Origin of the sequence: Planktotalea sp. (genome assembly GCF_965659345.1) — a bacterium.
Classification (GTDB): domain Bacteria; phylum Pseudomonadota; class Alphaproteobacteria; order Rhodobacterales; family Rhodobacteraceae; genus Planktotalea.
The window spans coordinates 1-56,707 of record NZ_CBFHVK010000013.1 but is presented as its reverse complement, the minus strand read 5'-3'; the positions used below and the strand labels follow the sequence as shown (position 1 = coordinate 56,707).

Sequence of the window (56,707 nt, the reverse complement as noted above, 5' to 3'; positions counted from 1 at the left end):
CGTCCCGGCCATGATTGGGTTGGTCGCGATGTTGGCGTTGCTATGGGTGGATCTGAGGTTGGTTTGTTGGTGACGGACGATCCTTTGGAAGTGTTTGCCAAGGCCCAAGCGGTGATTGATTTTACTTCTCCGGATGCGAGCGTCGCGTTTGCGGGTCTCGCTGCGCAAGCGCGCGCTGTGCATGTTATTGGCACGACTGGATTTGAGGATCATCATTTAGATGCGTTCAAAGCGGCCGCGCGCCACGCAACGATTGTGCGGGCCGGTAACATGAGCCTTGGCGTGAATTTGTTGACGCAGCTGACGAAAAAGGTGGCGGCGGCGCTGGATGAGGACTTCGACATTGAAGTGATCGAGGCGCATCACAACATGAAAGTGGACGCACCCTCTGGCACTGCGCTGATGTTGGGTGAAGCGGCAGCTGAGGGTCGTGGCGTTAACCTCAAGGATGTGCGCGACAGCGGGCGTGATGGAATCACAGGTGCGCGCAAGCGGGGCGATATTGGGTTCACGGCTATTCGCGGTGGCGATATTGTTGGCGAGCATGATGTGCTTTTTGCGGCTGCGGGCGAGCGGATTGTGATCCGCCATATGGCCACGGATCGGCGCGTTTTCTCGCGCGGAGCGCTGAAAGCCGCGCTTTGGGGGCAGGGTAAAGCACCCGGTGAATACGATATGCTTGATGTCCTTGGTCTCTAATTCTCCTTAAATTCGGCAAAAACCCGCTTTAGATAATCACCCACCGACGTGAGTTTTTTGATCCGAATAGGGCGAACTCGCGTATAGTGGGTATCTAAGAGGGGATTCGAACCATGCTACGATTTTGCGCTTTTGCGATTGCTTTGATTGCTACGCCTGCGTTTGCGGCGAATTATACAAAGATCAATGACAAAGCTGAATTTGTGAAGCTGGTGAGCGGTAAGACCCTGACGCGACCGCTTGTGAAGCTTCAAGTGTCCTCCGCAGGCAGCATCAAAGGGCGCGGTGCCACGTGGGATGTGAACGGTAAGTGGACGTGGGAAAACGGCTATTTTTGTCGGAACTTGAATTGGGGCGGCACAGAACTTGGCTATAACTGCCAAGAAGTTGGATTGTCCGATGGTAAGGTACGCTTCACGTCAGATCAAGGCACTGGCGACTCTGCCGAGTTCAGACTCCGCTAAACGTCTAGAAATCGATCGCGATCCCTTTTTTCTCCCAGTCTCCATAGCGTACAGGCTCTGGCCCGTTGCGACCTCCTAGTTCAGGCGCAAGATCTAGGGCCTTTGCGTTTTTACGACGCTCTTCCGCTTCAGCCAATGCGCGCTGGGCAGCGGGTGGCAGATCTTTACTAACATCTTCGGACATGTGAGCGCTCCTTTCCATAGGGATATACCCTTGATATACGCCGCCAAGCAGGATCGGCAAGCAGCGCAAAGGGCAAGCAATGGCAGATAATGGTGTAGCAGCGCGGCGAGCGGCGGCTGGATTGCTTGGACAAGTTCTAGGCGAGCAGGTGATGCTCTCTGAAGCGTTGGGCGCAGCCTATATGCAAAAGCTTGATTATGATGATCGTGCGCGTGCCCAAAGGTTGGCGACAGAGACGTTGCGTTCCTTGGAGCGCGTAGATCGCATCATGAAGCCGTTCTTGCGCAAACCACCCCCCTTGGCGGTCCACAATGTACTAAGAATTGCGACCTATGAGCTTTGTACCGGTGGCGCGGCGCATGGTGTTGTGAATGACGCGGTCAGCAGTGTCGGAGCCAACAAGCGCACAGAAAAAATGAAAGGCCTGACAAACGCGGTTTTGCGTAAAGTCGTGGACAAAGGGCCAGAAGAATGGGCGAAATTGCGTGTGCCACGGCTGCCAAAGTGGCTGCGTGCGCCGCTTTCGCAAGCCTATGGCTCTGAGAATGTAGGCGCAATTGAACGCGTGCACTTCGAGGGCGCACCATTGGATCTAACACCAAAACACGATGGTGCCGCTCTGGCGGAGGCTGTGGGCGGTACGCTTACGGCTACCGGATCTGTGCGAATAGATGGCGCTGTTCAAGTGTCTGCACTAACTGGATACGACGCGGGTGATTGGTGGGTGCAGGACGCGGCTGCTGCGTTGCCTGTTGAAATCCTAAAACCCAAGAGCGGCGAAAAGATCATTGATCTTTGCTGCGCCCCCGGTGGGAAAACGATGCAAATCGCGGCGAGCGGTGCAACAGTGACAGGGGTTGATACCTCAGAGCGACGTATGCAGCGCGTTCGCGAGAATTTGGAGCGTGCAAAACTCGACGCAGAACTGGTCGTTGGTGATGCTTTGGAGACGAGTGGTGAATATGACGCCGTGTTGCTCGATGCGCCTTGTTCTGCGACAGGCACGATTCGGCGGCATCCTGATTTGCCATTGGTTAAAGATGGGTCTGACTTTGGCGGGTTGATTGAACTGCAAGCCCAGATGCTGGCTCATGCAGTAACACTGTTAAAGCCCGGTGGTCGGCTGCTTTTCTGTACATGCTCTTTGCTCCCAGATGAGGGTGAATGTCAGGTTGAAGACCTTCTTGAAGCGCATCCTGAATTGGAAATTGATCGCGATGCGTTAACGATTGAGGGCGTTGATCCTGACTGGATCACTCAAGAAGGTGGGCTTCGTCTGCGGCCAGATTATTGGGCTGAGCAGGGCGGCATGGATGGATTTTATATCGCACTGTTACGCAAACCAGCTTAGCGCTGAATTTTCGACGATGACTCTGACAGTATCTCGCGGTATGCTCTGACCAATTAACGCGCCAAAAGAGCGTATAAGGCAGAGCAGATGTCTATAGCGAGTAAATGGTCAGTGCGGGCGACCCGTACGATGCACCGCGTTCATGCGCGGCTTGTGACCCGCCAAACGGCGGCGACTGGCTTTGTGTCGCAACCTGAACCTCGGACCATTGGAAGTTTTGCCAAGGGACGCCAGCTGAGCGCTGGAAACATCATGTTTGCAGGTCATCTGGTTGAGGCCCCAAAAACCAACCTTTGGGATATCCCAGCGCCTGATGCGGCATTTGCAGAAGAAGCGCATGGCTTTAGTTGGCTCGACGACTTAGCCGCTGTGGGTGATTTGGCCGCACGTGAGACGGCGCAAGCATGGGTTTGGGGCTGGATAGACGCCTATGGTCGGGGCAAAGGCCCGGGATGGACGCCTGCGTTAACAGGTCGTCGCTTGATCCGCTGGATTAACCATGCCCTGTTCTTGTTGCGCTCTCAGGATAGTGAATCCTCTAAAGCATTTTATCGCTCGCTGACCCAACAAACGACATTTCTATCGCGCCGTTGGCACAAGACAGAACCGGGCCTAGCGCGCTTTGAAGCGTTGACCGGAATGATTTACGCAGGCCTGTCATTGAGTGGCATGGAAGCGCATGTGAACCCCGCAGTCAAAGCTTTGGCTCGCGCCTGCGCTGAACAAATTGATGCTGAGGGTGGGATTTCAACGCGTAATCCCGAAGAATTGCTGGATGTGTTTACCCTTATAACTTGGGCTGCTGTGAGCCTGCGTGAATCGGGGATCGTGCCGCCACAAGAGCATCTGGACGCAATTGAGCGTATCGCACCAACGCTGCGTACGTTGCGCCATGCAGATGGAAGTCTCGCGCGCTTTCATGGTGGTGGGCGGGGCGTTGACGGTCGTTTGGATCAAGCTCTGTCCAATTCTGAAGTTCGGCACGCGGTTCCTGATGGCTTGTCTATGGGATTTGCGCGGCTTTCAGGCGGACGCACCAGTTTGGTTGTCGATGCGAGCGAACCGCCCAAAGGCGTTGCGTCGCACAACGCGCACGCCTCCACACTCGCGTTCGAGCTTACGTCAGGACGGCGTCCTTTGATTGTGAATTGTGGTTCTGGCAAAGTCTTTGGTGAAGATTGGCGCCGCGCTGGGCGCGCGTCACAGTCGCATTCAGTGCTTTCGATGGATGGCTATTCTAGCGCGCGTTTTGCAGCATCAGGTAGCAAAAAGCGCCAATTAGAACTGTTGGTCGATAGTCCCAAACACGTCCCTGTTCAGATCAGTGAAGCCCCTGATGGCATGCGTTTGCAAGCAGGGCATGACGGCTATGATATGACGCATGGCTTGACCCACGCGCGTACTTTGGAGCTGACGTTTAATGGTCGTGGTCTTGCGGGTGAAGACATGCTTCTTGCGATGGAGGATGTCGCCAAAAAGCGCTTTGATGCGAAAATGGACGAGGTAAGCTTGCAAGGTTTACCCTTTTCGATCCGCTTTCATTTGCATCCAGAGGTCGATGCAGCGCTCGATATGGGCGAGACAGCCGTGTCTATTGCGCAAAAAAGCGGTGAACTTTGGGTGTTCCGTCATGATGGCGTCGCCAAATTGAGCCTTGAGCCGAGCGTTTATTTGGAAAAAGGGCGTCTACAGCCGCGCGCGACAAAACAGATTGTTTTAACTGGCCGCGCTTTAGACTATGCGACGCGTATTCGGTGGTCGCTGTCTAAAACGCAAGATACTGCGGTAGGAGTGCGCGATCTTGTGCCGGACAACGAACTGCAATTTTGACTCTAGGACGATGATCTCATGACTGACCTTTCCCCCATCCGCCGCGCTTTGCTTTCTGTGTCTGACAAAACGGGGCTGATCGAGCTGGGAAAGTCGCTGTCCGCACGCGGTGTCGAACTGCTTTCAACCGGCGGCAGTGCGAAAGCGCTGCGCGACGCCGGGCTGGACGTGCGTGATGTTGCGGATGTGACCGGATATCCAGAAATGATGGATGGGCGTGTGAAGACGTTGCACCCTGCGGTTCATGGCGGATTGCTCGCGCTTCGCGACAATGACGCGCATGTCGCCGCGATGGATGAGCATAACATCGGCGCAATCGATTTGTTGGTTGTGAACCTTTATCCGTTCGAAGAAACAGTTGCCAAAGGCGGCGACTACGAGACGTGCATCGAGAACATCGACATCGGCGGCCCTGCGATGATCCGCGCGGCGGCAAAGAACCATCAGTTTGTGAGCGTGGTTGTGGATGTTGAAGATTATGATGCGCTCTTGGCCGAATTGGATGCCAATGACGGGCAGACATCCTATGCGTTTCGTCAAAAGCTGGCGCAGACTGCTTACGCGCGCACAGGTGCTTATGATGCGGCTGTGTCAACTTGGATGGCAGATGCGCTGGGCGAAACTGCTCCACGCCGTCGTGCTTTCGCCGGAACGTTGTCGCAGACATTGCGCTACGGTGAGAACCCGCATCAAACAGCGGCGTTCTACACCGATGGAACAGAGCGTGCCGGCGTGGCGACAGCTGTGCAACATCAGGGCAAAGAGCTAAGCTATAACAATATCAACGACACGGATGCCGCGTTTGAATTGGTCGCTGAGTTTGATCCAGCGGATGGTGCGGCTTGTGCGATTATCAAACATGCGAATCCATGTGGTGTGGCGCTAGGCAGATCATTGATCGAAGCTTACAAAAGCGCCTTTGATTGCGATCGCACCTCTGCATTTGGTGGCATTGTTGCGCTGAACCAGCCACTTGATGAGGAAACTGCGAAAGAGATAGTTGGCATCTTTACCGAAGTTGTGATCGCGCCCGGTGCCTCTGATGCCGCGCGCGAAGTGTTTGCGGCGAAGAAGAACCTGCGACTGCTGACAACCGATGGTTTGCCTGACAATCGTGCTGGTGGTCTCACCTATCGCCAAGTCGCGGGTGGCATGTTGGTGCAAGACAAAGACGTCGGTTTTGTTGGCATGGATGATTTGAAGGTCGTGACCAAGCTCGCACCGACAGAAGAGCAGATGCGCGATCTTTTGTTTGCTTGGAAAGTTGGCAAGCACGTGAAATCAAATGCGATTGTCTATGTAAAAGATGGCGCAACCGTTGGTGTTGGTGCAGGCCAGATGAACCGTCTGGATAGCGCTTTGATCGCGGCGAAAAAGGCAGAGCGTATGGCAGAAGTTCTTGGACTTGAGACACCTTTGAGTGTTGGATCAGCTGTCGCATCGGATGCATTTTTCCCATTTGCCGACGGTTTAATGGAAGCGGCAGCTGCTGGTGCCTCTTGTGTTATACAACCTGGAGGGTCTATGCGCGATGATGAAGTGATTGCAGCCGCGGATGAGGCTGGCTTGGCGATGGTGTTTACAGGTATGCGCCATTTCCGCCATTAAGAAACGTTAAGGGAGGACGCAGATGCGTCTGGTATTTTGGGCAGGCTTTTGGGTGTTTCTCGCGGATCAAGCGAGCAAATACCTCGTGGTTCATTGGATGAACCTGCGCGAAGTAGGTAGCATTGATGTGTTACCGCCTTTGTTGAACCTGCGCATGGCGTGGAATTATGGTATAAACTTTGGTCTGTTTTCCGGCGATAGTGATCAAACGCGTTGGATCTTGATTGGCATCGCGATCATGATTGTTGCATTCGTGCTTTATTGGCTTCGCAAAGAAGAGTTCGGAAAGATTGGTTTGATTAGTGCTGGCATTCTAATTGGTGGTGCGCTGGGCAACATCATTGATCGAATTCTCTACGGTGCCGTTGCGGATTTTCTTAATATGAGCTGCTGTGGTTTTAGCAACCCGTTCTCCTTTAACGTTGCTGACATAGCAATTTTTGCGGGGGCTTTGGGAATGGTGATTTTTGCTGGCGATAGCAAAGAAGACCCAGAACCAGAAGCATAGGCGGGCTTTTGCAGTGATGTGAAAAGCCTAGGTGACGTGGCTTTAACAATAGGTTAAAACCACGGCGAACGGAGCGGAGTGAACCATGCGACCGGCGAGCAGTTTGATCTTGATTTTGGCCCTCGGGCTTTCAGCATGCGGTGAAGTAAAGCTGCGCGATTTGTCTGATCCGGCAGCGGGTCCAGAGGAATTTGACATTATTCCAAACAAACCGCTCGAGACCCCAGATAACTTTACAACATTGCCAACGCCGACCCCAGGCCAAGCCAATCTAAGTGACGCAACACCAAAAAAAGACGCGGTGCTTGCGTTAGGTGGACGCCCTTCATTGCTTGATGCGCAAGGGGTTGCGCGAAACGATGCGGCTTTGGTTGCAAGTGCGTCGCGCTATGGCGTCACGCCAAACATTCGTGAAAAGACTGCCGCTGAGGACGCCAAGTTCCGTAAGCAACGTGGACGTTTCTCAAACATTCGCTTGTTCAGAACGGACCGATACGGCAGCGTTTATAAGCGCGAGAAGCTTGACGCGCGTGACGCGCTTATCAAGGCACGTCGCACAGGCCGCATTACGCCGACAGTTCCCCCTGCAAACTAAATCGCTCTCACGAAGCTGTCAGCGCGCTTGAAACGCGACTGCGCGAACGTAGGTAGTGAGCAGACACCCTATTTATCCTGCGTAAGGAGTACGTGATGCGCTTTGGACTTCGTGTGGTTGCGCCTGTTTTGGCGTTTTTGGCAGTGCCCGTTAGCGCGCTTGCAGACATTACGCGCTTTGACGAACAGGTGAGCACCTTCGACTTGGACAACGGAATGGAAGTGGTGGTGATTGAAGATCACCGCGCGCCCGTGGTGGTTCATATGATGTGGTATCGTGCGGGGTCTGCGGATGAAAAGCCTGGCGTTTCCGGCGTGGCACACTTCTTGGAGCATCTGTTGTTCAAAGCGACAGACAACATGGAAGCGGGAGAGTTTTCCAAAACTGTCGCAGCCAATGGCGGGTCGGACAATGCGTTTACGTCGTATGACTATACCGCTTATTTTCAACGCGTTGCCTCTGACCGGTTAGAACTGATGATGCAGATGGAGGCGGATCGCATGGTGAATCTACGTCTCACCGAGGCGGATATTCTGACTGAGCGCGAAGTTATTATCGAAGAGCGTAATCAACGCACCGAAAACAACCCAAATGCGCTTTTTGGTGAGCAAGCAAGTGCTGCGCTTTATATGAACCATCGCTACGGCGTGCCTATAATTGGCTGGCGTCATGAAATGGAAACGCTCGAACTGCCCGATACGCTTGAATATTATGAACAGTTTTATGCGCCCAACAATGCAATCTTGATCGTTGCAGGCGACGTGACGCCTGAAGAGGTTAAAGAACTGGCCGAGCGTCATTATGGCCCGTTGGAAGCAAACCCTGATCTTGAACCACGCGCTCGCCCACAAGAACCGCTTCACAATGTTGAGCGACGTTTGGTTTTCGAAGACCCACGTGTGTCGCAGCCCTATGTGCGCCGCTCTTATCTCGCACCAGAACGGAATAGCGACGATCAGAAAACGGCCGCTGCCCTGATGCTTGGCGCAGATTTGCTGGGTGATGGGCAGACGTCTTTCATGACGCAAAAATTGCAATTCGAGGACAAGACAGCCGTGTTCGCCAGCGCTTATTATCGTGGCACATCGCTGGATGACACCACATTCACGACAATCGTTGTCCCCGTGCCCGGCGTGACCTTGGCTGAAGCAGAGGCGCAAATGGACGCGGTCATCGAAGAATTTATGGAAACACCGATTGATCAGGCGCATCTGGCGCGGATCAAGAGCCAAATGCGCGCGAGCCGGATCTACGCGAAAGACAACGTGCAAGGGTTGGCAAATAGCTATGGGCGCGCGTTGACCTCAGGGCTTACGATTGCGGATATTCTGGCTTGGCCCGATGTCGTTGAAAGCATCACAGAAGAAGATATCAAAACCGCAATGCGCGCGGTGTTTGATAAGAAGTCATCGGTCACGGGATGGCTGACATCTGGTTTGGAGGCAACACAATGAAGCATTTTTTCCTGAGTGTTCTGACGGTTGTCACGCTGGTGGCCGCCCCTTTGCGCGCCGATGTCGATATCCAAGAAATAACATCCCCAATGGGCTTTAAAGCGTGGTTGGTTGAGGATCATACACACCCGTTCATGGCGCTGCGGATTGGTTTCAAAGGCGGCGCATCGCTTGACCGTCCTAACAAGCGTGGTTCTGTTTCGCTGATGATGGCTTTGTTAGAAGAAGGTACCGGCGATCTGGATGCGCGAGCGTTTGCGCGTGAGGTGGATGAGCTCGCGGCATCGTTTAGCTTTGACGCGTCTGGTGACTCTGTCAGTATTTCTGCACGCATGTTGAGCGAAAATCGCGATGCAGCGGTTGCTCTTTTGAAGGGCGCGTTGACAGCACCTTCGTTTGAGCAATCGGCGATAGATCGTGTGCGGGCGCAGGTCGTGTCGATCATCGGGTCTGATCTGAAAGACCCCGATGCGATTGCGCGTTCGGCCTTTAACAAGGCAGCATTCGGTGATCATCCTTACGGAAGCTCAAATGAAGGAACGCTTGAATCTGTTGGTGCCTTGACACGCGAAGACATTGTGAACGCGCACAGCGATATAATGGCGCGGGATCGGGTGTTTATTAGTGCTGTTGGTGATATCACTGCTGATGAGTTAGGCGCATTGATCGACGACCTTCTGGCTGACCTGCCCGAAACAGGGGCTACTATGCCTGAGCGTGTAGAGGTAGCCTTGGAGCCGGGTGTGACGGTCGTTGAATACGACACGCCACAATCGGTTGCCTTGTTTGGACATCGCGGCATCAAGCGTGACGACCCTGATTTCTTTGCCGCGTTCATCGCAAGCACGATCCTTGGCGGCGGTGGATTTGAAAGCCGCTTGATGGATGAGGTGCGCGACAAACGCGGTCTGACCTATGGCGTTTATGCATTTCTGTCCCCAAGAGATCATGCAGAAATGGTGCAGGGCCAAGTGGCATCAGCGAATGATCGGATTGCTGCAGCGATAGAGGTGATCAAGGACGAGTGGGCGCGCCTGGCAAACGAGGGTGTGACGCAAGAAGAACTTGATGCTACGAAGACTTACCTGACAGGTGCGTATCCTTTGCGCTTTGATGGCAATGCCCCAATCGCGCGTATTTTGATGGGCATGCAGATGGGTGATCTGCCGATTGATTACATCAACACGCGTAATGATAAGGTGAACGAGGTCACGCTCGAGCATATCAATCGTGTGATAAAAGAAGTGTATTTGCCCGATGAGCTGCACTTCACAGTCGTTGGTAAACCTGACGGTCTTTGAGAGCTTGAGCGCCCTTGATGAAAGGGCGCTCGCGTTTGTTTAAGGGTTGGCGAAAAATGCGATGACTGCATTTGAAATCAATGCATGATCTGTGATGCGCTCGACAGCGCCATCTTCGCAAATTTCACCATCTCCTGCGATTTCGTCCTCAAGGATTTCAACAGCCCTTTCGGTGCAAAGGCCCAAAAAGTCGAAGTGGCTGAGACTTGTGAGCTCGATATAACGCGTGGTTTCCTTGGGAAGCGCGCGAACCAGTGCGCGGCTCTCACGGTTTAGATCAAGTGATCCTTTGGACGGCTTTGGCGCACCAATCACCAAAAGCGGTGTCTTCACCTTTGCGAGGGTTTCAAACGCGAAGGTCTGTGTGCCGCCTAGATCAAACACAGCAATTGCTTTGATACGTGGATCACTCAGGTCCTGTTCCATCGCGAGTACGTCTTCAGGCGTTTTTGCGATCTGCCACATGTCGCTGATCCCGCAAATGAGATCGCTTGGATCAGCGGCACATTCTGCTTTGACCTTTGTGCCGTCATACCTCCCACCCGCGAGCCACATAGCCGTCCAACCGCCAAGAGAATGACCGCCCATAAAGATGCGCTCTGCGTCGATAAGTGCCGAGAAATCTTTGTCGCCTAAGAGAGACGTGATAACGCGAGAGACGTCGCGTGGCCGCTCCCAAAGCTGGCGGGCATCATCAGGGTCGCGCAGCCAAGTCGATGTGCCGGGATGGTTAAGAGAAGCTACAATGTATCCCTCTGATACCAATGCCTGAGCGAGCCAGTTCTGGTTGCGAGCGTTGCCGTACATTCCATGCGAGAGCACGACCAAAGGATGCTTGCCCTCCACAGGCGTCGCATTTTTCGCGGCATCCACGCCGATCCAAACACCATTCGATTGGATACGTTCTACGCGTGTATCATCCTGTGCGGGATACCATAGCAGTCCTTCGATGGGACGCTCCTTTTGTGCGTCAGTTACCGATAACGTTTGCCAGCCCATAACTGTGGTGTCTGCATAGGCTTGCGCCGCTGCGATACACAGGCCGAGGGAGAGAATGTGTAAAAGTCTTTTCATGTCGAACTCCGATATGTTTGCGTGATACCATTGGAGTTGCTCAGAACATCGCGATCTCGCAATCGCATCAGGGTGCAGAACCTGTCCTGAAACCTGATCTAGGACAGCGAAAACGTGAAAGAGGACATATGCAGGACAGTGCTTTGCTGGTTTTACCACTCCCTATCCTGACTGCTCTGTTGGGCGCTGCGATCGCGGTGCTGATCTTGCGTCTTGATTTGGGAAGCAAAAGCGCGACGGTTTTGTTTGCGCTTTTGTTTGCGCTGCTCAGCTTTAGTTCACTGCTCGTTGGTCTGCGCTTTGGCTATGGCCTCGAGCAAGTAATCCTGATCCAACGCACATTGCCGATGCTTGTGGGACCATTGCAATACCTCGGCTTTGCAGCATTTGCGGTTCCAAAAGAACGGTTTGCGCGCGCGATTTTACTGAACCTCGGCTTAGCGTTTGCGGTAATTGCTGTGATCCTTTTGTCGCCCAGACCGATCTATGCGCTCGATTGGGTGATCACCCTCAGTTACGTTTTCTACTTGGTTGCGCTTTGGCGGTTGTGGCGGAAAGGGCCAGACTACTTGATACATGCCTATTTCGATGTGGCGCAAAAAGTGTCCAATTGGATGCTGCGCGGCATGGTCTTGCTGTTTACGATATTACTGTTTGATACAGTGATTGCGCTAGATTTTATGCTGAATGAGGGGCGCAATGCAAAGACGTTGATCTCGCTCGCGTCGATCCCGTTTATCATTGGATTGCTTGCCTTCATTTTTGTGCTGCCTTCGTTGATGTCTGTACCTCGTGCGAAAAGTACGGCGTTGTTCGAAGGAGAGCGGGACGAGAATGTGAAGTTGGAGCAAGCGGCACGCGCACTGCTAAATGAAACTCAGATCTACTTAGAGCCAGACCTGTCAGTTCAGCGCCTGTCGCGGCGCTTGCATGTGACTGTGCGCGCCTTGTCGGTGGCGATCAATCGCACACAAGATATGAACGTTTCGCAATATGTGAACCAGTTTCGCATGGAACATGCAGCCGATCTTTTGCGCGGTACAGATCAGAGCGTAGCAAAGGTAATGGAACAGTCAGGTTTTCTGACGCGGTCCAATTTTTATCGAGAATTTCAAAGGGTCTACGGATGCTCACCAGCGGCGTATCGCATACAAAAATAAGGGCGGCTTTGTCGCCGCCCATATCTGATTAGAGCAAACCTGCGTGGCGCATGCCATCGTCAATCATTGCTTTTGTTTCGTCCGTCAAGCTGGTCAAAGGTGAGCGCACTTCGTCGCTGCACAAGCCAAGCTTGGACATCCCGTACTTTGCACCGACAAGCCCCGGCTCCGTAAAGATTGCTTTGTGCAAGGGCATGAGCTTGTCAGTAATCGCAAGCGCGGTTTTGAAATCACCTGCAAGGGTTGCCGCTTGCATCTGAGCGCACAGTTTTGGCGCGACATTTGCCGTAACTGATATCATGCCAACACCGCCGTGGGCATTGTAACCAAGCGCTGTTGCGTCTTCGCCAGAGAGTTGGATGAAGTCGTGACCGCATGTCAAACGCGTCAAAGGTACGCGCGCCAAATCGCCAGTTGCGTCTTTTACACCGACGATACGAGGCAGCTTTGCAAGCTCACCCATTGTCTCGGGCGTCATGTCAACGACCGAACGACCCGGGATATTGTAGATAAAAATCGGGATGTTCGTGCTGTCATGGATAGCGGTGAAATGGGCCTTCAAACCACGCTGTGTGGGCTTATTATAGTAAGGGGTGACAACGAGAACCGCATCAGCTCCGACTTTTTCTGCGTGTTGCGCAAGCCGGATCGACTCAAGTGTGTTGTTGCTGCCAGCCCCTGCAATGACCGGAAGACGGCCCGCAGATGCGCGTACAATTTCTTCAACAACGTTCTCATGTTCTTCATGGGTAAGCGTCGGGCTTTCACCCGTAGTGCCAACAGGAACAAGCCCATTGCTGCCTTCGCCCACATGCCATTCGACAAGTTTTTTCAACGTATCCAGATCCAGTTCGCCGTTCGTGAACGGCGTTATCATTGCGGGTAGAGACCCTTTAAACATGACACGCTCCTCTTCGTGTTGGCGGACGAAATGCCCGGATGAATTCGCTGCCCGCTGCAAGCATTTGCCGATGCGCGCAATTGTGAATTGCGGCCAGCGCTCCAGAGGCTAGGTTGTGCGATGTCTATCCTTTGTCATTGAATGAATTGCAAGCCATGATGCGTTTCGCCCTTTTCCTTTTTCTTATGCTGTGTTCGCCTATTTTTGCCCGCGCGGATGGCCACGTTCCTCTCACGCGCGCCTTCGAGGCAATGCGCGCCGGTGATTGGACAACAGCGCGCACGATTGCGAGTGATGTTAGTCCCGTTGCTTATGACTTGATCGAATGGCACCGCTTGCGCGGTGGTCTTGGAACAGCTGAAGAGGTGATGCTGTTTCTCGATCTCAATCCTGATTGGCCTGGTCTGGATTGGCTGCGTCGCAAAAGTGAACCCGCGATGTTGGATGTGAGTGATGCGGACGTTTTGCTGTTTTTCCGTGATAACCTGCCACAAAGCGCACAAGGTGCTCTTGCCCATGCGCGTGCACTGACGGCGAGCGGTCAAAAGGGTAGTGCTGAGGCCGGATTGGTACTTGCGTGGCGCAGCATGGCAATCGGCCCTCAAACGCACGCGCGAATGTTGCAAGAGCATGGGGACTTACTTGCGGACCATCACATTGCGCGGCTCGATATGCTTCTTTGGAAAGACTGGAAAAGCAATACAGACCGGATGTTGTCGCTTGTTCCTGAAGGGTATCGCAAGCTTGCCAAGGCGCGCCAAGGTTTGCGTGCGCGGGTAAATGGCACAGATGCTTTGGTCGCGTCTGTGCCCGAAGACTTGCAAAATGATCCGGGTTTGACGTTTGAACGTTTTGTTTGGCGCGCGCGTAAAGGTCGACAACAAGACGCGATCGAGCTGGCATTGGCCGCGAGTAAAAGCGCCAAAACACTGGGTGAGCCGGAGCAATGGGCGAATAGGCGCCGGTCGCTCTCGCGCCAGTTGATGCGTAACAAAGATTATAAACAGGCTTATGCTTTGGCCAGCCAGCATCATTTGGTTGAAGGATCGTCCTTTGCTGATTTGGAATGGCTGAGTGGTTATATTGCATTGCGGTTCTTGAATGACCCCGCGACAGCGCTGACCCATTTTCGGGCCTATCAAGGCGCGGTTGTGACACCTATTTCACGCGGGCGCGCAGGCTATTGGATTGGACGAACGCAAGAGGCGCTTGGTAACGCGAAACAGGCAAAAGCGTCCTATGCGGATGGGGCTGAATATCAATCGAGTTTCTATGGTCTGTTGGCCGCAGAACGTGGTGGCATAGCATTTGATCAAAGCCTTGCGGGTTCAGCGGCTTTGCCGGATTGGCGCGATGCGGCATTCATGGGGTCGACCGTGTTTCAAGCGGCTGTCTTAGCGCTTCAAGCGGGTGAGCTGACGATATCAGAGCGTTTCTTTACCCATCTCACAGAAAGCTTGAGCCCGCTAGAAGCGGCTCAGCTCGGGCAGGTCGCGATTGACCTGAATGAGCCGCATATTGCTGTAATGATTGGCAAACGTGCCGCCAGTCAGGGCGTGACTATTCCTGCGCCTTATTATGCACTGCACGATCTTGCGAAGTCAGCACATCCAATTGAAACGGAATTCGCTTTGGCGATTGCGAGGCGCGAGAGCGAGTTTGACCCAGTCGTTGTCTCTGGTGCCGGTGCACGTGGTTTAATGCAAGTAATGCCTGCCACTGCGCAAAATGTAGCGAGCGAATTGGGTGTAGATTATGCCAAAGAAAAGCTGACATCGGATTGGCGATACAATGCACAACTTGGAACAGCTTATCTGGCGCGTCTGAAAAAGCAGTTTAGCGGCAATCCTGTGATGATTTCGGCAGGTTATAACGCGGGTCCGGGGCGGCCTGTGCGTTGGATGGAAGTTTATGGCGATCCGCGCAAAGGTGAAATCGATATTGTCGACTGGATCGAGCATATCCCGTTTCGAGAAACGCGAAACTACGCGATGCGCGTGACTGAAAGCTTGCCCATCTATCGCGCACGCTTGGGTTTGGACCCTTTGCCCATTCCATTTTCAAAAGAGCTCGTACAGATGCGTTAGAGCGTATTTCGTTTGGTGCACTTCACCCTTTCGCATCAATATGCGAAGATGCTGAGGATATTTGAAGAAAGTTGTCACGATTGAGTCACAACCCAGGGATTTAATGGGTTCAACGCTGGTTCTTTGGCAGATGCAGCTTAGTTAACTATTTAGAAAAACCGTCTGGTGGGAAAAGTGTTTAAGACTAATCCATTTCGAGCGCGCCGTATCTCTTTGATTGTGCTGGTGCCATTGTGCCTTTTCCTTGCGGCGTGTGCGACACCTGATAGTGCGCGCATTTCCGGTGATGTTTTCGACCCTTATGAAGAAAATAACAGACAAACCCATGAGCTAAACCGCGCGTTGGACAAAGCTTTGGTGCGTCCGGTGGGCGTTGGTTACACCAAGATTATCCCGGATGACTTAGAAGATAGCATCGGCAATTTTTCTGCAAACCTCGGTGTGCCAGGCACAGTAGTGAATAACTTGCTGCAAGGTGACGTTGAGGGTGCGTTCATTAACACCATGCGTTTTGTGTTTAACACGACTCTAGGTTTCGGCGGGCTTTTCGACGTAGCAGCAGATTTTCAGATCAACGAAGTCAAAGCGGATTTCGGACAAACATTGTATGTTTGGGGCGTGCCAGAGGGCGCATATATTGAACTACCGATCCTTGGCCCATCAACAGAGCGCGCTGCCGTTGGTCGCGCTGTTGATCTCTTTACCAACCCTTTGAGCTATGTTTTGCCGAGCCCCGACAAATACATTGGCACTGCTGCCGGAGTTGCGTCAAAGGTAGGGGATCGCGGGCGCTATGCCGAAACTGTCGATTCTGTGCTTTACAATAGTGCGGACAGCTACAGCCAAGCGCGCGGTATCTATTTACAGAACCGCCGCTTTGAGCTTGGTGACGGGGATGCTGCCGAAGAGATCAATCCTTTTGATCTAAATACCGAAGGATTTTAAGCATGACACAGTACACACGCCGTACCGCAACTGGTTTGATCAGCGCTGCAGTCGCAACCTTCACGCTGGTGCCAACGACTGCGTCAGCACTCGACAATGCGAGCGCGAAGAAGCTCGTGGATGCTTTGGTTGGTGAAATCAACCGCGTCATCGCGTCTGGAAAATCAGAACAAGCGATGTTCAATGACTTCAAACGCATTTTCGCGAAGTATGGCGACACCTCCTACATCGCAGCCTATGCGATGGGGAACGATGGGCGTCGCGCCAGCAACGCGCAGAAGAAGAAGTTTTCGGCTGAGTTTCAAACCTATATTTCTCGTAAGTATGGATCGCGCTTCCGCGAATTCATTGGCGGCCGCCTTGAAGTTGAAAGCGTGCGCCCTGTGAAGAGCTGGTTTGAAGTAAAGACAACTGCATTCTTACGCGGTGAATCGCCCTTTACTGTGACTTTCCTTGTTTCTGATCGCACGGGCCGCGACAAGTTCTTCAATATGTTCATTGAAGGCATCAACTTGCTTTTGACCGAACGTACAGAGATTGGCGCGATGATCGACAGACGTGGTGGCAACATTGATCAGATGATCGCCGACTTGCGTAATGCAAAGTAATCAGGCGTTAGCTTCAATCGGCGTTCATCGATCGCCGATTGAGTCTCTGCGTTCATTTCTCTGAGTTGTCGGTCCATTGCTTGGCCCCAAGCTACGCAGTACGCGCTGAAGAATTGTATCAGCAACACCATCCGCAGGAATAGGTTCGAAATCACCGTTTCGTTGCTGTCGTTGTGGCTGGGGCGCTATCGGGGTTGGCGCAACCATTGGTAAGGGACGCGCGGGCAACCCTTGGTGTACACGAACCATGACTTCGTTCCAAATTTCAGCGGGAAGTCCGCCACCAGTAACACCCGTGAGCGGTGTGTTATCGTCGTATCCCATCCATACACCAGCGACATAGTCCGCAGTAAAGCCAATGAACCACGCATCGCGCGCGGCTTGCGTTGTCCCGGTTTTGCCGGCTGCCTCACGATCAGGAAGCATCGCGCGGCGACCTGTCCCTTGGCTTACCACACGTTCCATCATATATATGAGCTTGCCTGCGGCTTCATCACGGATCACGCGTTCACCTATCCCGCCACCTGTTCCCATGAGCGGTTCGTTATCGCCAAGCAGGCTTAACTCCACCAAACCATAGGGCGTCACTGAAGAACCACCATTAAGGATGCCCGCATATGCACCAGTCATCTCGATCAAAGTGCTTTCAGACGCACCAAGCGCAAGGGCCGGACCAGCAGCAAGATCACTTTCGATCCCGAAATCGCTCGCAACTTTGCGTACGTTTTCGCGACCAACAAGTTCCGAGAGCTTGACAGCAGGAATGTTGAGCGAGTCCTTTAATGCGTCGGTCAGAGTGACCGAGCCTTTAAAGTCCTTTGTGTAGTTCTTGGGGGTCCATGGTCCTGAACCGGGGATGTTGATCGTGAGCGGTTCGTCCACAATACGTTCATTCGGGCTGTGCCCAAGTTCAAGCGCCGTCGCATAGACGAATGGCTTGAAGGCAGATCCGGTCTGGCGCATCGCTTGCGTTGCACGGTTAAAGCCACCGGACACTTTGGTGTTTCGACCACCCACCATCGCGCGCACGGCACCGTCCGCGCTCATCACAACGATGGCTGCTTGTGCTTTACTTCCGCTGCGCACCTTGTTTTCAAAAATGTACTTCATCGCTTCTTCTGCGCTTGCTTGAAGGCGGCGATCTAGCGTTGTTTTGATGATGACATCTTCGGTCGTGTCACGCGTGAAAAATTCCGGTCCGCTATCCATGACCCAATCCGCAAAATAGCCGCCTGCTTTCGCTTCTGCTGCTTCAGACAATTGTGCAGGGGCGATGCGCGCGATGTCAGCGTCTTTTTGGCTCAGATATCCTTGGTCCGCCATAAGCCCGATGATAACGGACGCGCGATCTTGGGATCTGGACAGGTTGTTTGTAGGGGCATAGCGCGTCGGCGCTTTCAAAAGGCCCGCGAGCATTGCGGCTTCTGCGGCATTGATATCTGCACCTGACTTTCCAAAATATCGCTTACTTGCTGCTTCAAACCCGCGCGCGCCAGCACCCAAGAACGCACGGTTCATGTAGATATTAAGAATGTCATCCTTGGAGTATTTCGCTTCCATGGCCATCGCAAAGATGGCTTCCTTAGCTTTGCGCCACATTGTAGTGCGACGGCAGTCTGCCTCGTATTCCTTTTCGCTTTCCCAAGTGGCACTGTCATAAGGCACGCCAAGGCAAAGAAGCTTTGCGGTTTGCTGCGTAATCGTCGATCCGCCATGCCCTGACAATGGCCCGCGACCTTCACGAAGGTTAATGCGTACAGCGCTCGCTATTCCACGAGGACTGACGCCGAGGTGCCAGTAGAAGCGTTTGTCTTCGGTTGCGACGATAGCGTTCACAAGATGAACTGAAGCAGTATCAGTTGTGATAGCTCCGCCGAACTGATCACCGCGCCAAGCGAAAGTTTCGCCTGTGCGGTCCAGTAGCGTAACAGAACCGCGTGCACGACCATCTAAAAGGGCGTTTGCGTCGGGCAGTTGCAGCGCAAAGTAAGTTACCGCAAGGCCAAGAATGACCGCGGTGACAAATCCAATGCGCCAGGTGAATCCCCAAATCAGGCGTACGATCCAACGAAAGAGAGCGATAATCCACCCGATTGGGCCGCGCATCGGTTTGCGAGCCGCACGTTTTTTTCGGGTTTTTGCGCGCGGCTTGGCAGCGGTTTTTGTGGTGCCATAGCGCTTTTCAGCGACAAGTTTTGAGTTACCGCGTTTCTTTTGAACCATTTAACGAACCTGCTCGGATCTTATTTTTTATTAGCATATCCCGTTACAACTGAGATGTTGAGTGGAGAATTGTGAATTCATTTTGCTTAAATATTAATCAAAAATAATTAGAAGATTAAGAATTAGGCTAATGCGTCCAATTTTGCATCTAAATATGGGCGGTTTTCTTCCAACCCAACGCTGGGAACGTTTTTCTGCACGAGTAATCAGAGGATTCGACCCCTCGCTCATACGAAAGGTTTTCAAGTGAAACTCATCATAGCAACAATCAAACCGTTCAAGCTGGAGGACGTCCGCGAAGCGCTCACAGACATTGGCGTGCGCGGCATGATGGTCACAGAGATCAAAGGCTTCGGTGCCCAGTCTGGTCACACGGAGATTTATCGCGGTGCGGAATACGCGGTGAACTTCGTGCCTAAAGTGAAGCTGGAAATCGTGGTCGGTGCCGACATGGCAGACCAGGTTGTTGAAACCATTACGACCACAGCGCGCACCGGAAAAATCGGTGACGGCAAAATCTTCGTTCTCGACGTTGCGCAGGCGGTGCGCGTGCGGACGGGTGAAACAAATAACGACGCGATTTAAGCGCGCATGTTGAAGGATACGGATATGAAAAAGACGACACTTTTAAGTGCCACCGCTCTGATGGTGCTGCTCCCGAGCTTGGGACTGGCACAAGAAGCGGACACAACGCCGACCAACGCTGAGATTGGCTTTATTTTCACGACCTTTATGTTCCTTGTAGCAGGCTTCTTGGTCTTCTTCATGGCAGCTGGTTTTGCGATGCTTGAAGCGGGCCTTGTGCGCGGCAAGAACGTGACAATGCAGCTGACCAAGAACATGGGGCTCTTTTCACTTGCGACGATCTTCTACTACTTGGTCGGCTATAACCTTATGTATCCGGGCGATGGTTGGTCCATTGAGGGCATCTTGGGTGCCTTTGCTGCAACCGGTCTTGAGCCAGTTGGGCTTGAAGGTGCTGAGCCTGACCTCACATACGCGTCTGTCGGATCTGACTTCTTCTTTCAATTGATGTTCTGTGCGGCAACCGCGTCCATCGTATCTGGTGCACTCGCTGAGCGTATCAAACTATGGCCCTTCCTCGTGTTCACAGTGATCCTTGTTGGCCTTATCTACCCAATCCAAGCTTCTTGGAAATGGGGCGGTGGTTTCCTTGATGGCATGGGTTTTCAGGACTTTGCGGGTTCCACAGTTGTGCACTCCGTCGGTGGCTGGGCTGCTTTGGCTGGCGCGCTGATCCTTGGACCACGTATCGGCAAGTACAAAGATGGCCGTACGGTTCCAATGCCGGGTTCCAACCTAACGCTTGCGACGCTTGGTACGTTCATTCTGTGGCTCGGTTGGTTCGGCTTCAACGGTGGCTCCCAGCTTTACATGGATAGCGCTGCAAACGTTGCTGACATCTCCCGCATCTTCTCCAACACGAACGCAGCTGCGGCTGGTGGTGCTATCACAGCGATGATCCTGACACAGGTACTTTACAAGAAGCCTGACCTTACGATGGTCCTGAACGGCGCACTTGCGGGTCTCGTGTCTATCACAGCTGAGCCTTTGACACCGTCGCTTGGCACAGCAACGCTGATCGGTGCAGTCGGTGGTGTGATCGTGGTCTTCGCTGTTCCCTTCCTTGATAAGTTGAAGATTGACGATGTTGTTGGTGCGATCCCTGTTCACCTTTTTGCAGGTATCTGGGGCACGATCGCCGTAACATTCACAAACGATGCCGCTAATCTTGGTGTACAGCTCTACTCCATCCTCGTTGTCGGTGTGTTCACCTTCGTCGTGTCTGGTGTGGTTTGGTTCATCTTGAAAGCAACAGTCGGCATCCGTGTCAGTGAAGAAGCCGAGATCAGCGGTCTCGACACAACAGAGCTGGGCATGGAAGCTTATCCTGAATTCTCAAAAGGCTAACCTCCCTAGCCGATAAGAGAGACTTTACCCCGGGCGTTCGCGCCCGGGTTTTTTCGTTTTTACCCCCGTGGCAGAATCGCGCAGAGATGCTAAGTGTTGCGGTATGAATGAAACCGTCCGCAACATAAGCGACACACAGCCTGTTATCCGTCAGCTTGACGAGGCTGCGATCAATCGTATCGCAGCGGGCGAAGTGGTCGAACGACCTGCCTCCGCTATGAAGGAATTGGTTGAAAACGCCATCGATGCAGGTGCGACCCGCATTGAAGTGTCCTATGCGGATGGTGGCAAGACTTTGATCCGTGTTGTTGATGACGGGTGCGGAATAGTTCCAGATGCTCTGCCGCTTGCGCTGTCGCGTCATGCCACGTCAAAGATCGATGGTAGTGATCTTTTGAATATCCATACATTTGGATTTCGAGGCGAGGCCCTACCGTCTTTAGGTGCCGTAGGACGTCTCACAATAACATCGCGCGCGGCAGGCCACGATGCTTTCGAGATCGCCGTAAACGGCGGTGCGATGAGCGCGATCAAGCCAGCGGCTTTGTCCAAAGGGACAGTTGTTGAGCTGCGTGATCTATTTTTCGCGACACCTGCGCGTTTAAAATTTATGCGCACAGACCGGGCTGAGAGCCAAGCGATTACCGATGTTGTTAAGCGTCTCGCGATGGCGGAACCCTTCGTTGGTTTCACTTTGCGCGATGTTACAGGTGGCGGCGAGGGCCGCGTGACGTTTCGTGCTGATGCAGAAAACGGCGACCTGTTTGATGCGCTACACGGGCGTTTGGCCGGGATTATTGGTCGCGAATTTGCTGACAACTCCCTTCGTATCGAAGCTGAGCGCGAGGGGCTGCACCTAACGGGGTTTGCGGCTTTGCCGACATATTCACGGGGTTCTGCAGTCACGCAGTATTTGTTCGTGAATGGACGCCCTGTGCGGGACAAGCTTCTCTATGGCGCTTTACGCGGTGCATATTTTGATTTCCTCTCGCGAGATCGCCATCCTGCGGCGGCGCTGTTCCTTGATTGTGATCCGCAGTTGGTCGATGTGAACGTGCATCCTGCAAAATCAGAAGTGCGATTCCGTGACCCGGGTTTAGCGCGAGGTTTGATCGTGTCGGCGTTACGCCATGCGCTTTCAGAGGCGGGTCACCGCGCGTCTACGACGGTGTCTGATGCAACTTTGGGGGCAATGCGGCCCGAACCGACAGGACCGGCACGCATATATCAGATGGATCGCCCGACGCAGGGGGCTTTGCGGTCTAGCCATCAGGCGCAAGCACCGGGCTTTGAAGAAACAGCGCAAGTCTTTAGCCGTGTAGAACAAGTTGTTGAGCACACACCAGCGGAGCAGTTTCCATTAGGCGCTGCGCGTGGCCAAGTGCACGAGAATTACATCATCGCACAGACGGCAGACGGTATGGTGATCGTCGATCAGCATGCTGCACATGAGCGGCTGGTTTACGAAAAACTCAAGACCCAAATGGCCGTTAACGGCGTCGCTGCCCAGGCTTTGTTAATCCCCGAGATTGTTGAACTTTCCGATGGCGATTGCGCGCGTTTGATGGAAATTGCTGAAGACTTGGCGCGTCTTGGTCTTGGGATTGAACGTTTTGGCGGCGGTGCAATTGCTGTGCGCGAAACGCCTGCAATCTTGGGCGAAGTGAACGCGAAAGCGATGTTGCTAGATATTCTTGATGAACTGGCGGACCAAGGCGAAAGCATCGCTGTACAAGCAAAGATCGAAGCGATCCTGAGCCGCGTTGCTTGTCACGGCTCGATCCGTTCAGGTCGTTGGATGCGCGGTGAAGAGATGAATGCGTTGTTGCGCGAAATGGAAGCCACACCGCATTCTGGGCAATGCAATCATGGACGACCGACCTATGTCGAATTGAAACTTGCCGATATCGAACGGCTGTTTGGGCGTACTTGATGACGATCGATTTGGAAGATCCCTTCGTTCTGGCGGCGATTGCGGGCGTCTTGGCGTTTCTGTTGATATTCATACTTCTCATCATCGTTATTCGGGCGGCAGCGCGTTCAGCGCGGATGACAGAACCGCTTTCCAATCAGATGGGGATTTTGGGGCAACGGGTTCAGTCCTTATCGGATGGACAACAACAACTTGCTGGTGGTTTAAATCATGTATCGGAAGCCGCCGCAGCTTCGCAGGCCAATCTTTTGCAATTGATGGAACAGCGTTTGACCCATGTTAGTGGGACGATGAACGAGAACCTGCAAGGATCGGCACGTCGCACTGCGCAAAGTCTTGGTGAATTGCAGCAGCGCCTTCAAGCGATCGATAAGGCGCAAGACAATATTACGAAACTGTCTAGCGATGTCCTTAGTCTGCAAGACATCCTGAGCAATAAGCAAACGCGCGGTGCATTTGGAGAAATCCAGTTAAAGGATATTGTTGGCAAGGCGCTCCCTGCGGATAGCTACACGTGGCAAGCGACGCTTTCTAACGGCAAACGTGCCGATTGTTTGATTCATTTGCCAAACCCTCCCGGGCCGATTGTTGTAGATAGTAAATTCCCGTTGGAAGCTTATGAGGCGCTGAGGAATGCGCAGACTCAACATGAATTAAATGTTGCTGCTCAGATGATGCGAGCTTCAGTAAAGGCGCATATTAAAGCAATTTCGGAGAAGTATATTCTTGATGGCGAAACCGCTGATGGCGCTTTGATGTTTCTCCCATCCGAGGCGGTCTATGCGGAGTTACACGCCAACTTTCCGGAGCTTGTACGCGAAGGATTTGCTGCGCGCGTTTGGATCGTGTCACCAACAACATGTATGGCGACATTGAACACGATGCGCGCAATCCTGAAAGACGCGCGCATGCAAGAACAAGCCGGCTCGATCAGGCGCGAGTTGGGGTTGTTGTTTGGCGACGTGGAACGCCTTGGTACACGGGTCGAAAATTTAGACCGGCATTTTGGCCAAGCGGCCAAGGATATTTCAGAGATAAAGATCAGCGCCGACAAAGCAGGGCGTCGTGCGCGGCGCTTGGATAACTTTGACTTTGAAGAATTGGCTCCTGAACCTACCCAGACAGTCGTTCCGTTAAAGGGACCGAAGATTGAGCGTTGATTACGATAATTTCGCCTGCGAGTGGGAAGCGGCGTGGAATAGCCACGATTTAGATCGCATTCTGTCGCACTACAGCGCTGATATTTGTTTCCGGTCTCGCAAAGCCGTGGGTTTGGTGGGAACGGGAGAAGTGACTGGAGTAAATGCGTTGCGAGATTACTGGGCGCGCGCTCTAATCAAACAGCCTGACTTGAAATTTGAAGTACAGCACGTCTTCAAAGGTCATATGATGATGGTGATCACATACTTAAATCACCGCGGCGTACGTGCAGCGGAGACATTGTTTTTCGACGAGAGTGGCCAAGTCACACGGGCATCTGCGTGCCACGCTGACCCTTAAATGCGCAAGAAGCGCTGTGCGAGTCGTGGTAAGAACGCGTTAAACTTGAGCGGTGCGTCTGTAACTGCAAGGCAAATGCAATCTTCGCCGACATCTGCGATTGGTGTGTGCTCTAGGTCTTCGTTGGCGACTTCGACGTCACCACGTGCAAACCGATCCTCTTCATCGACAAATGCACCCTGCAAAACGAGCGTCATTTCTGTGCCGTTGTGACCGTGATCCGGGACAGCGGCACCTGCAGGAATGTAAAGCAGACGTGCGGTCGCGGCTTTGGACGTTGGCAAAATCGCTTGCTTCACACCCATGCCAAGCGGTTTCCAATTGATCGCGGACAGATCACCACCAACGTAATCTTGCAGAGGACTAGGCAGCGTGCCGGTCGAGCGGCGCGGAGAAACGGGCACCGTGTCGCCGGCAGAGATCAACTTCATCGTCGCTGCAAAAGCGTCCGAAGATACTTCGGCCGTTTCCGCATCGTCAATAACGACGCCACCAACAGCATCGTAGCTTTCCAGATCCGCGCGGCATGTGTCACACATTGACACGTGCGTCGCCACGATAAGACCGAAGGCTTCTGGCAGGTTGCCAGCGGAATACGCCATCAGAATTTCGGGCGTCAGGTGGTGTTTGATCGTATGTGTCATGTTCATCACTTCATTGCGTGGCGCAGCCGCTCTAATGCTAACCTAATGCGGGATTTGATTGTGCCCAGTGGTAGACCCGTAATTTCTGCAATTTCACTATGCGAAAGGTCGCCAAAATAGGCCTGCTCAATCAAACTCCTCTGTTTCTCGGGCAATTCCTTGATCGCAACTGCCAATTGCTCTGTCTCTTGTTTCAAGCCGATTGCATCAGCCTGTTCGGGTTCAGCTTCGGGACCCCAAGGCAGGTCTTCTGGTGCTGGCCGGCGTTGCTTGCGCAATGCGTCAATTTTACGGTTTCGCGCAATCGTATAAATCCAAGTTGCTGCACTTGCGCGCGTCGGATCAAACATATGTGCTTTACGCCATAAGGTGGCCATCACCTCTTGGGTACATTCCTCTGCCAAAGACGCATCTGCGCCGCTTTTCATTAAAAATCCCTTCACACGCGGCGCGAAGTGGGCAAACAGTTCGGCAAATGCGGCCTGGTCCTGCTTGTCCCTGATCGCATAAATCTGCGCGGTCCAGTCTTTCGTTGTGTTGCTCACGTCAGTTCGTCCTGGCCTGTCTTATCTTTACGTCCCAAATGTTTGTCGTTTTCCCGAAGGTTAGGGCATTGGGGTCGTTCTCCAAGACTTAAACGCATGTCAACATACAGCAATACGCCTCGTTGTCGGAATTGGATCACTTACATGTTAATTTTTCTTCTTTTGCATCCGATTAGAGAGTAACTGCGTAAACTCTCATAGCACCAACGCTATTTTATCCTCGGAGCGCTTAGAATGCCAACACTGAACAGACACCAACCACATAAAAATATTGCCGTGATTGGTGCAGGCATTTCTGGGCTAGGCGCAGCACATATGCTTAGCGGTGATAATCGCGTAACGGTTTTCGAAGCAGAGCACCGTTTAGGTGGACATGCACGTACGATCATCGCTGGCGCAAACGGAAACCAGCCTGTGGATACAGGCTTTATCGTTTTCAATTACGCGAACTATCCGCATTTGGCAGCCTTGTTCGCTGAGTTGGATGTACCAGTTGTCAAATCGAACATGAGCTTCGGCGCATCTATCGAAGGCGGGCGGTTGGAGTACGGTCTTGCCTCCGTGCGCGCCGTGTTCGCGCAAAGCAAAAATGCATTTGATCCAAGATTCTTACGCATGTTGCGCGACATCAATCATTTTAACGCAAAAGGGTATGACCTCGCCGCTGCAAACCCCGATTGGGCGATTGGAACTTTTTTGGATAACTTGGGTGTTGGCCGCTATTTTCGAGATTATTACCTCGCACCGCTGTCTGGTGCGATCTGGTCGACGCCGACAGACAAGATCATGGAGTTTCCTGCATACGCGTTGATGGACTTCTTTAAAAATCATGCACTGCTGGGCGTGACTGGCCAACATCAATGGTACACAGTGAATGGGGGATCAACAGAATATGTAAGTCGTGTCGAGACGTCTTTGCGCGCGAAAGGCGCTGAGCTGCGTTTGGGTACGCCAATTGATGCGGTTCGCCGTGTGGCTAATGGGGTTGAGATCAAAACATCGGGCAGCGAATGGGAAGCTTTCGACGAAGTTATCTTTGCCACGCATTCAGACGATAGCCTGCGGCTGTTAGCTGACCCTACAACTGCGGAATCTGCGGCGTTGGATAAAATCAAGTACCAGCCAAATGACATCGTCTTGCACGCTGATGCGTCTGTGATGCCCAACCGCAAGGTGTGTTGGTCTTCATGGAACTACACGGAAGATGCGAATAACGAGAACGAAAGAATTGACCTCACGTATTGGATGAACTCGCTTCAACCAATCCCAGCGAATGATCCGCATTTTGTCACACTCAACACTAAGCGCTCTATCAAAGAAGAGCTGATCTACGATCAGGTCACTTTGCGCCATCCTGTTTTTGATCTGACAGCGCTTGATGGGCAACGCGAAGTGGCTGAGTTGAACGGCGAAAATAACACATGGTTCTGTGGTGCGTGGATGAAAAACGGATTTCATGAGGACGGCCTATCGAGCGCCGTCGATGTGGTTGAAGCTATGCGCAGCGCGAATGCAATGGGGATTGCTGCACAATGAACAAAGTGCAGCACATTGCTGGCCACACGTATCACGGGCGCAAAGGCGAGATTGCCAATGCGTTCCGTTATCGCGTGGATTATGTGCTGCTTGACATGGATGCGAACGTTGACGCGCCTAGGCTGTTTGCGCGCAATGCACGCAATCTAATTTCCGTCTTCGACAGCGATCATGGCGGATTGCCTAAAGAAGGGCGCGGGGCCGCTTGGGTGCGTGATGTCCTTGCAGAGAATAGTGTCCAACTTGGCGGCAAAATTCTGCTTTTGACGCAACCGCGTGTCCTTGGACATGTTTTCAATCCGGTGTGTTTTTGGTTGATCCATAACGAACAGGATGAACTCTGTGCGGTGATTTCTGAGGTAAACAATACCTACGGAGATCGACATAGCTATCTGTGCCACCACGATGATCTGCGCCCGATCGTGGCAAGTGATCGCCTCAAATCGCACAAATTGATGCATGTGTCGCCCTTTCAACCTGTTGAGGGCGGCTATGAATTTCGTTTTGATGTGAGCGAAACAAGCGTTGGCATTTTCATCGACTATACGAGCCAAGCAGGTGGTTTGGTTGCGACCTTAACTGGACCACGCGCACCATTGAGCAATTCCAATATAGTCGGATTTTGCCTGAAACGTCCTTTTGGATCGCGTCGTGTGCTGAGCCTCATTCATTGGCAGGCTCTGAAACTTTGGTGGAAAGGCGCAAGCTTTCGGAACCGTCCTGATCCCCCTGCAAGCGAAGTGTCGTGATGCAAAACGCAGTTCAAGACAACGCGCGGGTTTCCGCGTTGGGTGGCTATGCGGTTTTTGCTGCGCTGTTGTCAGCAGCTGGTTTGCCGATCTACATCCATGCGCCCAAGTTCTATGTGGACGAATTTGGCGTGTCTTTGGGTGCCTTGGGTGCTGTTCTATTTGCTTTGCGTTTACTTGATGTGGTCCAAGACCCGTTGCTCGGCAAGCTTGCTGCGATGACAGCGTCAGCGCGCGGCTTCGCGGTTGCATTGGGCGTGCTTATTCTTTGTGGCGGTATGATCGGGCTTTTTGCGATAGAGCCGATGTTCTCGCCAGTTTTGTGGTTTGCGATCATGCTAACGTTAGTGTTTTCGGCGTTTAGTTTCCTGACGATTTCTTTTTATGCGCAAGGCGTTGGCAAGGCAGATGGCATGGCAAAGGGCGGTCACCTTAGGCTCGCCCGCTGGCGCGAAACGGGTGCGCTTTTGGGGGTATGTCTCGCGTCGATAGCGCCATTTTTGTTCATCTCAATCATGGATGCAGAGTTTACAGGGTTTGCCGTTTCGTTTGCGATCTTGGGTTTTATTGCAGTCGTTCTGATGCGCGGTGAGTGGCGCAATGTTATGCCTGCCGCAGGGCCGGGGTTTCGCACGATCTTGCAAGATATGTATGTACGCCGTTTACTGCTTATCGCTTTGGTCAACGCTGTACCTGTTGCAGTAAGCTCTACCCTGTTCCTATTCTTTGTTGAGAGCCGTCTTGACGCACCTGGCCAAGAAGGTGTGTTGCTTTTGTTGTTCTTCTTGAGCGCGGCCGTTGCGGCACCTGTTTGGGGGCTGCTTGCACAAAAGTACGGGATCAAACCTGTCCTTCTCGGGGCAATGATCCTTGCCGTTCTTGCCTTTGCGATGGCCATTAGCCTTGGCAGCGGGGATATCTTATTGTTCGCACTCGTTTGCGTGGCCACAGGTGCTGCGATGGGTGCGGACCTCACTCTTTTGCCTGCGGCTTTCGCCACCCGCATGGCGAAAATTGCACCGAATGCGGCTGAAGGCTTTGGCCTTTGGGCTTTGGTGTCGAAACTGTCGCTTGCGTTTGCGGCTGTCGTTTTGCTCCCGATGTTGGAGCGGGCCGGATTTAACTCCGGCGGCGATAATACCGAAGCCTCACTTTGGCTTCTGACGTTACTCTATGCAGCTGTGCCATGCGGGTTGAAGTGCCTTGCGATAGCGTTGCTTGCGACAACAGAAATGGAAAAGGGATAAGCGAATGGAAACGATTGGTTACGTGTTGCTGGGTGTCGCTTTGATGCTGGTTTTGAACCATCTCAAAAGCAAATACATGGATTTCGCGGCACAAAGCCCACTGGATTATGCCAAGAACGATCCACAGTTTGATCTAAGAGAGCACCTGAATGGCCCCATCGAATGCGAAGGCGTGATCTATGGTCCAACCGGGCGTGTCACTTCGCGGTTTGTTGGAAATTTCGAAGCGGAATGGGATGGCAACAAAGGCTACATGCGCGAAGAGTTTCGTTATGACAGCGGCACGGTACAGAACCGTGAATGGCACCTGACGCTTGGCAACGACGGCACGATCAAAGCTGAAGCGCCCGATGTGATCGGAACAGGGTCTGGCACGCAAACAGGGTCTGCAGTGCAGTTGAAATACCGCATCAAATTACCAGATGAAGCAGGGGGCCATGTGCTTGATACGATCGATTGGATGTATCTTGCACCGAATGGGTCCATTGTGAATCGCAGTCAGTTCCGCAAATTCGGCTTCAAGGTCGCAGAATTGGTCGCGACAATGAGAAAGAAGGAAGTGGCGTGAGAGATTGGGCAGGCAAACGATACTGGCTCGTTGGAGCAAGTGAAGGTTTAGGCGCAGCATTGGCGCATCAATTGGCGCGTGCCGGCGTTGAGGTAATTGTCTCAGCACGCTCGCAAGACAAGCTTGATGCGCTTGTCGCTGAACTGCCCGGAAACGCGTCCTCTCAGGTCGTTGATGTCAGTGACAGCGCCAGCGTCGCATCCGCGGCAAAAGCTGTTGGTGACGTGGACGGTGTTGTTTTCCTTGCTGGTGTATATTGGCCCATGAAATCGCAAGAATGGGATGCCGAAAAAGCTGAGGCGATGGTCGATATCAACTTCACTGGCGCTGTTCGTGTCATGGGTGCCGTCATGCCGATGATGCAAGAACGTGGCACTGGTCATCTAGTGATTACAGGGTCGCTTTCAGGATTTCGCGGTCTGCCAGGCGCGATTGGCTATGCTGCCTCCAAAGCGGGGACGATGGCTTTGGCGGAAAGCATGTATGCTGATTTGCGCGCAACAGACATTGATGTGCAACTGGCCAATCCGGGTTTCATCAAAACACGCTTGACGGAAAAGAACGACTTTAAAATGCCCTTTATTATGGAGCCAGACGACGCAGCGCGTGAGATGTTCGAGTTGATGAACTCAGACCGTTTCAAGAAGAGCTTCCCGCGCGTGTTTTCGTGGGTGTTCAGGCTGTCGCAGTTTATGCCAGACTGGATGTATTACCGTTTGTTTGCCTAAACAAAAAAGCGCGCCGCGAGTACACGGCGCGCTTTTGTTTTAAACGTGATCGACGATGGTAAGATGCTGTGCGAGTTTATCGATTTCAGAAAGCCATTTTGACAAAAGCTCTGGATCATCTGTCGCCGCGCTGACACCAGCGTCGATTTTTCCCGCGATTACAGCTTCGATTGCGTGAGACAGCGGGATAGAAACCAGACGCGCCATCGCGGTACCGTTCTTATCACCCCAAGCATCCATCACATAGCTTTGGTGCCATGTGGTTTCGCCGTTCTTCTCGGCCTTGAGTGCAACGCAAAGCACCACGCGGTCTGGTTCGCCTTCGTCATATGCGTTTTCTTCCCAGAATTGATCTGACATCTCTTTAAGGCGCGCTTCACCGCTTGGTCCTTCCAGCGTTTCAATTTCTGCAAAAACATTTGCCCAAGCATCGGCCCAGCCATTCAGGCGCATGGTGCCGCGTACGAACTCTTTGACGTTCCACTCCGTGTCGAAATGATATTGCGCCATAAAAGGCAAAGAATCGCGGTTTGGATAGACTTCAAAGCTTTCCGGGGACGGGAGCGGCACTTCATAGTGAGTGATCGCATCCCATGGGCGCGCAACATTGAACTCTTTGAAATCACGAATGGATTTTGACGGAGAGCGCAGCGCTTTCAGAACCCCAAGCGGCGACCAGCTAAACTTGTAACGAAACGGGTTGGGCGTTTTCGGGATGCCACCACAATATGAAATAAACGACAGCTCTGCGTCTTTGTCGAGGGCATCGCTGGCTCGGTATGTTTCGACCAGGTGATGCGCCATGAGATGGTCAATGCCGGGATCAAGACCAATCTCATTCACCAAAGCTACACCTTTGCTGCGCGCTTGATTATCAAGGTCACGCATTTCAGGTGCGATGTAGGAAGAGCTGACAAAATGTGCGCCTGAATCAATAGCTTTTTGCGCGAGGGGGACATGCCAATCACCGGGCAACATGGACACAACAACGTCGCCTGCTTTTAGCGCCGCACTCACAGCATCAAGGTCAAATACGCGAATGTCTTCGGTAAGATCGCCAACAGCATCCTGTGCCTTGTCTAGCGTTCGGTTCCAAACCGTGACGTCGTGACCTGCTTTGATCAAACGACGTAAACCCGGGATGGCCGAAAGGCCTGTTCCACACCAATGTATTGTCATGTTCACGTGTCCTTACAGATGTTCGTTAAAGGTGGTTTCGGCCCGCGCCCAAACACCACTGTCAAGGTTGGCGAGGGTGAGAAGGGAAGGCAAGAGTTGTTCAGCGTAATCCTGCGAACTTTCAACGGGCAGCATAGAGGGCAAATTGTCGATTGCAGTGACATCAAGCAATGGTTCGTCATGAACGCGAAGAGCTGGTTCTGTCCAAGTTGTGGTTCGGTTATAGACTTTGATCGGAGAAAAATCGCTATCGGGATCGCAGGCGATATCTCCAATAACGCGCAGCTGTCGCGGGTCTGTTTTAGCGCTTTGGGGAACGAAAACAGGCGTTCCGGGTCGTGCAAGTATGCAATTCAGAAATAGGGTGTGCTCCAGAACCTCAGGGAACGGACCGCCGCTTGCAGTTTCTGCCATGTCCCATTTTGTGACAGGGATATCGAGTGCCTTTAGCAAATCGCTCGCGCCTGTGCCGACGCGCCCCAGTGCACCGATGATCAAGGCGTTGAGAGTTGATTTATCCAAGTGTTGCAAGGATTCTTGCAAGTCATCAACGAGGGTCTCAGAGCTTTTGAAAACACCGACTGGTCCAGCGATAGCGCCGCTCTGTTGGGCCATCCAACAACGCAATACCACCGCAGCACCCGCATATCCGGCCCAGTAGCCAAATGCAGCCACACGGCGGCCTGTCTCATCGACGAGGTATTCCAGATCATAGAGGGTGCCACCACCTGCTTTGAAGCGACCAAGCAGAATGCGCCCACTGGCTTGCCCTTTATATGCATGACCAAACATGATGTGGCGGTGGGGAAGGGGTGAACCATCCTCGGGCAGCTCTTTCAGGCCAAAAATAATGGCGTTTACGGGTGCATCGGGCCAACTGTTTTCTGGTGCGATCTCACAGCCTGCTGCTTTGTACCCGTCAATTCCAATCGCGCGGACCGAGCTTTGCTCAACCGTAACGCGCAGCCCCGCTTTGATAAGTTCGGACGCTCCTGCAGGGGTTAGACCAACGCGGTCTTCGTTTTCGCGCTGCTCTGCGCGCACCCAGAGATGTGTCATGTCCTTAGCCTTTTAGATATGCGTTTGCGCGTGATGGCGCCCGACTTGCTCAAGATGAGCAATGTTATTGAATTGCGAGAGCGACAGTTTAGCACCGATCTTGGTGAAGCGATGTGTTGAAGAGTTCATGATCGAAAGACATGTGCGCGCAAAATTATCTGTATTTAGATCAAGGACTTGGCGCGTCATCAATCCGATCACGCCACCTGACGTGATCACCAGCGCGCGATCACTGCGCGCGCTTATGTCCTCTATCGCTTGGCAGACGCGGTCTTCAAAGCTCGCAAAACTTTCTGGAATGTCTTTGAGATGCCCGCCCATCCACGCTTCGAACAGACGCGGCATATGCGCGACGAATTCCTCTTGGAGCGTTGGGATGGGTTGACCGCTATAGGCCTCGAACGCATTCGAGAGATCGAAGTAGGCAAGCTCGTTCAGTCGCGGGTCTTGCGTGATTTGGGCGTATTGCTCTGCCGTCATTCCAGCTGCCGTTTCGACATGGCGGCGCAATGTCCCACAATAAACACTGTCAAAAGTCTGATGGGTTTCGCGCATATGCGCGCCAAGCCAAGCGGCTTGTTCGTGGCCAAGGGGGCTTAGCTTGTCATAACCGTGTTCGTCCGTGCTGTTCGAATTGGCTTGGCCGTGCCGCACCAGAGTAATTTGGGACATGAAGTTTCCTTATCGCATGACAAAGATGTAGCGCTGAGGATGCAGAGTTGAAAGGGGTGGATTTGTGTGAATGTATTGGAGCAAAGGAGACGTCGCATGCCCCTCGATCACCAACGATTTTTAGATAGTTTGCATCACTTGCGTAGTTTTGGCGCAAGTGGAGTTGGCAAAGGGGTAGTGCGCCCTGCATTTTCTGCCGCCGATATCGATGCGCGGGCCTGGTTGGCGGATCAGCTTCACGCATGTGGATTGACGGTTCATGTGGATCCGGCAGGCTCTGTCTTTGGACTCGCAGAGGGCAAAAGTCTTTTGTTGGGCTCGCACACGGACAGTCAACCCGAGGGAGGTTGGCTTGATGGGGCATTGGGGGTGATGGCTGCGCTAGAGATCGCCAAAGCGCGTTTCGAGGATGGGTTAGCGCCTGTTTCTGTCGTCTCATTTCAGGATGAAGAAGGACGTTTTGGTGTGACCACTGGCAGCGCCCTGTGGAGCGGAACGCTTGATCTTGTCAGTGCTGACACTTTGACGGATCAGAGCGGTGTTGCTTTCGCAGAAGCGCGTGCCTTGATGGATGGTAAGAGCGCCGAATTTGTTGATCCAGCGCGTTTCAGCGGTTTCATCGAGGTGCACATAGAACAAGGTCCAGTGATGGACGGCAGTGCTGATGTGGTTGGTGTCGTGAGCGACATTGTTGGCATTCGGGATATGAAAATCACCTTTGAGGGGCAGCAAAATCATGCAGGCACCACACCCATGGCGCTGCGACGCGATGCATTTCAGGCGTTGTCTGGGTTTAACACCTTGCTCAATGAAAGGCTGCGCAATGTTGTAACTCCGCAAACAGTTTGGACGATTGGGCATGTGAGTTTGCACCCCAATGCATCCTCTATTGTTCCGGGCAAGGTGACGTTTTCAATGCAATGGCGTGATGGCGATGCGGATCGACTTGCGCGGATGGAAGCGGTGATCAGAGAAACCGCAAACGAAATCGCGCAAATCCATGAAATGAAGCTAAGCTACGGTCCTTTACTTGGCCTTGAACCAGTCGCCATGGACAAGCATTTGCGCACGGCCTTGCAGGAAAGTGCAGACAAATATGCGCCAGATAGATGGCGTACTATGCCATCCGGTGCACTACATGACGCAACGAATGTGTCTGCTTTGATGCCTGCGGCTATGCTTTTCGTGCCCTCGATCAATGGGATCAGCCATGCATTCGAAGAAGACACCGACGAGGCCGATTTGGTTACTGGTCTGGATGTTCTAGCAGGTGCAGTTGCGCACCTTGTCTAGGGCCAAGTCCCGTTGGAACCTGACCCTACAAGGCGTTGCGAAGGTCTGATCCAGAAGATCAGAAATCAAGATTTTCCACGTTCAAGGCATTCTGCTGGATGAACTCGCGGCGCGGTTCAACAATATCGCCCATGAGCTTAGTGAACAGATCATCGGCTTCGGCAACATCATCAATCTTCACTTGCAACAAGGTGCGTGCATCAGGATCAAGGGTCGTTTCCCAAAGCTGGTCAGGGTTCATTTCACCAAGACCCTTGTAACGTTGCAAAGACAGACCTTTTTCACCCTCTTGCAAAATTGCGCTGAGCAAATCGAGCGGGCCAAAGATCATCTGATTGCGTTCTTTACGCACCAGCGTTGCGGGCAAGTTATAAACGTCTTGTAAGCTTTGCGTGAAACTACCGGTTTTGCGCGCTTCGCCAGAGCGCATCATCGGGCCATCAAGCGTGCGCACTTCTTCGACGCCGCGCAAAATTCTGGCAAGACGAATGCCGTGATCTTGTGTGATGCGACCTTGCCAACCTTGTTCATATTCAAGCGCGATAAGGTTCAAACGTTCTGCAACACGGTCAGCCGTTCCTTGCAAATCTTGGTCCACCACGCCGGGGACAAAGGCTCCTGCGATTGCGGCTTGCTCAAGAATGTGACGCGGATAGTGGGTCGGGAATGCGTCAAGCACGCGCTTGAGCTGACGTGCTTCATCGACAACGCGGCGCAGGTCTTGGCCAAGAATTTCTTCACCATTGCCTTGGCGCAGAACTGCGCCATCGATGCCTTGCTCGATCAGATAATTGTCCATCTCAGCTTGGTCTTTGAGGTACACCTCTGACTTGCCACGCGCGACCTTGTAAAGTGGTGGTTGCGCAATGTAGAGGTAGCCGCCCTCAATCAACTCAGGCATCTGGCGATAGAAGAATGTCAGCAAAAGCGTGCGGATGTGGGCACCGTCGACGTCCGCATCCGTCATGATGACGATCTTGTGGTAGCGCAGCTTTTCAATATTGAATTCGTCGCGCCCGATTCCTGTGCCAAGCGCCATGACAAGATTGCCGATCTCTTGTGAGTTCAGCATTTTGTCAAAACGGGCGCGTTCCACGTTCAGAATCTTACCTTTAAGCGGTAAAATCGCTTGGGTTTGTCTGTCACGACCTGTCTGAGCGGAGCCACCAGCAGAGTCACCCTCGACGAGGAAGACTTCAGTTTTGGAGGGGTCTTTTTCTGAGCAATCCTTGAGCTTACCAGCGAGGAAGTTCACATCCATCGCAGTCTTGCGTCGCGTAAGATCACGCGCTTTACGCGCAGCTTCGCGTGCATGTGCCGCTTCGATGATTTTGCCAACGATGATTTTTGCTTGTGCAGGGTTCTCTTCAAACCATTCCGCCAGTTTTTCGTTGACCAATCCTTCGACCGCGGGGCGGACTTCGGAGCTGACAAGCTTGTCTTTGGTTTGCGAACTAAATTTTGGATCCGGCACCTTGACGGACAACACGCAGGTCAGGCCCTCGCGTGCGTCGTCCCCCGTGAAGGTCACTTTTTCACGCTTGGCGATGCCACTGGATTGCGCGTAGTTGTTGATCGTGCGCGTCAAAGCACCCCTGAACCCTGCCAAGTGTGCGCCACCATCTCGCTGAGGGATGTTGTTGGTAAAGGGCAGTACGTTCTCATGATAACTGTCATTCCACCACAGCGCGACTTCCACGCCGATGTCGTCCTTTTCGCCAATCATGTAGACGGGCTCTTCCATGATGGAAGATTTGGAGCGGTCGAGATACTTCACGAATTCTTTCACGCCGCCGTCGTAATAGAGCTCGGTGCGTAGAGGTTCTGCAGGGCGTTCGTCTTCCAGAATGATGCGCACACCAGAGTTTAGAAAGGCGAGTTCGCGCAAGCGCTTTTCGAGCGTATCAAAAACATATTCGAGGCTGGAAAAGGTGTCCGTAGACGCGAGAAAGCGCACCTCAGTTCCCGTACGACCGCCCGCATCGCCGACGACTTTCAAGTGCTCCGCTGTGTCACCATGCTCAAAGCGCGCGACATGTTCCTTGCCGTCACGCCAAATGCGCAATTCCAACCAGTTAGAAAGCGCGTTCACAACAGAGACGCCTACGCCGTGCAGACCACCAGAAACTTTGTAGGAATTGCTGTCGAACTTACCGCCAGCATGCAGTTGGGTCATGATGACCTCTGCGGCGGACACGCCTTCTTCCTCGTGGATACCTACGGGAATACCGCGCCCGTTGTCGCTTACGGAAACCGATGAATCCGCGTGGATTTTGACATTCACGGCGTCCGCATGACCGGCTAACGCTTCGTCAATTCCATTGTCCACAACCTCGTAGACCATGTGGTGCAAACCGGAGCCGTCATCGGTGTCACCAATGTACATGCCTGGGCGTTTGCGAACGGCTTCTAAGCCTTTGAGAACTTTGATGGAATCGGCACCGTATTCGGCGTTATTTTGCTCGGTCTCGGACATGCGAAAAACCCCTCGTTATTTAGGAGTTTTATACTAATCTTTGGGGGGAATGTCACGCGCTACACCTATATTTTGTGTGGCCTGCATAGTTTAACTTTGACTGACGACCTTGGTCTCACTGATACCTGTGTTTTCAGTAACTTCGAGGTGTACAGATTGCGTCGATAGACTGTCAAAAAGTGAGGCCTCTGTGCCCGTCATCCAGGCTTGCGCCCTCAGTGCGCTGATCTCTGAGTAGAGCGCGGCACGGCGGTCTGCATCGAGATGTGCGGCCACTTCATCAAGCAAAAGGATCGGCGGAGCACCGATCTGAGCTGCAAGAGCACGTGCGTTGGCAAGGATTAAAGAAATGAGCAGCGCTTTCTGCTCACCTGTTGAGCAATCCTTGGCAGGCACACCCTTGGCGGTAAAAACGCCATAAAGATCAGCGCGATGCGGTCCAACAAGTGTACGGCCAGCAGCCAGATCACGAAAGCGGCTTGCTTCGAAGGCGTCTTTCAAATCAGCACTTTCAGCAGGCATCGCGTCTTCCGCATGGATCAATTCGAGATCAGCGGTCGGGAAGGGGGTTTCAGCTTCAGCCTGCGCTAAGCTCAGGAAAGTGAGCGTTTGAACGCGGTTTTCGTGAATGATGGCACCGGTTTCGGCAAGGCGCGTTTCAAGCACACCGTACCACATTGGATCGCGCACGTTTTCTTTCAAAAGTTTGTTGCGTTCGCGCATCGTCTTTTCATAGGTGAGCGACGCTTCGGCATGGTTTGGAAAAAAGCTCAACGCCATGCGGTCTAGGAAGCGACGACGCCCTTCAGCCCCTTCAATCCAAAGACGATCCATCGCGGGAATAAGCCAAAGCACACGGGAGAGCTCCGCAAGGCGGTTTTGTGGAACGGGTTTGGAGTCGGCTTTGGTACTGCGCGGATTGCCATTCTCAGACCACATCTCAATCTCATGCGTCTGGTCTTGGGATTGTAGAAGGCCGGTAATCTTCCAGCCCAGTGCTTCCGGACGACGGGTCATATCTTCGGCACTGGCGCGCCGCATGCCGCGCCCGGGCGAGAAAAGCGAAACGGCTTCAAGTATGTTGGTTTTGCCTGCACCGTTGGGGCCATAGATCGCAACAGGCAAAGGCCCACATGAAATGCGGGCCAGCTTATGCGAGCGGAAATGAGAAAGCGTCAGCTCGGTTAGGGCGAGCGTGGTCATTGAGACCCTTTAAACGCGCATGGGCATGACGACGTAAACAGCGCTTGTGTCATTGCCTTCGCGCATCAAAGTCGGATCGCCCGCAGAGTTAAAGAGGAACACAGCATTCTCGCGATCTACTTGGCTTGCGATCTCGAGCAAGTATTTGGCGTTAAAGCCAATTTCTAAACGCTCGTCACCGTAAGCAACGGCGAGCTCTTCTTCAGCCGCACCGCTATCAGGTGCATTGACGGACAGGACCAAACGATCTTCATCAAGCGAGAGTTTGACGGCGCGAGACCGCTCTGACGAAACAGTTGCAACGCGATCTACGGCCTTAGCAAAATCGGCTGCATCTACTTCGAGCTTGCGTGTGTTGCCTTGTGGGATAACGCGCGTGTAGTCTGGGAATGTGCCGTCGATCACTTTGGACGTCAGGGTGATTTCGGGTGTCGCAAAGCGTACTTTTGTTTCGGACACAGAGACAGCGATTTGCATGTCATCTTCATCAAGCAATTTACGCAGCTCGCCCACGGTCTTGCGTGGCACGATCACACCGGGCATCTCAGAGGCGTTTTCAGGCACGTCCGCATCAATGCGCGCAAGCCGGTGGCCATCAGTTGCGACGCAGCGTAGTACTTTGCCGCCTTCTGAATCAGAAATATGCATGTAAACGCCGTTTAGGTAATAACGTGTCTCTTCAGTGGAAATCGCGAATTTAGACTTGTCAAAGAGGCGTCGCAGAACGCTCGCTTGCGCAGAGAAGTTAGCGGAATACTCAGATGTCGCCATCACTGGGAAATCTTCTTTCGGCAAGGTCGCCAAAGAAAAGTTTGAGCGGCCGGCTTCAATCGTGAGGCGACCAGATGTGCCGTCATCGGTCAAAGTGACCTGCGCGCCGTCCGGCAATTTGCGGACAATTTCATTCAAGGTTGTGGCAGAAACTGTCGTCGCACCCGCGCGCTCAACCATTGCCTCGACCTTATCGACAACTTCAATGTCGAGGTCCGTTGCGCGGAAGCGTACTTCTGCGCCTTCAGCTTCAATCAGCACGTTTGCGAGTATCGGAATTGTGTTCCGGCGCTCAACTACGGATTGGGCGTGCGAGACGGCTTTAAGCAGCGTTGCGCGTTCGATGCTGATTTTCATGTGTCTCGCTCCTGAGAAGACGTGTCGGAACGACAAATTACCTGAATTGATGCAGCCCTCAAGCCCTTTCTATCAAAGGCAGGAGGGTTTGTTGGGCCTGTGTCTTATTCGGCTTAATTATTCTTCAAGCGCGCGGCGTAGCATCTCGATGTCTTCCGCGATTTGGCCATCCTGAATTTTCAGTTCTTCTATGCGTTTCACGCCATGCATGACTGTCGTGTGATCACGACCGCCAAAACGACGCCCGATCTCGGGCAGAGAACGGCTGGTCAGTTGTTTGCACAGATACATCGCAACTTGACGAGGGCGTGCAAAGTTGCGCACGCGCTTTGGGCCTATAAGTTCAGACAGGCGAATATTGTAGTGTTCAGACACGCGGCGCTGGATTTCTTCGACGGTAATCTTACGCTCCGACGCGCGTAACACATCAGAAAGGCAGTCAACGGTCAAATCCATCGTGATGTCACGACCTACGAGAGATGCAAACGCGAACAGACGGGTCAAAGCACCCTCAAGCACGCGCACGTTAGTGCTGATACGATGCGCAAGGAATTCGATGATACCCTCATCGATGTGAAGACCTGAGTACTGAGCTTTCTGGATCTCTACTTTGGACTGAAGAATGCCAAGACGCAGTTCGTAATCTGTCGGATGAAGATCTACCACAAGGCCGCACTGAAGGCGCGATTTGATGCGATCTTCCAGGCCTTTGATTTCGCCTGGCGCGCGATCCGCAGAAATGATGATTTGCTTATTCTGATCAACCAAGGCGTTGAACGTATGAAAGAACTCTTCCTGTGTGCTGTCTTTGCCGCCAATAAATTGAACGTCATCAACCATGAGAACATCAACTGCGCGGAATAGACTTTTGAAGTCCATCATTTTGCGTTCGCGCAAGGCTTGTACGAAACGGTACATAAACTGTTCCGCAGACAGATAGAGTACTTTGAGATCAGGGCGCGTTGCCTGCAATTCATGTGCTATCGCATGCATCAGGTGCGTTTTGCCGAGGCCAACACCACCGTATAGAAAGAGTGGGTTGAAGGTAACGGGACCACCTTCAGCGACGCGTCTCGCAGCGGCATGGGCAAGTTCGTTAGGTTTGCCGACAACAAAAGTGTCAAACGTAAATCGCTTATCGAGCGGTGCGCCTGCAAGCACGTCAGGAGTTTTGGTTGGTTGGGCACTAGGAGCCTTTACATCTGGCTTGGGTGCTAAATCGATGTGCTGTTTGCTGGTTTCTTGCGGGCTCGCCTTAAGGACTGCGAAGTGCACACGCTGAATGTCGTGACCTGCTTGTTGGGCCTGGTAAACGATCATGTCACCGAAATTTTGCGACACGTAATTCCCTAAGAAATTCGTTGGAACACTAAAGCTCGCAACGCCATTCTTAGCACCAACGAAGGAGAGTGGGCCGATCCAGTTTGTGTAGTTATTCTTGCCAACGGAAGCCCGTAGTATGTCTTGCAGCTGTCCCCAGTCGTCGAGCGTCATGTGTATTCTTTCTTATCCCAACCTTCTTTTGCGACCCCTCGGTGAGCGAGCAAAACCCCGAGAAAACGCACCGTTCAACAAGATCCTCGTTTGGATCAGGCAAACAGCGGCATCTTCGCCTTTTAGAAGGTCCCCACCCCTAAACTGCGCAATGATGCCGTAACCGTGAACCAAATCTGTTTCGCAAGTCAGTTGTACACCCTCGATGGGGTCATCAACTTCGTCAGCGTTGAGCATATGATTCTGTGGCGGCGCGTATCGCACTACATAGCTAGCAAGTTGGTCCGTGGGGCGGCAACTTATCTATGTCCTTGACTCATTGAATGCCGCAAAAGAATCTCTTTCGGCGACGTAGTGCAACAGGTCTGTCTGAAAATGAACGCACCCTAATTGAACCAGCTTGACGATTTTAATTTTTGCCGATTGCGGCCAGAATCAATCGGGGTATCAAAATTGATCATCATAAAATGACGAAAGCGCCAACCTGCATTCAGGTGGCGCTTAACATCAATTATTCAGGCTAGCTAATAAGCTAAGCTTAGCCGATCGCTTTGACGCGAGCGGAGAGGCGGGACATTTTGCGCGCCACTGTGTTCTTGTGATAAACACCTTTGGTCACGCCGCGCATCAATTCAGGTTGCGCGTCACGAAGAGCGGCAGTTGCCACTTCTTTGTCACCAGATGTAATCGCCTCTTCTACTTTACGAAGAAAAGTGCGGATGCGCGAACGACGCGCTTTGTTTACTTGAAAGCGTGCTTCGTTTTGACGAGCGCGTTTTTTTGCTTGCGGCGAATTAGCCATATATCATCGTCCCACTGTTTGGGTTCGGTTTCATCTTGAAGTCGGGTCTTTAGGGCCGACTCAGCGTTGTGTCAACAGCCCCTAGAGCCTGCGTCGTTTATTTGTCTCGAAATTGCGCTTGGCGCTTTTCAAGGAAGGCGGCCATACCTTCTTTTTGGTCTTCTGTCGCGAAGAGCGAATGGAACAATCGACGCTCAAAAAGGATACCTTCGCTCAGCGTTGTTTCGTAACTGCGATTCACCGCCTCTTTAACTGCCATAGAAGTTAAAACAGACTTCTCGGCAATCTTCTGAGCCGCGCCAAGCGCTTCTTCCTTGAGCTTTTTCACAGGAACAACACGACTGACTAGTCCGCTGCGCTCTGCTTCTTCCGCGTCCATAAAGCGACCTGTTAAGTGCATGTCCATGGATTTGGATTTTCCAACAAACCGCGTCAGGCGCTGCGTGCCACCGATCCCTGCTACAACGCCGAGGTTGATCTCGGGTTGGCCGAACTTTGCTGTATCGGCTGCGATGATAAAGTCGCACATCATTGCAAGTTCACATCCGCCGCCTAAGGCATAACCAGCGACAGCCGCGATAATCGGTTTGCGAGTTGCGCGCACTGTGTCGCCTTCGTCCGCAAAAAAGTTGGACATAAACATATCAACAAACGTCTTCTCAGACATTTCCTTGATATCAGCACCAGCAGCGAATGCTTTGTCAGAGCCGGTCAACACGATGCAACGCACCTTGTCATTCTTATCGGCATCCAAAAGCGCTGTGCTTAGTTCGCTTAATACTTGTGAATTCAACGCATTCATCGCTTCGGGGCGATTGATACGAATAAGGGCGACGTGATCTTCGATGTCGACGATCAGCGTTTCATAGGCCATGTGGTTCGCTCACTGTTGTTGCGCTCAGGCCTGTTTGCTTACCATGTGCACTGTGTGTTTCAAGTTATCTTTGACAAGTTGGACAATAGAAACTTGAGCGCCCTGATTGAACGATACGTTTGATTGACTTGTCACAACCCTCGGTTTTGCACGGTTCACCTTCGCGCCCGTATACGTCAAAGCTATGCTGAAAGTATCCAAGGTCACCGTCCGCTTGGCGGAAGTCTTTGAGTGAAGATCCTCCTGCTTCAATAGCATCGCTGAGCACTTGCCGGATGATCGGAACAAGGCTTGCGACACGTTGTTTGGAAATCTTGTTGGCTTTGCGTGCCGGGGAAATACGTGCTCTGTAAAGTGTTTCGCAGACATAGATATTTCCCAATCCCGCAACGATGGCCTGGTCCAGAAGCGCGCTTTTGATTGGGCTTCCTTTCGCAGAGAGAGCGTCAATCAGGTAAGCCTCATCAAAGCTGTTTCCGAGTGGCTCGGGCCCTATAGAAGATAAGAGTTTGTGATGATCCGCAGTCTGAGTATCTAGCAGATCCATCGCTCCAAAACGTCGCGGATCGTTGAACGTAATGCGTGCCCCATTTTCCATATGGAAGACCACATGATCGTGTTTTTCTGGTGCCGGATGATCATGCATAAACTGACCAAGTTGAGCGCCTGAAATCAACATTCGCCCTGACATGCCGAGATGAATCAGCAGCGATTCGCCTGTATCCAGGTCTGCGAGGATATATTTAGACCGTCGCCGTAAGCGTTCGATTTTGGCCCCAGTCAGACGTTCACTCATTTTGTCAGGGAAGGGCCAGCGCAGATTTGGCCTGTTTACATCTGCTTTTGCGATGCGCGCACCTTCCATAACGGGTGCTAAGCCGCGTCTGACGGTTTCTACTTCAGGTAATTCTGGCAATTTACATCCCCGATCATTGCATTGAGCGAGCCAAAAGGGCGCATTGTATCGGGTGTGCAGCGCTCTATAACAAAGGTCAAATAAAAGGATGGATCAAACGTATGAGCGATCAGATTTCCGAGACCACACATTTTGGCTTTCAAACTGTCCCCGAGACTGAAAAAGCGGGTCGCGTGCAAGGCGTCTTCAATTCAGTTGCGTCCAAGTACGATATCATGAACGACGTTATGTCGATGGGCATCCACCGCGTTTGGAAAGATGCAATGATGGACTGGCTTGCGCCACGACCCGGCCAACGTTTGTTGGATGTTGCGGGCGGCACGGGCGATATTTCGTTTCGGTTTTTGAAACGCGCAGGCAGTGGCCACGCGACGGTGCTGGATCTTACAGAGCCTATGCTGGTTGAGGGCCGCAAGCGCGCGGAAGCGGGTGCGATGATTGATTCGCTCGATTGGGTTGTTGGTGATGCGATGGCGCTGCCGTTCGAAGATAATAGCTTTGACGTATATACGATCAGCTTTGGCATTCGAAATGTTACCCGCCCGCAGGAAGCATTGAACGAAGCGTTTCGTGTTTTGCGTCCCGGCGGCCGCTTGATGGTGCTGGAATTCTCGCAAATACCCAACCCCGCGATGCAATGGGCTTATGATCGCTACTCTTTCAACGTTATCCCACCGATGGGTAAGTTGATCGCGAATGATGCGGATAGCTATCAGTACCTCGTTGAATCCATTCGTAAATTTCCCGATCAGGACACTTTTCTCGATATGGTGCGAAAGGCTGGGTTTGGAAACGCCAAGTATCGCAACCTGACCATGGGCATTGCCGCACTTCATTCTGGTTGGAAGATCTAGCAGATGCGCGGACCGCATAATATTTGGCGTCTCATCGTGACAGGCGCAACTTTGGAACGAACAGGTGCGATGGGCGTAGTCCTTGACGCTATGGATGCGCCACGTCCACTGCGCATCCTTGCCCGTACTTTAGGGTGGCCTTTCAAATGGCTCGGCTACAAGGGCGATTTGAACATGCCGCCTGCGCCCCGCGCACTTACAGCGCTTGGGCCTGCCTATATTAAGTTCGGTCAAGTTCTGTCGACACGACCCGATGTTGTTGGCGAGGAGCTTGCCGTTCAAATGCGCGTTTTGCAGGATAAACTTCCCGCATTTCCGATTGAGATCGCCAAAACAACGGTAACGCAAGAGCTGGGCAGACCAGCTGACCAAGTGTTTTCCGAGTTTAGTGAACCGGTTGCTGCCGCCTCGATCGCGCAGGTTCATCAAGCAACCATCGCTGAGTCTGGCGAAGTTGTCGCGGTAAAAGTACTACGTCCCGGTATCGAAAAAGCGTTTCGAAAAGACATAGACGCGTTTTTTCTTGCGGCTGAGATGATCGAGTTGCTCTCACCAGCGTCCCGTCGTTTGCGACCAACAGAGGTGATAACGCATTTCGAAGGCGTTGTTATGGGTGAGCTTGACCTTCGTTTGGAGAGTTCGGCAGCATCTGAATTTGCGGCAAACACAGGTGATGACACTGGATTTACGCTTCCAGTGGTGAAGTGGGATCTGTCCGCGCGCCGTGTCATGACGCTTGGCTGGGCTGACGGTGTTCCTTTAGGGGACAACGATGCAATTGATAATGCGGGACATGATCGTAGTGTTTTGGCGTCGCGCGTTTTGGAACTGTTTTTGAAACATGCACTACGCGACGGATATTTTCACGCGGATATGCATCAGGGTAACCTGAAGGTGGCGGCAAACGGTGACATCATCGCTTATGACTTTGGGATCATGGGCCATATAGATGAATATACGCGCCGCGTTTATGCGGAAATACTCTTTGGCTTTATTCGCCGCGATTACAAGCGTGTCGCAGAAGTGCATTTTGAAGCGGGTTATGTGCCTGCTGATCGCGATGTAGAGGAATTTTCTCGTGCGCTTCGTGCTGTGGGTGAACCGATTTTTGGCATGGATTCGACGCATATTTCGATGGGTCGGTTGCTGAATTACTTGTTCGACGTGACAGAACGTTTTGGCATGGAAACACGTACAGAGCTCATTTTGTTGCAACGCACGATGGTTGTTGTTGAAGGCGTTGCGCGTTCGCTTGATCCGCATATGAACATTTGGCAAGTCGCGCGCCCTGTTGTGGAAGAGTATATCAAAGGCAGTATTGGCCCTGCAGCTGTTGCCCGAGACTTGGGTAAAACTGCGAAAGTTTTGGCAAGATTTGGACCACGACTTCCCGCGCTTGTGGAAGAGGCTTTGATCAGACAAGCAGGCGAAGTTCCCGTCAAGGAATCTAACAAAACACGCAGCCGAAGCGTTTGGTTCGGCGCTGGCAGCGTAATTGGCGTCGCCGTTTTGTTGATCGTTCAATGGGCATGGTTTTAATCAACATCTCGCAAAGCAGAGACTTCACTTGGCGAGACAGAGACGCCACCCTCTAGAATTAGCAGAGTTTCACCGTCTTGTATGACGGCTTCGCGGACACGATTGTAAGGGGTCGCTGGAACAGTTGATTGTAGGCTACCACCTTTGAAGCCTTCAATGCTGAATGCATAGGTATCAGAAGGTGCGACTGTGCCGTCTACAAACTGCCCGTCCCAAGTTAAATCGGTTCCGGAGACTGGGATGTTAAGTCTTGTTGCGATTTCTCCCGATGCGTCACGAATGACAAGAATACGTTGATCAAAATCGTCGGGTTCTGGCGTTACCAGTTCAATTGGTGTGCCTTCGAATGCCGCCGTGTTGCCAGCCCTTACCTCCATTCCAACCCATTGGCCGAGCGCGCCAATCCCACCGCCCACCATGCTGCTGCTGAGCGCGCTTAGCATATCATTGGTTAACACCTGTTGTTCGACTGAAGAAAACGTTGCCAGCTGAACAGCAAAGTCAGCAGAATCTACTGGATTGAGCGGATCTTGATTTTCCATTTGGACCGTCAGCATTTTTAGGAAAGTTTCAAAATCACTGCTCAGTGCAGAGTCTGCTGAAGGCGCTACGCCTGTCGATTGTGAAGGAAACAAAGGCGGGCTTTGGGTGTTTGATATGGTCGTTTCCATCGATTAAATCCTTATGTCTAGTCCGCTCGAAACAGGCAGGTTTACTGCGAGCAACATTTCAGTTTCGTTGCTTTTCAGTGTTTCCGTATCTTCTGAATGATCTCCATCGCCGAGTGCTTGATCTTGTGGTGAAGTGAAGGTGAAGGTCAGATTTTCGTGACCCAAATTTTTGAATTGTTGATGTAAAAACTCCATTTGTCGCCTCATCAGGTCTTGGGTTTCTGCCCGCTCAGCAATGAAAACTATATTTGTGCCGTTGGCTGTGTGTTCGAGCTTTATGGCGAGGCGACCTAGATCTTCGGGCTTCAGCGCGACTTCAATTTGCCCGGCATTATCCCGAAGAGACAGGAATGTATCGACGGTTTGTGCCACATGGTTCAATGAGGTGGTTTGTGTCGGCGCAATGGTTGCAGCTGGCACATATGCAGAAAGGTGCGCTGAACTTTGCGATTGTTTAATTAAGCTGCTCTCATTTGTGTGGCTCCGGTCGCCTACAGGAAGTGTCAGTTCTTCTGTCTTCTGGAGCAATGAAGCTTCAAGGTTATCAGTCGGTTGATTGGCAATAGGAGTGTCTAGCCGCGCAGATGTATTGCTCGCCCGCGGCATATTCATCGATGTTGCCGTTGGCGTTTCAATCGTTTGCTCCGGTATTTTATCAATGAATTGCTGAGCCGGAGACAGGGCGATTAGAGCCGTTGGCGATGCCGTAACAGGTCGTGCTTCCTTTAGTTCTCCAACTATTTGTTTCTCGCGCATTTTAGGAATCCGAGGATCAACTACTACAGAAAAGGCCTCAGCACCTGCGCTGCGATAAGCCGCGAAATTAAGACCGTTTTCGTTTTGCGATGGGGCACCATCGATCAGTTTATCCGTTAGATGCTTCGAGCGGACATCGGTCAATTCACTCATCGTTGCTTCAACAGATGAGGAAAGTTTCGTGTTAAGCGGAATTTTACTCCCAGTTTGCAGTGCTTCAACCTGGACTTGATGAAGAAATAATTCATTTCTCGGCGCCTGCTCCACTCGCATGCTTGTGACTTGTACCATATCTTCAACGATTCCGGTCGTTGTTGAATCCTGTGTGTTCTGAACTTCTGAAGCTTCGCCAAACGTGTTACTTTGGTTGTGTTTAACCTTGTCTTTCGCAGTGATAGTTCCTGTTTCTTTACATGGATTTAGCTCAGACATTGAATCTTGAAGTGTGAATTTTTCATCGACATTGGTTTCAGCGAGTGATTTTCTAGACGGCTCTATTTCTGGGCTTCTTGAAGAACTTTTGTGCTCCAGAATTTTGGGTTTTTGGTCTTTCAATGCCAAGTTTTGAATCGTCGTTTTGAAGTCTGATATATCCTGAGCAGACTGTAACATAGGCTGCCGTTCCGCTACCGGAGCTTTAACAGTAGGGTTCGTTCTAGACATGTTTGGTTCCAGCGATGCCTGCATAGGTGCTCCAATCATTTGTAGCGCCGTTTTATTTGTGAACAGTTACCAGTTGTTTACTGAAAGCGATTATTTCTCCTGAAACACATCAAATTTTACAGAAGGAAGATTTAGCGATGTATCAGGGAACCCTCACGACACCTCTAAGCTCAAATCCACAGCTCAATATCGCGCGGTCTGAGCTTTCGATCGGTGAAAAGCTTGAAGCTGTTTTTCTGTCAGAAATGCTCAAAGCAAGTGGCGTTGGCGAAAGTCCAAGCACTTATGGAGGTGGTGTTGGTGAAGATCAATTCGCTTCATTTTTACGCGATGCGCAAGCGCGAGAAATGGTAAGAGCAGGTGGGCTTGGCTTAGCGTCATACTTTGATCAGGCGATCAAAAAGGCGGGTGATGAATGAGGAATGATGCTCTCTCACAAGCGCTCGATAGCATATTGGAACAGGAATATAGTGCGTTGTTGTCAGGGAGTTTGGACGAAATTGAGACTTTGGGCGCAAAAAAGTTGGAGCTGCTTGAACATATAAGTGCATTGCCTGTTCGTGAAATCGGAGCGTTCAAGCATTTTCGGGCACGGCTGTTTCGTAACCATACACTGACGCAAAGTGCTATGGAGGGTATGCAAAAGGCGATCCAGCGAACCAAAGATGTCGCTTATGTTTCTGCAGGCTTAAATACTTATGGTGCGAACGGGAAAAAACAGCATCTCGCTGTTAAAGGCTCCGGTGTTCTGTCGCGGCGCAGCTAAAATTCGATATAAATCACAAATGCTTAGGGGTGTGTTATTAGTATCCTTTTAAGAAACCCCATTCAAATGTGAAGAGCGCTGAACGTTGAGTGGCGCAAGAGTTCACGCGATTGCTCTTGCAGTGTCAGGATGCACCTTTGTTTGCTCCATTTTGGAGTGGGAAACACGATCGGTACCAAGCGCTAAAGCCTTAGGAGATAGCTATGCCTAGAATTGTCACAAACAATAACGCGATCATTGTGGATCAAGCCTTCAAGCCCATCGATACGGGCCTTTCCAAGGTACATCCCTAGACAGCGTTGAAACAGTTGCGCGTAGACTGGGCGGTGCAGCTAGCAACACTGACATTGTGATTAACGCCTCAAGTGAAGATCAAGCACCAGAGCCGCTTCTTTTTCTCTTCTGATAGTGACCCTTGAGGAGCGTTCGTTCGAGTGTTCTCATTTCATCTAGTTTGACCGCTCTTATAGGATCTACCTCTTATGCACCGTGCTGCGACAGCGTCTCGTTAGTATTATTTACTTTGCTATCACAGGCGCTTGAGCGAGGAACTTGAGTATGAAGCTATATTGCGAGCTCTACGCAATTTTTTTGGAAGTTCTGAGAGAACCGCGCTGAACTTTCTGAGGCTTGAAAATATTAGACAAGAATATAGAGGTTCGGGTCGTAATTAGAATCCAAGTCACTGACACTGAGAATTTGCTCGATGCAAACGTCTGTGCTCGCCCCTTTTATCTTTCAGAGTTTGTTTTGGGGCGGACCGGCAAAACATAGCGTGATGGAGCAAATATCGCCTTGTCAATAGAAACAGAAAATGGGGTCCTTTAATCGCTAAGGGTTTGGGAGTGAAATGGTAGGTTTAGTTTTGAAACTTGCGCCAAAAGAGCGCGTTATTATTAACGGTTCGGTTCTCGAGAACGATCTTCGGAGGTCGCAATTTTCGATTGTCACACCAAGTGCCAACGTTCTGCGGCTCAAAGAGGCGATCCATCCAGAGGATGCCACAACACCGACAATGCGCTTGTGCTATCAACTTCAACTGATCTTAGCGGGACGCATCGCATATCTCGATGCAGCAAAGCACATCGACTGCCAGTTCACCAATTTAGCTGACATTTTTGAGGAAAGTTATTGTCAGCAACAATTGGACACAGCGCGGAAAGCGGTTGCTGAAGGACGGTACTATAGCGCACTTAAGTTACTTAAGTTGATAGTGCCAATTGAAGAGCGATTACGTTCGCGCCTCGGTGCAAAGGTGTGATGCTATGAGCTTTCAACCTATTGTTGTTGGGACAGGATTGGTCGCATGGCGTAATTTGCAACGCTCTTTGTCGCAACAACTTGAGACTTTTACCAATACCGCTGAACAAAAGCGGCTTGTTACACGTTTTGAAACCAAGGCACCGGAATTGACCTCGGCGGAGGCTGTTGTATCTGATCGTCAGGTGTTGGCGCTAGCTTTGGGTGCCTACGGTCTGCAGGACGATCTGGACAACCGCTTTTTCGTCAAACGGATCCTGAGCGAAGGTGCAAGCGAACCTGACGCGCTTGCAAATCGGTTGACCGACAGACGCTACAGACGGTTAGCGAGTGATTTCGCGCTTGACGGCTCAAGTCAATTCACCGGTGTCCTGCCCGGCACTGCGAAGCAAATTTCTACGGATTATGTAAGGCAAGCGTGCTCAATTGCGGTTGGACAGCAAGACCAAAGTTTGCGCCTTGCACTGAATGCTGCGAGCGAGTTTGAGCGTATTTCTGACTTAGATGTCAGCGATAATGCAAAGTGGTTTTTGCTGATGGGTAACCCCCCTTTACGCAGAGTTGTCGAAACTGCGCTTGGCCTTCCAGAGTCATTTGGCCAATTGGATATCGATAGGCAATTGGACGTGTTCCAAGGTCGCTCATTCTCATCCTTCAACGCCAAGAGCTTTGGTGATCTGGCAAGTAAAGAAGTGCGTGACAAGGTTGTCGATAGCTTCTTGCTCAGAGAGCAAATGAGCCAAGCGCAGAGCGTTTCATCTGAAAATATCGCACTTCAATTGCTTTCTTTTGGTAGATAATAACTAAAAATAAATCTGTTGTTCTTAACATTGCTTCAATTCGGAAAGCAGGCTGTCGTATGAACAATTGGTTAACTCTAGTGACGATGTTTTGGCATTTTCTTACCTCGGCCCTTAGGTGTCGCTTGGTGCAAGCTAGAATGTTAGCCGGAGCTGTATTTTTCAATATTTTTACAGCTGCATTGTCCGCGTCACCTTCAGACGAATGCTTGCGTTCCATACGCTATGCTTCGCATGAGACGGGTGTACCTGCTTCACTCTTGTTGGCGATATCACGCGTGGAAACAGGCAGGTCTGTTGGTGGTGTTGTGAAACCGTGGCCTTGGGCAATCAATGTGCGTGGTACTGGGGAGTGGCTGGCGACAAAAGAAGCGTTGTTGGAACATGCACTCGCGCAGATTTCAAAAGGCGAAACGCGTTTCGATGTTGGTTGTTTCCAATTGAACTATCGCTGGCATGGCGACTCGTTTGCTAGCTTGGATGAAATGATCTCTCCTAAAAGTAATGCGCTTTATGCGGCAAAGTTTCTGAAGTCACTCTACCTCGAGTTTGGAGATTGGACAAAGGCTGCTGGGTCCTATCATTCAAGAACGGACGAACTGGCCGCAATTTATAAAGCAAAGTTGGCGCAACATTACGAATCGAGTCAAATTACGGCACCGACATTAACGCCGGCGCAACGAAAGGTCGTTACTGAACGACCAAACTTTTACCCACTGTTGCAACCCGCGACCCTCAAATCGCATCTCGGCTCGTTGGTGCCCAGAGATGCAAAATGATTTGTCTGAAGATGGCGTGGATCGGTCTTACAAATGAAGCTTAGTTTCAATCCGACCATCTTGCTTGTTTTGGCGCTGATGACAGTCATCATCATGATGATTTTGCCGATGCCGGCTTTCGTGCTTGATATGGGTCTTGCAATTTCATTCGGCCTTGCGATTTTGATCTTCACGATCACGCTGTTTGTTGAACGGCCATTGGATTTTTCATCCTTCCCGACCATTCTGCTGGCAACATTGATGCTGCGTCTGTCGTTAAATATTTCATCTACGAAACTGATCATTGGTGAAGGTCACACAGGCACAGGTGCGGCAGGTGGTGTGATTGAAGGCTTCGCCGATTTTGTGATGGGCGGCAGTGTTTTCCTTGGCCTTGTGGTTTTTGGTGTTCTCCTGATCGTGAATTTCATGGTGATAACCAAAGGTGCCACACGTATGGCAGAGGTTGGCGCGCGCTTTGCTTTGGATGGCATGCCGGGCAAGCAGCTTGCCATTGATAGTGATATGTCCGCGGGTGCGATTGATCATACTGAAGCGAAGTTGCGCCGAGAGCGCGACCAACAAGAAACAACGTTTTTCGGATCGTTAGATGGTGCATCCAAGTTTGTGAAAGGCGATGCAGTTGCTGGGCTGCTTATCACTTTACTCAATTTTGTGATGGGTTTGATAATGGGCACGGTCGTCCACGGTATGCCAATTGGCCAAGCGTTTGAAACTTATGCAATCCTTACCGTCGGTGATGGTCTTGTATCGCAAATCCCGGCCGTCATTATCTCTATCGCTGCGGCACTTTTGTTGGCGCGCGGCGGCGCGATTGGCTCAACCGATCTGACGCTCTTCGCCCAATTAGGTAAACATCCTGCCGCCTTGTTAACTGTTGGTCTTTTGATGGTGCTATTTGCGTTGGTACCAGGACTGCCAATCATCCCGTTTCTTCTCGGGGGTATCGCCCTTTTGGCTGCAGCTTGGGTGATGCATCGCAAGGCAGACAGTATCGAAACTGCAGTGCTAAAGGCAGAAGATACGACCGTACCTACTCAAGAAGAGACGATGGCGGACATTTTAGATGTGGACGATATCCACGTACAATTTGCGCCAGATTTAGTTGATATGGTTCTTGATCCTGGAACCGGGCTGGATGCGCGGATTCGAAATATGCGGCTTCACGTTGCGAAAGAATTCGGGCTCGTCATGCCTGAAATTCGACTTACCGATGATCCCAGTTTGCCGGCGGGGGCTTATCGCATCAACATTCATGGTGTTGAACAAGCGATGGGCGTTTTGCAATCAGATCGTTTGCTGGCGCTTGTGGACGAGCAAGGCAAACAAGAACAATCTGATCTTGTGAGCGAACCTGTGTATGGTGCGCCTGCCATCTGGATCGATCCTGCAGCACAAGAAAAAGCCGCGTTGTCTGGCCAAACAGTTGTGTCACCGTGCGAAATCTTGGCGACACATATATTAGAGAGTTTGCGAAAGAATCTCAGCAGACTACTTACATTCAATTCACTTCAGCGACTTCTCGACGAGCTGGTCAACTTGACAGACACTCAACGTGGGGACGCGAACCGAAGATTGCTCGACGAGTTAGTGCCTGAAAAAGTCCCGCTTGATGTGTTGCATTCGGTTCTGAGGCTTTTGTTGGCGGAGCAAGTTTCGATCCGCAACCTGCCAATTATCATCGAAACGATTGCGAAACTGCGGGCTATTCACTCAAGTCCCGAAGCGACCTGCGAGTTTGTGCGTCAAGCTCTTGGGTTCCAGCTGATTGCAAACCTCAAACGAAGCGATGGAACGATTCCGCTGATCCAACTCGCGCCTGAATGGGAGCAGACCTTCAACACCTATCAACTCGATAGCGAACAAGGGGTTGCGAACATAGCATTGCCTCCAGATATTTTCAGCAAGCTTGTCTCATCGCTTAGTGACCAAGTATCTGAACAGTCGGAACGCGGAGTTGCACCCGCGATCGTGACATCTACCCAAAGACGACGGTTTCTGCGCACCGTTATGTCTGCACGTGGTATTTCAACGCCGGTTTTGTCGTTCGAAGAAATCGGGACAGAAGCTATACCTTCTATTGTGGGGGTAGCAGCAGCATGAATGCTTTGATGCCTGAAACATGGCCGCCGCTCGTTTACGGTTTTTTGCTGGTTTTGTTTCGTATTTCAGCGCTGGTTGCGCTGTTACCAGCGCTCGGCGAAGCTTCTGTTCCCGTTCGGGTAAAGCTCGCAATCGCAGTGTCGATGACAATAATAGTCTTTCCGCTCGTCGAGGGTACGGTACCCTATTTTGCAACCGACACCATCTGGATCAAAGCGTTGATCATAGAAATTGGTATCGGGCTTTGGTTTGGTATTCTTCTCAGGGTCTTCGTGTTTTGTTTGCAAACCGCCGGTTCGATTGCGGCCCAAGCGACGTCGCTCTCACAAATTTTGGGATCCGCCGGGGTAGAACCGCTCCCGGCAATGGGTCATGTGCTTACAATGGCGGGCATGACCTTAGCGTTGACCTTTGGCTTGCACGTGCATGCAGTGCTGTACCTACTCGGGTCCTATACTTTGTTCCCAACCGGTCAGGTGCCAGATCTTGCCTTGGTCAGTGAATCGGGGGTGGCGCAAATAGCCTTAGGATTCCGCCTAGCATTCTCACTCGCGGCACCTTTTGTAATTCTTTCAATCCTCTACAATCTTACACTAGGGGTCATTAATAAAGCGATGCCGCAATTGATGGTTGCCTTCGTTGGTGCACCAGTCATCACCTTGGGCGCACTTGTTCTGCTCGCGATTTCGATTCCCCTTATGTTGAGCACCTGGGCAAATGCACTTTTTGAGTTTCTGAATTCAGGCTTTGTAAGCTGATGGCAGAACAAGACGATGTAGCCGATAAGAGCCATGAGCCGACGCAAAAAAAGCTCGACGATGCGCGAAAGAAAGGCGAAATCGCACGATCCAATGACGTTAACGTTGCTTTGTCGTATTTCGGGGTTTGGCTTCTTCTGCTCACGGCAGGTGCGTTTGCGGTTTCTAATCTGGGTGTCATTTTGCAAAGCAGTTTGCGTGAGGCACCGAACCCAGAACATAGCCTGGTTTTCAGCGCCGGCTTGTTCGCTCAGATTTTGCTGGGTGCTGGAAGCTTTGTTGGCCTGTTCGCAGCGGGCCCTGCGTGTCTTATTATATTGGTGCTTCTTTCGCAGCGGGCATTGATCTTCACGCCTAGCAAACTGATGCCAAAGCTCTCGCGGATCTCGTTGATAAAGAACGCAGGCAACAAGTTTGGGCGGGGCGGGCTTTTTGAGTTTGCGAAAAGCTTTGTTAAGTTAAGTGTCTATTCGCTCTGCTTGGCGGTGTTCTTGTGGGTGAACGCGGATGTGGTCGTTGGTACGTCCGCGGGAACGGACCGAGGCGCGATTCTGGTCCTTTTCGATCTGTTGATTTCATTTCTTAGCCTAGTTGTTCTTATTGCGGCAGTTATAGCAGCCATTGATTATGGTTGGCAGGTGATGGAGCACCAACGCAAGAACCGGATGTCTCATAAAGAAATGCGTGATGAATCTAAGGATAGCGAAGGCGACCCACATCTGAAGCAAGCACGAAGAACGCGTGCGCAGGAAATAGCGCATTCGCAAATGATGTCGGACGTTCCCAGCGCTGATGTCATTATCGTAAACCCCACGCACTATGCGATTGCTCTGAAATGGGAAGGGTCGCGCTCATCAGCCCCAATCTGTGTCGCCAAAGGTGTTGATGAAATTGCGTTGCGTATCCGTGAAGTTGCGCATGACTCGAACGTCGCTATTCATTCCGATCCGCCAACAGCTCGGGCACTTCACGCGCTGGTCGAGATTGGAGAAGAGATAAAGCCAGAGCACTATGCTGCCGTTGCGGTTGCGATCCGATTTGCCGAAGCGCTCAGAGAAGGAAAACAACGTGAAGCGAGATAAATGGGCTCAACTTGCGCAGTTATCAGATTTGATCTTTGACGTGGAGGCGCAGAAATTCGCTAGACTCCAAGAGGAAGAGGCCAAGCTAAAACAAAAACGGGACAGATTAGAGGAGATGAATGCAGCAGCACTGAATGCTTTTAACCAGGGACACCTGTCTTTGCGCATGGGTGGGGATTTTTACTGGCAAACCTGGGTTGGAAATAACGCATCACGACTTGGACAGGCTCAAGCGCGCGCGCGCGCTTTAAGCGAAATACATAAGCCAGCACTGCGAAAAGCATTCGGGCGCAAAAATGTTTTGAAGAACCTGATTGGCAAATAGACTCAGTCGAAGCTGCATGTCGTCCAGACACACTTGTGCAACACCATATGTTGATTTTGATTGTCGAGTGGGATGAAACAGTAGCTAATTTCTTTGAGTGAGGGGTCGATTAGTTCTCTGTAAATAAACAGTTTTTTGGAAAACTTTGGTTTTTTTCAAAAACTTCCAAAAAAGGTCTTGCGACTATTATCTGATAACACTAGAACCCCCTTCAGCAGCGACGGACTAAGCGGCGCGGCACTAACGGAGCGGAGGAAACGAAGCGAAGTTAGGGACTAAAATCGAGAGAGTGATGGCGGGGCGCGCTGAGGAATATACGGCGCATCTTGTTTTTGTTGTCTCAACGTTATTTGAAATTGATGGAATACTGAAGAGATATGTGGGCGGTTTGGTTCATTCGATGGATCAACCTCGGCATATCGCGCTAGTAGGGAATGTGTCATAGACGCGCTACCGATGATCTAGTGTCAGCTTCACTGTTTGGACGGCTTCTGACTACTTTGTAGTCTTTAGCACAACAAACAGAAGATGAATGATTTGAACAATCATTCGATGTGCAAAGGTTCGACGTCAAGGATAGGCAGTAATGCCTTTCAACTTGAGAGTTTGATCCTGGCTCAGAACGAACGCTGGCGGCAGGCCTAACACATGCAAGTCGAGCGCTTACCTTCGGGTAGGAGCGGCGGACGGGTTAGTAACGCGTGGGAATATACCCTTCACTACGGAATAGCCTCGGGAAACTGAGAGTAATACCGTATACGCCCTTCGGGGGAAAGATTTATCGGTGAAGGATTAGCCCGCGTAAGATTAGATAGTTGGTGGGGTAATGGCCTACCAAGTCTACGATCTTTAGCTGGTTTTAGAGGATGATCAGCAACACT

General features: G+C 51.8%; 53 protein-coding genes and 1 rRNA gene (1 of these 54 cut by a window edge). 36 read left to right on the top strand and 18 right to left on the bottom strand.

What is annotated here, in order from left to right; all coding sequences use genetic code 11:
* Positions 1 to 699 carry the 3' portion of a 4-hydroxy-tetrahydrodipicolinate reductase gene (gene dapB, locus ACTG3Z_RS11955; protein ID WP_439143300.1) on the top strand. It extends 111 nt beyond the left edge of the window, so only the last 699 of its 810 coding nucleotides appear in the window; its start codon lies beyond the left edge, outside the window; it ends in the stop codon at positions 697 to 699.
* A 113-nt stretch (positions 700 to 812) separates the two neighbouring features.
* Entirely contained in the window at positions 813 to 1,163 is a 351-nt protein-coding gene (locus tag ACTG3Z_RS11950; RefSeq protein ID WP_439143299.1) for a dihydrodipicolinate reductase, read from the top strand.
* Between the two features lie 4 nt (positions 1,164 to 1,167).
* Here the strand turns inward: ACTG3Z_RS11950 and ACTG3Z_RS11945 are convergent, their stop codons facing one another.
* A complete protein-coding gene (locus tag ACTG3Z_RS11945; RefSeq protein WP_439143298.1) occupies positions 1,168 to 1,347 on the bottom strand; it encodes a DUF1674 domain-containing protein in 180 nt (59 codons plus the stop codon).
* A 79-nt stretch (positions 1,348 to 1,426) separates the two neighbouring features.
* On the opposite strand from ACTG3Z_RS11945, the gene ACTG3Z_RS11940 reads away from it, so the two are divergent.
* From ACTG3Z_RS11940 to ACTG3Z_RS11910, 7 genes are all read left to right on the top strand, one after another.
* A complete protein-coding gene (locus tag ACTG3Z_RS11940) occupies positions 1,427 to 2,698 on the top strand; it encodes an RsmB/NOP family class I SAM-dependent RNA methyltransferase (protein ID WP_439143297.1) in 1,272 nt (423 codons plus the stop codon).
* Between the two features lie 87 nt (positions 2,699 to 2,785).
* Complete coding sequence (locus ACTG3Z_RS11935; RefSeq protein WP_439143296.1) at positions 2,786 to 4,528, top strand: heparinase II/III family protein; 1,743 nt, start codon at positions 2,786 to 2,788, stop codon at positions 4,526 to 4,528.
* Between the two features lie 18 nt (positions 4,529 to 4,546).
* Positions 4,547 to 6,136 (top strand): bifunctional phosphoribosylaminoimidazolecarboxamide formyltransferase/IMP cyclohydrolase, encoded by a 1,590-nt coding sequence (purH, locus tag ACTG3Z_RS11930; protein ID WP_439143295.1) that lies wholly within the window; start codon positions 4,547 to 4,549, stop codon positions 6,134 to 6,136.
* Between the two features lie 22 nt (positions 6,137 to 6,158).
* Positions 6,159 to 6,644, top strand: coding sequence for a signal peptidase II (gene lspA, locus ACTG3Z_RS11925; RefSeq protein WP_439143294.1), 486 nt, complete (start codon positions 6,159 to 6,161; stop codon positions 6,642 to 6,644).
* An 85-nt stretch (positions 6,645 to 6,729) separates the two neighbouring features.
* A complete protein-coding gene (locus ACTG3Z_RS11920) occupies positions 6,730 to 7,239 on the top strand; it encodes a DUF3035 domain-containing protein (protein WP_439143293.1) in 510 nt (169 codons plus the stop codon).
* A gap of 95 nt (positions 7,240 to 7,334) precedes the next feature.
* Complete coding sequence (locus ACTG3Z_RS11915; RefSeq protein WP_439143292.1) at positions 7,335 to 8,693, top strand: M16 family metallopeptidase; 1,359 nt, start codon at positions 7,335 to 7,337, stop codon at positions 8,691 to 8,693.
* Positions 8,690 to 9,994 (top strand): M16 family metallopeptidase, encoded by a 1,305-nt coding sequence (locus ACTG3Z_RS11910; RefSeq protein WP_439143291.1) that lies wholly within the window; start codon positions 8,690 to 8,692, stop codon positions 9,992 to 9,994. Before ACTG3Z_RS11915 ends, ACTG3Z_RS11910 begins: the two co-directional genes overlap by 4 nt.
* 39 nt (positions 9,995 to 10,033) lie before the next feature.
* Here the strand turns inward: ACTG3Z_RS11910 and ACTG3Z_RS11905 are convergent, their stop codons facing one another.
* The gene (locus ACTG3Z_RS11905; protein ID WP_439143290.1) at positions 10,034 to 11,068 is read right to left on the bottom strand and encodes an alpha/beta hydrolase family protein; all 1,035 of its coding nucleotides are present in this window, start codon (positions 11,066 to 11,068) and stop codon (positions 10,034 to 10,036) included.
* Positions 11,069 to 11,196: 128 nt separating this feature from the next.
* Here ACTG3Z_RS11905 and ACTG3Z_RS11900 point away from each other — a divergent pair, with 128 nt between their 5' ends.
* Positions 11,197 to 12,228 carry a helix-turn-helix transcriptional regulator gene (locus ACTG3Z_RS11900; protein WP_439143289.1) on the top strand — a complete coding sequence of 344 codons (1,032 nt, stop codon included), beginning with the start codon at positions 11,197 to 11,199 and terminating at the stop codon, positions 12,226 to 12,228.
* Positions 12,229 to 12,256: 28 nt separating this feature from the next.
* Here the strand turns inward: ACTG3Z_RS11900 and dapA are convergent, their stop codons facing one another.
* Complete coding sequence (gene dapA / locus ACTG3Z_RS11895; RefSeq protein ID WP_439143288.1) at positions 12,257 to 13,129, bottom strand: 4-hydroxy-tetrahydrodipicolinate synthase; 873 nt, start codon at positions 13,127 to 13,129, stop codon at positions 12,257 to 12,259.
* Between the two features lie 155 nt (positions 13,130 to 13,284).
* On the opposite strand from dapA, the gene ACTG3Z_RS11890 reads away from it, so the two are divergent.
* From ACTG3Z_RS11890 to ACTG3Z_RS11880, 3 genes are all read left to right on the top strand, one after another.
* Positions 13,285 to 15,216 carry a lytic transglycosylase domain-containing protein gene (locus ACTG3Z_RS11890; protein ID WP_439143287.1) on the top strand — a complete coding sequence of 644 codons (1,932 nt, stop codon included), beginning with the start codon at positions 13,285 to 13,287 and terminating at the stop codon, positions 15,214 to 15,216.
* A gap of 174 nt (positions 15,217 to 15,390) precedes the next feature.
* Positions 15,391 to 16,161, top strand: coding sequence for an MlaA family lipoprotein (locus ACTG3Z_RS11885; RefSeq protein ID WP_439143286.1), 771 nt, complete (start codon positions 15,391 to 15,393; stop codon positions 16,159 to 16,161).
* A 2-nt stretch (positions 16,162 to 16,163) separates the two neighbouring features.
* A complete protein-coding gene (locus ACTG3Z_RS11880) occupies positions 16,164 to 16,769 on the top strand; it encodes an MlaC/ttg2D family ABC transporter substrate-binding protein (RefSeq protein ID WP_439143285.1) in 606 nt (201 codons plus the stop codon).
* 24 nt (positions 16,770 to 16,793) lie between these two features.
* Here ACTG3Z_RS11880 and ACTG3Z_RS11875 read toward each other — a convergent pair whose 3' ends face one another.
* The gene (locus tag ACTG3Z_RS11875; RefSeq protein ID WP_439143284.1) at positions 16,794 to 18,992 is read right to left on the bottom strand and encodes a transglycosylase domain-containing protein; all 2,199 of its coding nucleotides are present in this window, start codon (positions 18,990 to 18,992) and stop codon (positions 16,794 to 16,796) included.
* Positions 18,993 to 19,238: 246 nt separating this feature from the next.
* Between ACTG3Z_RS11875 and ACTG3Z_RS11870 the strand changes: the two genes are divergently transcribed.
* The 5 genes from ACTG3Z_RS11870 (at position 19,239) to ACTG3Z_RS11850 (ending at position 24,357) form a co-directional block, all read left to right on the top strand.
* Positions 19,239 to 19,577, top strand: coding sequence for a P-II family nitrogen regulator (locus ACTG3Z_RS11870; protein WP_375265478.1), 339 nt, complete (start codon positions 19,239 to 19,241; stop codon positions 19,575 to 19,577).
* A 24-nt stretch (positions 19,578 to 19,601) separates the two neighbouring features.
* Positions 19,602 to 20,924 carry an ammonium transporter gene (locus ACTG3Z_RS11865; protein WP_375265479.1) on the top strand — a complete coding sequence of 441 codons (1,323 nt, stop codon included), beginning with the start codon at positions 19,602 to 19,604 and terminating at the stop codon, positions 20,922 to 20,924.
* 103 nt (positions 20,925 to 21,027) lie between these two features.
* Positions 21,028 to 22,857, top strand: coding sequence for a DNA mismatch repair endonuclease MutL (mutL, locus tag ACTG3Z_RS11860; protein WP_439143283.1), 1,830 nt, complete (start codon positions 21,028 to 21,030; stop codon positions 22,855 to 22,857).
* Entirely contained in the window at positions 22,857 to 24,017 is a 1,161-nt protein-coding gene (locus ACTG3Z_RS11855; RefSeq protein WP_439143282.1) for a DNA recombination protein RmuC, read from the top strand. The genes mutL and ACTG3Z_RS11855 overlap by 1 nt, the downstream gene beginning before the upstream one ends.
* Positions 24,007 to 24,357 carry a nuclear transport factor 2 family protein gene (locus tag ACTG3Z_RS11850; protein ID WP_439143281.1) on the top strand — a complete coding sequence of 117 codons (351 nt, stop codon included), beginning with the start codon at positions 24,007 to 24,009 and terminating at the stop codon, positions 24,355 to 24,357. The genes ACTG3Z_RS11855 and ACTG3Z_RS11850 overlap by 11 nt, the downstream gene beginning before the upstream one ends.
* Here the strand turns inward: ACTG3Z_RS11850 and ACTG3Z_RS11845 are convergent.
* Together ACTG3Z_RS11845 and ACTG3Z_RS11840 are read right to left on the bottom strand one after the other, a co-directional pair.
* Positions 24,354 to 25,001: a ChrR family anti-sigma-E factor gene (locus ACTG3Z_RS11845; protein WP_439143280.1), complete on the bottom strand. Its 648-nt coding sequence runs from the start codon at positions 24,999 to 25,001 to the stop codon at positions 24,354 to 24,356. The two genes, ACTG3Z_RS11850 and ACTG3Z_RS11845, sit on opposite strands and share 4 nt — an antisense overlap.
* Before the next feature lie 5 nt (positions 25,002 to 25,006).
* Complete coding sequence (locus tag ACTG3Z_RS11840; RefSeq protein ID WP_439143279.1) at positions 25,007 to 25,546, bottom strand: sigma-70 family RNA polymerase sigma factor; 540 nt, start codon at positions 25,544 to 25,546, stop codon at positions 25,007 to 25,009.
* A 234-nt stretch (positions 25,547 to 25,780) separates the two neighbouring features.
* Between ACTG3Z_RS11840 and ACTG3Z_RS11835 the strand changes: the two genes are divergently transcribed.
* From ACTG3Z_RS11835 to ACTG3Z_RS11815, 5 genes are read left to right on the top strand one after another with little or no spacing between them, the layout of a single operon-like run.
* Positions 25,781 to 27,082: an NAD(P)/FAD-dependent oxidoreductase gene (locus ACTG3Z_RS11835; protein WP_439143278.1), complete on the top strand. Its 1,302-nt coding sequence runs from the start codon at positions 25,781 to 25,783 to the stop codon at positions 27,080 to 27,082.
* The gene (locus ACTG3Z_RS11830; RefSeq protein ID WP_439143277.1) at positions 27,079 to 27,831 is read left to right on the top strand and encodes a DUF1365 domain-containing protein; all 753 of its coding nucleotides are present in this window, start codon (positions 27,079 to 27,081) and stop codon (positions 27,829 to 27,831) included. The genes ACTG3Z_RS11835 and ACTG3Z_RS11830 overlap by 4 nt, the downstream gene beginning before the upstream one ends.
* Positions 27,831 to 29,078 (top strand): MFS transporter, encoded by a 1,248-nt coding sequence (locus ACTG3Z_RS11825; protein WP_439143275.1) that lies wholly within the window; start codon positions 27,831 to 27,833, stop codon positions 29,076 to 29,078. The genes ACTG3Z_RS11830 and ACTG3Z_RS11825 overlap by 1 nt, the downstream gene beginning before the upstream one ends.
* 4 nt (positions 29,079 to 29,082) lie before the next feature.
* A complete protein-coding gene (locus tag ACTG3Z_RS11820; protein WP_439143274.1) occupies positions 29,083 to 29,646 on the top strand; it encodes a DUF3833 family protein in 564 nt (187 codons plus the stop codon).
* Complete coding sequence (locus tag ACTG3Z_RS11815; protein WP_439143273.1) at positions 29,643 to 30,374, top strand: SDR family NAD(P)-dependent oxidoreductase; 732 nt, start codon at positions 29,643 to 29,645, stop codon at positions 30,372 to 30,374. Before ACTG3Z_RS11820 ends, ACTG3Z_RS11815 begins: the two co-directional genes overlap by 4 nt.
* 39 nt (positions 30,375 to 30,413) lie before the next feature.
* Here ACTG3Z_RS11815 and ACTG3Z_RS11810 read toward each other — a convergent pair whose 3' ends face one another.
* Genes ACTG3Z_RS11810 through ACTG3Z_RS11800 form a run of 3 tightly spaced genes read right to left on the bottom strand, consistent with a single transcriptional unit; the run spans position 30,414 to position 33,284 of the window.
* Positions 30,414 to 31,553 (bottom strand): saccharopine dehydrogenase family protein, encoded by a 1,140-nt coding sequence (locus ACTG3Z_RS11810; RefSeq protein WP_439143272.1) that lies wholly within the window; start codon positions 31,551 to 31,553, stop codon positions 30,414 to 30,416.
* A gap of 12 nt (positions 31,554 to 31,565) precedes the next feature.
* Positions 31,566 to 32,612, bottom strand: a complete 1,047-nt coding sequence (locus ACTG3Z_RS11805; RefSeq protein ID WP_439143271.1) for a saccharopine dehydrogenase — start codon at positions 32,610 to 32,612, stop codon at positions 31,566 to 31,568.
* A 12-nt stretch (positions 32,613 to 32,624) separates the two neighbouring features.
* Complete coding sequence (locus ACTG3Z_RS11800) at positions 32,625 to 33,284, bottom strand: histidine phosphatase family protein (protein ID WP_439143270.1); 660 nt, start codon at positions 33,282 to 33,284, stop codon at positions 32,625 to 32,627.
* A gap of 96 nt (positions 33,285 to 33,380) precedes the next feature.
* Here ACTG3Z_RS11800 and ACTG3Z_RS11795 point away from each other — a divergent pair, with 96 nt between their 5' ends.
* A complete protein-coding gene (locus ACTG3Z_RS11795; RefSeq protein ID WP_439143269.1) occupies positions 33,381 to 34,577 on the top strand; it encodes a hydantoinase/carbamoylase family amidase in 1,197 nt (398 codons plus the stop codon).
* Positions 34,578 to 34,635: 58 nt separating this feature from the next.
* On the opposite strand, the gene gyrB is transcribed toward ACTG3Z_RS11795, so the two are convergent.
* From gyrB to mutM, 7 genes are all read right to left on the bottom strand, one after another.
* Entirely contained in the window at positions 34,636 to 37,053 is a 2,418-nt protein-coding gene (gyrB, locus tag ACTG3Z_RS11790; RefSeq protein ID WP_439143268.1) for a DNA topoisomerase (ATP-hydrolyzing) subunit B, read from the bottom strand.
* 90 nt (positions 37,054 to 37,143) lie between these two features.
* Positions 37,144 to 38,256 (bottom strand): DNA replication/repair protein RecF, encoded by a 1,113-nt coding sequence (recF, locus tag ACTG3Z_RS11785; protein WP_439143267.1) that lies wholly within the window; start codon positions 38,254 to 38,256, stop codon positions 37,144 to 37,146.
* Between the two features lie 9 nt (positions 38,257 to 38,265).
* Positions 38,266 to 39,384, bottom strand: coding sequence for a DNA polymerase III subunit beta (gene dnaN, locus ACTG3Z_RS11780; RefSeq protein WP_439143266.1), 1,119 nt, complete (start codon positions 39,382 to 39,384; stop codon positions 38,266 to 38,268).
* 117 nt (positions 39,385 to 39,501) lie between these two features.
* Positions 39,502 to 40,878: a chromosomal replication initiator protein DnaA gene (dnaA, locus tag ACTG3Z_RS11775; RefSeq protein WP_439143265.1), complete on the bottom strand. Its 1,377-nt coding sequence runs from the start codon at positions 40,876 to 40,878 to the stop codon at positions 39,502 to 39,504.
* Between the two features lie 538 nt (positions 40,879 to 41,416).
* The gene (rpsT, locus tag ACTG3Z_RS11770; protein WP_375265498.1) at positions 41,417 to 41,680 is read right to left on the bottom strand and encodes a 30S ribosomal protein S20; all 264 of its coding nucleotides are present in this window, start codon (positions 41,678 to 41,680) and stop codon (positions 41,417 to 41,419) included.
* Between the two features lie 97 nt (positions 41,681 to 41,777).
* A complete protein-coding gene (locus tag ACTG3Z_RS11765; protein ID WP_375265499.1) occupies positions 41,778 to 42,554 on the bottom strand; it encodes an enoyl-CoA hydratase in 777 nt (258 codons plus the stop codon).
* A 64-nt stretch (positions 42,555 to 42,618) separates the two neighbouring features.
* The gene (mutM, locus tag ACTG3Z_RS11760) at positions 42,619 to 43,470 is read right to left on the bottom strand and encodes a bifunctional DNA-formamidopyrimidine glycosylase/DNA-(apurinic or apyrimidinic site) lyase (protein ID WP_439143264.1); all 852 of its coding nucleotides are present in this window, start codon (positions 43,468 to 43,470) and stop codon (positions 42,619 to 42,621) included.
* Between the two features lie 101 nt (positions 43,471 to 43,571).
* Here mutM and ubiE point away from each other — a divergent pair, with 101 nt between their 5' ends.
* Positions 43,572 to 44,324 carry a bifunctional demethylmenaquinone methyltransferase/2-methoxy-6-polyprenyl-1,4-benzoquinol methylase UbiE gene (gene ubiE / locus ACTG3Z_RS11755; protein ID WP_439143263.1) on the top strand — a complete coding sequence of 251 codons (753 nt, stop codon included), beginning with the start codon at positions 43,572 to 43,574 and terminating at the stop codon, positions 44,322 to 44,324.
* Positions 44,325 to 44,327: 3 nt separating this feature from the next.
* Complete coding sequence (gene ubiB / locus ACTG3Z_RS11750) at positions 44,328 to 45,863, top strand: 2-polyprenylphenol 6-hydroxylase (RefSeq protein WP_439143262.1); 1,536 nt, start codon at positions 44,328 to 44,330, stop codon at positions 45,861 to 45,863.
* Here ubiB and ACTG3Z_RS11745 read toward each other — a convergent pair.
* Complete coding sequence (locus ACTG3Z_RS11745; protein ID WP_439143261.1) at positions 45,860 to 46,534, bottom strand: flagellar hook capping FlgD N-terminal domain-containing protein; 675 nt, start codon at positions 46,532 to 46,534, stop codon at positions 45,860 to 45,862. The genes ubiB and ACTG3Z_RS11745 overlap by 4 nt on opposite strands.
* 3 nt (positions 46,535 to 46,537) lie before the next feature.
* Positions 46,538 to 47,992, bottom strand: a complete 1,455-nt coding sequence (locus ACTG3Z_RS11740; protein WP_439143260.1) for a flagellar hook-length control protein FliK — start codon at positions 47,990 to 47,992, stop codon at positions 46,538 to 46,540.
* A 98-nt stretch (positions 47,993 to 48,090) separates the two neighbouring features.
* Between ACTG3Z_RS11740 and ACTG3Z_RS11735 the strand changes: the two genes are divergently transcribed.
* The 10 genes from ACTG3Z_RS11735 to ACTG3Z_RS11690 all read left to right on the top strand — a co-directional run.
* Positions 48,091 to 48,372 carry a rod-binding protein gene (locus ACTG3Z_RS11735; RefSeq protein WP_439143259.1) on the top strand — a complete coding sequence of 94 codons (282 nt, stop codon included), beginning with the start codon at positions 48,091 to 48,093 and terminating at the stop codon, positions 48,370 to 48,372.
* 71 nt (positions 48,373 to 48,443) lie between these two features.
* Complete coding sequence (locus ACTG3Z_RS11730; RefSeq protein WP_439143258.1) at positions 48,444 to 48,719, top strand: hypothetical protein; 276 nt, start codon at positions 48,444 to 48,446, stop codon at positions 48,717 to 48,719.
* A gap of 850 nt (positions 48,720 to 49,569) precedes the next feature.
* Complete coding sequence (locus ACTG3Z_RS11725) at positions 49,570 to 49,980, top strand: flagellar biosynthesis repressor FlbT (protein WP_439143257.1); 411 nt, start codon at positions 49,570 to 49,572, stop codon at positions 49,978 to 49,980.
* A 4-nt stretch (positions 49,981 to 49,984) separates the two neighbouring features.
* Positions 49,985 to 50,779: a DUF1217 domain-containing protein gene (locus tag ACTG3Z_RS11720; RefSeq protein WP_439143256.1), complete on the top strand. Its 795-nt coding sequence runs from the start codon at positions 49,985 to 49,987 to the stop codon at positions 50,777 to 50,779.
* Between the two features lie 59 nt (positions 50,780 to 50,838).
* A complete protein-coding gene (locus ACTG3Z_RS11715) occupies positions 50,839 to 51,558 on the top strand; it encodes a lytic transglycosylase domain-containing protein (protein WP_439143255.1) in 720 nt (239 codons plus the stop codon).
* Positions 51,559 to 51,591: 33 nt separating this feature from the next.
* Positions 51,592 to 53,661: a flagellar biosynthesis protein FlhA gene (gene flhA / locus ACTG3Z_RS11710; RefSeq protein ID WP_439143253.1), complete on the top strand. Its 2,070-nt coding sequence runs from the start codon at positions 51,592 to 51,594 to the stop codon at positions 53,659 to 53,661.
* Positions 53,658 to 54,419, top strand: coding sequence for a flagellar biosynthetic protein FliR (locus ACTG3Z_RS11705; protein WP_439143252.1), 762 nt, complete (start codon positions 53,658 to 53,660; stop codon positions 54,417 to 54,419). The genes flhA and ACTG3Z_RS11705 overlap by 4 nt, the downstream gene beginning before the upstream one ends.
* Positions 54,419 to 55,501 carry an EscU/YscU/HrcU family type III secretion system export apparatus switch protein gene (locus ACTG3Z_RS11700; RefSeq protein WP_439143251.1) on the top strand — a complete coding sequence of 361 codons (1,083 nt, stop codon included), beginning with the start codon at positions 54,419 to 54,421 and terminating at the stop codon, positions 55,499 to 55,501. The genes ACTG3Z_RS11705 and ACTG3Z_RS11700 overlap by 1 nt, the downstream gene beginning before the upstream one ends.
* Positions 55,488 to 55,826, top strand: coding sequence for a hypothetical protein (locus ACTG3Z_RS11695; protein WP_439143250.1), 339 nt, complete (start codon positions 55,488 to 55,490; stop codon positions 55,824 to 55,826). Before ACTG3Z_RS11700 ends, ACTG3Z_RS11695 begins: the two co-directional genes overlap by 14 nt.
* Before the next feature lie 594 nt (positions 55,827 to 56,420).
* A 16S ribosomal RNA gene (locus ACTG3Z_RS11690) occupies positions 56,421 to 56,707 on the top strand; the annotation flags it as partial.

Coding starts and splice junctions, on each gene's coding strand:
- ACTG3Z_RS11950 (WP_439143299.1), top strand. CDS start 813: ATGCTACGATTTTGCGCTTTTGCGATTGCTTTGATTGCTACGCCTGCG.
- ACTG3Z_RS11945 (WP_439143298.1), bottom strand. CDS start 1,347: ATGTCCGAAGATGTTAGTAAAGATCTGCCACCCGCTGCCCAGCGCGCA.
- ACTG3Z_RS11940 (WP_439143297.1), top strand. CDS start 1,427: ATGGCAGATAATGGTGTAGCAGCGCGGCGAGCGGCGGCTGGATTGCTT.
- ACTG3Z_RS11935 (WP_439143296.1), top strand. CDS start 2,786: ATGTCTATAGCGAGTAAATGGTCAGTGCGGGCGACCCGTACGATGCAC.
- purH (WP_439143295.1), top strand. CDS start 4,547: ATGACTGACCTTTCCCCCATCCGCCGCGCTTTGCTTTCTGTGTCTGAC.
- lspA (WP_439143294.1), top strand. CDS start 6,159: ATGCGTCTGGTATTTTGGGCAGGCTTTTGGGTGTTTCTCGCGGATCAA.
- ACTG3Z_RS11920 (WP_439143293.1), top strand. CDS start 6,730: ATGCGACCGGCGAGCAGTTTGATCTTGATTTTGGCCCTCGGGCTTTCA.
- ACTG3Z_RS11915 (WP_439143292.1), top strand. CDS start 7,335: ATGCGCTTTGGACTTCGTGTGGTTGCGCCTGTTTTGGCGTTTTTGGCA.
- ACTG3Z_RS11910 (WP_439143291.1), top strand. CDS start 8,690: ATGAAGCATTTTTTCCTGAGTGTTCTGACGGTTGTCACGCTGGTGGCC.
- ACTG3Z_RS11905 (WP_439143290.1), bottom strand. CDS start 11,068: ATGAAAAGACTTTTACACATTCTCTCCCTCGGCCTGTGTATCGCAGCG.
- ACTG3Z_RS11900 (WP_439143289.1), top strand. CDS start 11,197: ATGCAGGACAGTGCTTTGCTGGTTTTACCACTCCCTATCCTGACTGCT.
- dapA (WP_439143288.1), bottom strand. CDS start 13,129: ATGTTTAAAGGGTCTCTACCCGCAATGATAACGCCGTTCACGAACGGC.
- ACTG3Z_RS11890 (WP_439143287.1), top strand. CDS start 13,285: ATGATGCGTTTCGCCCTTTTCCTTTTTCTTATGCTGTGTTCGCCTATT.
- ACTG3Z_RS11880 (WP_439143285.1), top strand. CDS start 16,164: ATGACACAGTACACACGCCGTACCGCAACTGGTTTGATCAGCGCTGCA.
- ACTG3Z_RS11875 (WP_439143284.1), bottom strand. CDS start 18,992: ATGGTTCAAAAGAAACGCGGTAACTCAAAACTTGTCGCTGAAAAGCGC.
- ACTG3Z_RS11865 (WP_375265479.1), top strand. CDS start 19,602: ATGAAAAAGACGACACTTTTAAGTGCCACCGCTCTGATGGTGCTGCTC.
- mutL (WP_439143283.1), top strand. CDS start 21,028: ATGAATGAAACCGTCCGCAACATAAGCGACACACAGCCTGTTATCCGT.
- ACTG3Z_RS11855 (WP_439143282.1), top strand. CDS start 22,857: ATGACGATCGATTTGGAAGATCCCTTCGTTCTGGCGGCGATTGCGGGC.
- ACTG3Z_RS11845 (WP_439143280.1), bottom strand. CDS start 25,001: ATGACACATACGATCAAACACCACCTGACGCCCGAAATTCTGATGGCG.
- ACTG3Z_RS11835 (WP_439143278.1), top strand. CDS start 25,781: ATGCCAACACTGAACAGACACCAACCACATAAAAATATTGCCGTGATT.
- ACTG3Z_RS11830 (WP_439143277.1), top strand. CDS start 27,079: ATGAACAAAGTGCAGCACATTGCTGGCCACACGTATCACGGGCGCAAA.
- ACTG3Z_RS11825 (WP_439143275.1), top strand. CDS start 27,831: ATGCAAAACGCAGTTCAAGACAACGCGCGGGTTTCCGCGTTGGGTGGC.
- ACTG3Z_RS11820 (WP_439143274.1), top strand. CDS start 29,083: ATGGAAACGATTGGTTACGTGTTGCTGGGTGTCGCTTTGATGCTGGTT.
- ACTG3Z_RS11810 (WP_439143272.1), bottom strand. CDS start 31,553: ATGACAATACATTGGTGTGGAACAGGCCTTTCGGCCATCCCGGGTTTA.
- ACTG3Z_RS11805 (WP_439143271.1), bottom strand. CDS start 32,612: ATGACACATCTCTGGGTGCGCGCAGAGCAGCGCGAAAACGAAGACCGC.
- ACTG3Z_RS11800 (WP_439143270.1), bottom strand. CDS start 33,284: ATGTCCCAAATTACTCTGGTGCGGCACGGCCAAGCCAATTCGAACAGC.
- ACTG3Z_RS11795 (WP_439143269.1), top strand. CDS start 33,381: ATGCCCCTCGATCACCAACGATTTTTAGATAGTTTGCATCACTTGCGT.
- gyrB (WP_439143268.1), bottom strand. CDS start 37,053: ATGTCCGAGACCGAGCAAAATAACGCCGAATACGGTGCCGATTCCATC.
- recF (WP_439143267.1), bottom strand. CDS start 38,256: ATGACCACGCTCGCCCTAACCGAGCTGACGCTTTCTCATTTCCGCTCG.
- dnaN (WP_439143266.1), bottom strand. CDS start 39,384: ATGAAAATCAGCATCGAACGCGCAACGCTGCTTAAAGCCGTCTCGCAC.
- dnaA (WP_439143265.1), bottom strand. CDS start 40,878: ATGACGCTCGACGACTGGGGACAGCTGCAAGACATACTACGGGCTTCC.
- rpsT (WP_375265498.1), bottom strand. CDS start 41,680: ATGGCTAATTCGCCGCAAGCAAAAAAACGCGCTCGTCAAAACGAAGCA.
- ACTG3Z_RS11765 (WP_375265499.1), bottom strand. CDS start 42,554: ATGGCCTATGAAACGCTGATCGTCGACATCGAAGATCACGTCGCCCTT.
- ubiE (WP_439143263.1), top strand. CDS start 43,572: ATGAGCGATCAGATTTCCGAGACCACACATTTTGGCTTTCAAACTGTC.
- ubiB (WP_439143262.1), top strand. CDS start 44,328: ATGCGCGGACCGCATAATATTTGGCGTCTCATCGTGACAGGCGCAACT.
- ACTG3Z_RS11745 (WP_439143261.1), bottom strand. CDS start 46,534: ATGGAAACGACCATATCAAACACCCAAAGCCCGCCTTTGTTTCCTTCA.
- ACTG3Z_RS11740 (WP_439143260.1), bottom strand. CDS start 47,992: ATGATTGGAGCACCTATGCAGGCATCGCTGGAACCAAACATGTCTAGA.
- ACTG3Z_RS11735 (WP_439143259.1), top strand. CDS start 48,091: ATGTATCAGGGAACCCTCACGACACCTCTAAGCTCAAATCCACAGCTC.
- ACTG3Z_RS11725 (WP_439143257.1), top strand. CDS start 49,570: ATGGTAGGTTTAGTTTTGAAACTTGCGCCAAAAGAGCGCGTTATTATT.
- ACTG3Z_RS11720 (WP_439143256.1), top strand. CDS start 49,985: ATGAGCTTTCAACCTATTGTTGTTGGGACAGGATTGGTCGCATGGCGT.
- ACTG3Z_RS11715 (WP_439143255.1), top strand. CDS start 50,839: ATGAACAATTGGTTAACTCTAGTGACGATGTTTTGGCATTTTCTTACC.
- flhA (WP_439143253.1), top strand. CDS start 51,592: ATGAAGCTTAGTTTCAATCCGACCATCTTGCTTGTTTTGGCGCTGATG.
- ACTG3Z_RS11705 (WP_439143252.1), top strand. CDS start 53,658: ATGAATGCTTTGATGCCTGAAACATGGCCGCCGCTCGTTTACGGTTTT.
- ACTG3Z_RS11700 (WP_439143251.1), top strand. CDS start 54,419: ATGGCAGAACAAGACGATGTAGCCGATAAGAGCCATGAGCCGACGCAA.